The 57,671-nt window shown below is 41.3% G+C and carries 43 protein-coding genes, 1 tRNA gene, 7 rRNA genes, 1 other RNA gene and 1 other annotated feature (2 of these 53 cut by a window edge); of the genes, 37 read left to right on the forward strand and 15 right to left on the reverse strand.

Annotated features, from left to right (window positions below; all coding sequences use genetic code 11):
- From MHB58_RS00045 to asnB, 5 genes are all read left to right on the forward strand, one after another.
- Nucleotides 1-2,679: ribosomal RNA gene (locus MHB58_RS00045) — 23S ribosomal RNA — on the forward strand; it begins 250 nt to the left of the window's first position.
- A gap of 86 nt (nucleotides 2,680-2,765) precedes the next feature.
- A 5S ribosomal RNA gene (gene rrf, locus MHB58_RS00050) occupies nucleotides 2,766-2,881 on the forward strand.
- A 188-nt stretch (nucleotides 2,882-3,069) separates the two neighbouring features.
- Nucleotides 3,070-4,536 carry an IMP dehydrogenase gene (guaB, locus tag MHB58_RS00055; protein ID WP_008408586.1) on the forward strand — a complete coding sequence of 489 codons (1,467 nt, stop codon included), beginning with the start codon at nucleotides 3,070-3,072 and terminating at the stop codon, nucleotides 4,534-4,536.
- A 135-nt stretch (nucleotides 4,537-4,671) separates the two neighbouring features.
- A complete protein-coding gene (locus MHB58_RS00060) occupies nucleotides 4,672-6,009 on the forward strand; it encodes a D-alanyl-D-alanine carboxypeptidase family protein (protein WP_065216325.1) in 1,338 nt (445 codons plus the stop codon).
- A 130-nt stretch (nucleotides 6,010-6,139) separates the two neighbouring features.
- Entirely contained in the window at nucleotides 6,140-7,966 is a 1,827-nt protein-coding gene (gene asnB / locus MHB58_RS00065) for an asparagine synthase (glutamine-hydrolyzing) (RefSeq protein ID WP_340734469.1), read from the forward strand.
- Between the two features lie 40 nt (nucleotides 7,967-8,006).
- Here the strand turns inward: asnB and pdxR are convergent, their stop codons facing one another.
- Complete coding sequence (gene pdxR / locus MHB58_RS00070) at nucleotides 8,007-9,410, reverse strand: MocR-like pyridoxine biosynthesis transcription factor PdxR (protein ID WP_340734470.1); 1,404 nt, start codon at nucleotides 9,408-9,410, stop codon at nucleotides 8,007-8,009.
- 156 nt (nucleotides 9,411-9,566) lie between these two features.
- Nucleotides 9,567-9,781: a binding site (T-box leader), on the forward strand.
- Nucleotides 9,782-9,878: 97 nt separating this feature from the next.
- Here pdxR and serS point away from each other — a divergent pair.
- Entirely contained in the window at nucleotides 9,879-11,171 is a 1,293-nt protein-coding gene (gene serS / locus MHB58_RS00075) for a serine--tRNA ligase (RefSeq protein WP_008408592.1), read from the forward strand.
- Nucleotides 11,172-11,339: 168 nt separating this feature from the next.
- Here the strand turns inward: serS and MHB58_RS00080 are convergent, their stop codons facing one another.
- Nucleotides 11,340-11,984: a GntR family transcriptional regulator gene (locus MHB58_RS00080; protein ID WP_340734471.1), complete on the reverse strand. Its 645-nt coding sequence runs from the start codon at nucleotides 11,982-11,984 to the stop codon at nucleotides 11,340-11,342.
- 84 nt (nucleotides 11,985-12,068) lie between these two features.
- Here MHB58_RS00080 and MHB58_RS00085 point away from each other — a divergent pair, with 84 nt between their 5' ends.
- From MHB58_RS00085 to MHB58_RS00130, 10 genes are all read left to right on the forward strand, one after another.
- Nucleotides 12,069-12,596, forward strand: a complete 528-nt coding sequence (locus tag MHB58_RS00085) for a MaoC family dehydratase (protein ID WP_340734472.1) — start codon at nucleotides 12,069-12,071, stop codon at nucleotides 12,594-12,596.
- A gap of 4 nt (nucleotides 12,597-12,600) precedes the next feature.
- Nucleotides 12,601-13,377: an enoyl-CoA hydratase/isomerase family protein gene (locus MHB58_RS00090; RefSeq protein ID WP_340734473.1), complete on the forward strand. Its 777-nt coding sequence runs from the start codon at nucleotides 12,601-12,603 to the stop codon at nucleotides 13,375-13,377.
- A gap of 11 nt (nucleotides 13,378-13,388) precedes the next feature.
- Entirely contained in the window at nucleotides 13,389-14,555 is a 1,167-nt protein-coding gene (locus MHB58_RS00095; RefSeq protein ID WP_340734474.1) for an acyl-CoA dehydrogenase family protein, read from the forward strand.
- A 10-nt stretch (nucleotides 14,556-14,565) separates the two neighbouring features.
- Complete coding sequence (locus MHB58_RS00100; RefSeq protein WP_340734475.1) at nucleotides 14,566-15,417, forward strand: hydroxymethylglutaryl-CoA lyase; 852 nt, start codon at nucleotides 14,566-14,568, stop codon at nucleotides 15,415-15,417.
- Nucleotides 15,418-15,428: 11 nt separating this feature from the next.
- Nucleotides 15,429-16,571, forward strand: coding sequence for a CaiB/BaiF CoA transferase family protein (locus tag MHB58_RS00105; protein ID WP_340734476.1), 1,143 nt, complete (start codon nucleotides 15,429-15,431; stop codon nucleotides 16,569-16,571).
- The gene (locus MHB58_RS00110; RefSeq protein ID WP_340734477.1) at nucleotides 16,558-17,922 is read left to right on the forward strand and encodes an MmgE/PrpD family protein; all 1,365 of its coding nucleotides are present in this window, start codon (nucleotides 16,558-16,560) and stop codon (nucleotides 17,920-17,922) included. The genes MHB58_RS00105 and MHB58_RS00110 overlap by 14 nt, the downstream gene beginning before the upstream one ends.
- A gap of 41 nt (nucleotides 17,923-17,963) precedes the next feature.
- A complete protein-coding gene (locus tag MHB58_RS00115) occupies nucleotides 17,964-19,058 on the forward strand; it encodes a zinc-binding dehydrogenase (RefSeq protein ID WP_340734478.1) in 1,095 nt (364 codons plus the stop codon).
- Between the two features lie 101 nt (nucleotides 19,059-19,159).
- The gene (gene ahlS, locus MHB58_RS00120; RefSeq protein WP_014822327.1) at nucleotides 19,160-19,993 is read left to right on the forward strand and encodes an AhlS family quorum-quenching N-acyl homoserine lactonase; all 834 of its coding nucleotides are present in this window, start codon (nucleotides 19,160-19,162) and stop codon (nucleotides 19,991-19,993) included.
- 60 nt (nucleotides 19,994-20,053) lie between these two features.
- A complete protein-coding gene (locus MHB58_RS00125) occupies nucleotides 20,054-21,484 on the forward strand; it encodes an aldehyde dehydrogenase family protein (protein WP_340734479.1) in 1,431 nt (476 codons plus the stop codon).
- 13 nt (nucleotides 21,485-21,497) lie between these two features.
- The gene (locus tag MHB58_RS00130) at nucleotides 21,498-22,625 is read left to right on the forward strand and encodes a zinc-dependent alcohol dehydrogenase family protein (protein ID WP_340734480.1); all 1,128 of its coding nucleotides are present in this window, start codon (nucleotides 21,498-21,500) and stop codon (nucleotides 22,623-22,625) included.
- A 30-nt stretch (nucleotides 22,626-22,655) separates the two neighbouring features.
- Here the strand turns inward: MHB58_RS00130 and MHB58_RS00135 are convergent, their stop codons facing one another.
- A complete protein-coding gene (locus tag MHB58_RS00135; protein ID WP_340734481.1) occupies nucleotides 22,656-23,354 on the reverse strand; it encodes a YwaF family protein in 699 nt (232 codons plus the stop codon).
- A gap of 9 nt (nucleotides 23,355-23,363) precedes the next feature.
- Nucleotides 23,364-23,867, reverse strand: coding sequence for a tRNA adenosine(34) deaminase TadA (gene tadA / locus MHB58_RS00140; protein WP_008408609.1), 504 nt, complete (start codon nucleotides 23,865-23,867; stop codon nucleotides 23,364-23,366).
- A 103-nt stretch (nucleotides 23,868-23,970) separates the two neighbouring features.
- Between tadA and MHB58_RS00145 the strand changes: the two genes are divergently transcribed.
- From MHB58_RS00145 to MHB58_RS00155, 3 genes are all read left to right on the forward strand, one after another.
- Entirely contained in the window at nucleotides 23,971-24,759 is a 789-nt protein-coding gene (locus MHB58_RS00145; protein ID WP_340734482.1) for a hypothetical protein, read from the forward strand.
- Nucleotides 24,760-24,895: 136 nt separating this feature from the next.
- Nucleotides 24,896-25,534 (forward strand): deoxynucleoside kinase, encoded by a 639-nt coding sequence (locus MHB58_RS00150; RefSeq protein ID WP_340734483.1) that lies wholly within the window; start codon nucleotides 24,896-24,898, stop codon nucleotides 25,532-25,534.
- A complete protein-coding gene (locus tag MHB58_RS00155; RefSeq protein WP_340734484.1) occupies nucleotides 25,531-26,199 on the forward strand; it encodes a deoxynucleoside kinase in 669 nt (222 codons plus the stop codon). The genes MHB58_RS00150 and MHB58_RS00155 overlap by 4 nt, the downstream gene beginning before the upstream one ends.
- 42 nt (nucleotides 26,200-26,241) lie before the next feature.
- Here MHB58_RS00155 and MHB58_RS00160 read toward each other — a convergent pair whose 3' ends face one another.
- Nucleotides 26,242-26,619, reverse strand: coding sequence for a hypothetical protein (locus MHB58_RS00160; protein ID WP_008408614.1), 378 nt, complete (start codon nucleotides 26,617-26,619; stop codon nucleotides 26,242-26,244).
- Nucleotides 26,620-26,775: 156 nt separating this feature from the next.
- Here MHB58_RS00160 and MHB58_RS00165 point away from each other — a divergent pair, with 156 nt between their 5' ends.
- Complete coding sequence (locus MHB58_RS00165) at nucleotides 26,776-27,396, forward strand: RraA family protein (RefSeq protein ID WP_340734485.1); 621 nt, start codon at nucleotides 26,776-26,778, stop codon at nucleotides 27,394-27,396.
- Nucleotides 27,397-27,438: 42 nt separating this feature from the next.
- Here the strand turns inward: MHB58_RS00165 and MHB58_RS00170 are convergent, their stop codons facing one another.
- The 8 genes from MHB58_RS00170 to MHB58_RS00205 all read right to left on the reverse strand — a co-directional run bounded on the left by MHB58_RS00170 (nucleotide 27,439) and on the right by MHB58_RS00205 (nucleotide 36,632).
- Nucleotides 27,439-28,704: a cation:dicarboxylate symporter family transporter gene (locus MHB58_RS00170; protein ID WP_008408618.1), complete on the reverse strand. Its 1,266-nt coding sequence runs from the start codon at nucleotides 28,702-28,704 to the stop codon at nucleotides 27,439-27,441.
- An 83-nt stretch (nucleotides 28,705-28,787) separates the two neighbouring features.
- Nucleotides 28,788-29,666: a response regulator gene (locus MHB58_RS00175; protein WP_008408620.1), complete on the reverse strand. Its 879-nt coding sequence runs from the start codon at nucleotides 29,664-29,666 to the stop codon at nucleotides 28,788-28,790.
- Complete coding sequence (locus tag MHB58_RS00180; protein WP_340734486.1) at nucleotides 29,666-30,928, reverse strand: ATP-binding protein; 1,263 nt, start codon at nucleotides 30,926-30,928, stop codon at nucleotides 29,666-29,668. The genes MHB58_RS00175 and MHB58_RS00180 overlap by 1 nt, the downstream gene beginning before the upstream one ends.
- A gap of 166 nt (nucleotides 30,929-31,094) precedes the next feature.
- A tRNA-Ser gene (locus MHB58_RS00185) sits at nucleotides 31,095-31,187 on the reverse strand.
- A gap of 145 nt (nucleotides 31,188-31,332) precedes the next feature.
- The gene (locus tag MHB58_RS00190) at nucleotides 31,333-32,184 is read right to left on the reverse strand and encodes an alpha/beta fold hydrolase (RefSeq protein ID WP_340734487.1); all 852 of its coding nucleotides are present in this window, start codon (nucleotides 32,182-32,184) and stop codon (nucleotides 31,333-31,335) included.
- An 84-nt stretch (nucleotides 32,185-32,268) separates the two neighbouring features.
- Nucleotides 32,269-33,243 carry a catechol 2,3-dioxygenase gene (locus tag MHB58_RS00195; protein WP_008408626.1) on the reverse strand — a complete coding sequence of 325 codons (975 nt, stop codon included), beginning with the start codon at nucleotides 33,241-33,243 and terminating at the stop codon, nucleotides 32,269-32,271.
- A gap of 60 nt (nucleotides 33,244-33,303) precedes the next feature.
- Nucleotides 33,304-34,509: an acyl-CoA dehydrogenase family protein gene (locus MHB58_RS00200; protein WP_014822319.1), complete on the reverse strand. Its 1,206-nt coding sequence runs from the start codon at nucleotides 34,507-34,509 to the stop codon at nucleotides 33,304-33,306.
- A 296-nt stretch (nucleotides 34,510-34,805) separates the two neighbouring features.
- Complete coding sequence (locus MHB58_RS00205) at nucleotides 34,806-36,632, reverse strand: helix-turn-helix domain-containing protein (protein WP_014822318.1); 1,827 nt, start codon at nucleotides 36,630-36,632, stop codon at nucleotides 34,806-34,808.
- Nucleotides 36,633-36,970: 338 nt separating this feature from the next.
- Between MHB58_RS00205 and MHB58_RS00210 the strand changes: the two genes are divergently transcribed.
- From MHB58_RS00210 to rrf (MHB58_RS00275), 14 genes are all read left to right on the forward strand, one after another.
- On the forward strand, nucleotides 36,971-37,843 hold the full coding sequence (locus MHB58_RS00210) for an acetaldehyde dehydrogenase (acetylating) (protein WP_014822317.1): 873 nt from the start codon (nucleotides 36,971-36,973) through the stop codon (nucleotides 37,841-37,843).
- A 15-nt stretch (nucleotides 37,844-37,858) separates the two neighbouring features.
- The gene (gene dmpG / locus MHB58_RS00215; protein WP_340734488.1) at nucleotides 37,859-38,860 is read left to right on the forward strand and encodes a 4-hydroxy-2-oxovalerate aldolase; all 1,002 of its coding nucleotides are present in this window, start codon (nucleotides 37,859-37,861) and stop codon (nucleotides 38,858-38,860) included.
- Nucleotides 38,861-38,921: 61 nt separating this feature from the next.
- Entirely contained in the window at nucleotides 38,922-39,392 is a 471-nt protein-coding gene (locus MHB58_RS00220) for a flavin reductase family protein (protein ID WP_008408636.1), read from the forward strand.
- Between the two features lie 43 nt (nucleotides 39,393-39,435).
- Nucleotides 39,436-40,248: an FAD synthetase family protein gene (locus tag MHB58_RS00225; RefSeq protein ID WP_340734489.1), complete on the forward strand. Its 813-nt coding sequence runs from the start codon at nucleotides 39,436-39,438 to the stop codon at nucleotides 40,246-40,248.
- Between the two features lie 18 nt (nucleotides 40,249-40,266).
- Entirely contained in the window at nucleotides 40,267-41,055 is a 789-nt protein-coding gene (locus MHB58_RS00230; RefSeq protein WP_008408638.1) for a 2-keto-4-pentenoate hydratase, read from the forward strand.
- Nucleotides 41,056-41,172: 117 nt separating this feature from the next.
- Nucleotides 41,173-41,440, forward strand: an RNA gene (gene ffs, locus MHB58_RS00235) — signal recognition particle sRNA large type.
- A gap of 334 nt (nucleotides 41,441-41,774) precedes the next feature.
- Nucleotides 41,775-43,526 carry a DNA polymerase III subunit gamma/tau gene (gene dnaX, locus MHB58_RS00240; RefSeq protein WP_340734490.1) on the forward strand — a complete coding sequence of 584 codons (1,752 nt, stop codon included), beginning with the start codon at nucleotides 41,775-41,777 and terminating at the stop codon, nucleotides 43,524-43,526.
- A gap of 25 nt (nucleotides 43,527-43,551) precedes the next feature.
- Nucleotides 43,552-43,866: a YbaB/EbfC family nucleoid-associated protein gene (locus MHB58_RS00245; protein ID WP_008408640.1), complete on the forward strand. Its 315-nt coding sequence runs from the start codon at nucleotides 43,552-43,554 to the stop codon at nucleotides 43,864-43,866.
- Nucleotides 43,867-43,936: 70 nt separating this feature from the next.
- Nucleotides 43,937-44,533 (forward strand): recombination mediator RecR, encoded by a 597-nt coding sequence (recR, locus tag MHB58_RS00250; protein ID WP_008408641.1) that lies wholly within the window; start codon nucleotides 43,937-43,939, stop codon nucleotides 44,531-44,533.
- 16 nt (nucleotides 44,534-44,549) lie between these two features.
- Nucleotides 44,550-44,765: a YaaL family protein gene (locus tag MHB58_RS00255; RefSeq protein WP_008408642.1), complete on the forward strand. Its 216-nt coding sequence runs from the start codon at nucleotides 44,550-44,552 to the stop codon at nucleotides 44,763-44,765.
- Between the two features lie 84 nt (nucleotides 44,766-44,849).
- Entirely contained in the window at nucleotides 44,850-45,098 is a 249-nt protein-coding gene (locus MHB58_RS00260) for a pro-sigmaK processing inhibitor BofA family protein (RefSeq protein WP_231918680.1), read from the forward strand.
- Nucleotides 45,099-45,373: 275 nt separating this feature from the next.
- Nucleotides 45,374-46,929 (forward strand): 16S ribosomal RNA (locus MHB58_RS00265).
- 318 nt (nucleotides 46,930-47,247) lie between these two features.
- Nucleotides 47,248-50,176, forward strand: a 23S ribosomal RNA gene (locus MHB58_RS00270).
- 184 nt (nucleotides 50,177-50,360) lie between these two features.
- Nucleotides 50,361-50,476 (forward strand): 5S ribosomal RNA (gene rrf, locus MHB58_RS00275).
- The 16S, 23S and 5S rRNA genes sit together here, the layout of an rRNA operon.
- Before the next feature lie 390 nt (nucleotides 50,477-50,866).
- On the opposite strand, the gene MHB58_RS00280 is transcribed toward rrf (MHB58_RS00275), so the two are convergent.
- Nucleotides 50,867-51,799 carry a DNA primase gene (locus MHB58_RS00280; protein ID WP_340734491.1) on the reverse strand — a complete coding sequence of 311 codons (933 nt, stop codon included), beginning with the start codon at nucleotides 51,797-51,799 and terminating at the stop codon, nucleotides 50,867-50,869.
- A 127-nt stretch (nucleotides 51,800-51,926) separates the two neighbouring features.
- On the opposite strand from MHB58_RS00280, the gene MHB58_RS00285 reads away from it, so the two are divergent.
- Nucleotides 51,927-52,277 (forward strand): hypothetical protein, encoded by a 351-nt coding sequence (locus MHB58_RS00285; protein WP_340734492.1) that lies wholly within the window; start codon nucleotides 51,927-51,929, stop codon nucleotides 52,275-52,277.
- A gap of 244 nt (nucleotides 52,278-52,521) precedes the next feature.
- Here MHB58_RS00285 and MHB58_RS00290 read toward each other — a convergent pair whose 3' ends face one another.
- Nucleotides 52,522-52,710: a hypothetical protein gene (locus MHB58_RS00290; RefSeq protein ID WP_008409044.1), complete on the reverse strand. Its 189-nt coding sequence runs from the start codon at nucleotides 52,708-52,710 to the stop codon at nucleotides 52,522-52,524.
- 634 nt (nucleotides 52,711-53,344) lie between these two features.
- Between MHB58_RS00290 and MHB58_RS00295 the strand changes: the two genes are divergently transcribed.
- Both MHB58_RS00295 and MHB58_RS00300 read left to right on the forward strand, forming a co-directional pair.
- A 16S ribosomal RNA gene (locus MHB58_RS00295) occupies nucleotides 53,345-54,901 on the forward strand.
- A 234-nt stretch (nucleotides 54,902-55,135) separates the two neighbouring features.
- A 23S ribosomal RNA gene (locus MHB58_RS00300) occupies nucleotides 55,136-57,671 on the forward strand (it continues 393 nt past the right edge of the window).

The following is a 57,671-nucleotide window of genomic DNA, read 5'->3' on the forward strand; positions in this document are numbered from 1 at the left end:
CGAGCGAAACGGGAAGAGCCCAAACCAAAGAGCTTGCTCTTTGGGGTTGTAGGACACTCTATACGGAGTTACAAAAGAATGAATTAGACGAAGCGACTTGGAAAGGTCCGCGAAACAAGGTAAAAGCCCTGTAGTCAAAAGTTCATTCCCTCCAGAGTGGATCCTGAGTACGGCGGAACACGTGAAATTCCGTCGGAATCCGGGAGGACCATCTCCCAAGGCTAAATACTACCTAGTGACCGATAGTGAACCAGTACCGTGAGGGAAAGGTGAAAAGCACCCCGGAAGGGGAGTGAAATAGATCCTGAAACCGTGTGCCTACAAGTAGTTAGAGCCCGTTAATGGGTGATAGCGTGCCTTTTGTAGAATGAACCGGCGAGTTACGATTACGTGCGAGGTTAAGTTGAGAAGACGGAGCCGCAGCGAAAGCGAGTCTGAATAGGGCGAATTAGTACGTGGTCGTAGACCCGAAACCAGGTGATCTACCCATGTCCAGGGTGAAGGTGAGGTAACACTCACTGGAGGCCCGAACCCACGCACGTTGAAAAGTGCGGGGATGAGGTGTGGGTAGCGGAGAAATTCCAATCGAACCTGGAGATAGCTGGTTCTCTCCGAAATAGCTTTAGGGCTAGCCTCGTGATTGAGAATACCGGAGGTAGAGCACTGTTTGGACTAGGGGGGCATCTCGCTTTACCGAATTCAGACAAACTCCGAATGCCGGATATTTATACACGGGAGTCAGACTGCGAGTGATAAGATCCGTAGTCAAGAGGGAAACAGCCCAGACCACCAGCTAAGGTCCCCAAGTAATCGTTAAGTGGAAAAGGATGTGGCGTTGCTTAGACAACCAGGATGTTGGCTTAGAAGCAGCCATCATTTAAAGAGTGCGTAATAGCTCACTGGTCGAGTGACGCTGCGCCGAAAATGTATCGGGGCTAAACGATTCACCGAAGCTGTGGATGCATACTTTGAGTATGCGTGGTAGGAGAGCGTTCTAACAGCGTTGAAGTCAGACCGGAAGGACTGGTGGAGCGGTTAGAAGTGAGAATGCCGGTATGAGTAGCGAAACATGGGTGAGAATCCCATGCACCGTATGACTAAGGTTTCCTGAGGAAGGCTCGTCCGCTCAGGGTTAGTCGGGACCTAAGCCGAGGCCGATAGGCGTAGGCGATGGACAACAGGTTGATATTCCTGTACCACCTCCTCACCGTTTGAGAAATGGGGGGACGCAGTAGGATAGGGTAAGCACGCCGTTGGTTGCGCGTGTTCAAGCAGTAAGGCGTGTATGTAGGCAAATCCGCATACTATAACGTTGAGCTGTGATGACGAGCTCGTATGAGCGAAGTTCCTGATTTCACACTGCCAAGAAAAGCCTCTATCGAGGTGAGAGGTGCCCGTACCGCAAACCGACACAGGTAGTCGAGGAGAGAATCCTAAGGTGTGCGAGAGAACTCTCGTTAAGGAACTCGGCAAAATGACCCCGTAACTTCGGGAGAAGGGGTGCTTCTTTGGGTGCATAGCCTAGAGAAGCCGCAGTGAATAGGCCCAGGCGACTGTTTAGCAAAAACACAGGTCTCTGCAAAACCGTAAGGTGACGTATAGGGGCTGACGCCTGCCCGGTGCTGGAAGGTTAAGAGGAGCGGTTAGCGCAAGCGAAGCTGTGAATTGAAGCCCCAGTAAACGGCGGCCGTAACTATAACGGTCCTAAGGTAGCGAAATTCCTTGTCGGGTAAGTTCCGACCCGCACGAAAGGCGTAACGATCTGGGCACTGTCTCAACGAGAGACTCGGTGAAATTATAGTACCTGTGAAGATGCAGGTTACCCGCGACAGGACGGAAAGACCCCGTGGAGCTTTACTGTAGCCTGATATTGAATTTTGGTACAACTTGTACAGGATAGGTAGGAGCCAGAGATCTCGGAGCGCCAGCTTCGAAGGAGGCGTCGGTGGGATACTACCCTGGTTGTATTGAACTTCTAACCCATGCCCCTTAGCGGGGTAGGAGACAGTGTCAGGCGGACAGTTTGACTGGGGCGGTCGCCTCCTAAAGAGTAACGGAGGCGCCCAAAGGTTCCCTCAGAATGGTTGGAAATCATTCGTAGAGTGTAAAGGCATAAGGGAGCTTGACTGCGAGACCTACAAGTCGAGCAGGGTCGAAAGACGGGCTTAGTGATCCGGTGGTTCCGCATGGAAGGGCCATCGCTCAACGGATAAAAGCTACCCCGGGGATAACAGGCTTATCTCCCCCAAGAGTCCACATCGACGGGGAGGTTTGGCACCTCGATGTCGGCTCATCGCATCCTGGGGCTGTAGTCGGTCCCAAGGGTTGGGCTGTTCGCCCATTAAAGCGGTACGCGAGCTGGGTTCAGAACGTCGTGAGACAGTTCGGTCCCTATCCGTCGTGGGCGTAGGAAATTTGAGAGGAGCTGTCCTTAGTACGAGAGGACCGGGATGGACATACCGCTGGTGTACCAGTTGTCTTGCCAAAGGCATCGCTGGGTAGCTATGTATGGACGGGATAAGTGCTGAAAGCATCTAAGCATGAAGCCCCCCTCAAGATGAGATTTCCCATTACGCAAGTAAGTAAGACCCCTGAAAGACGATCAGGTAGATAGGTTCGAGGTGGAAGTGCGGTGACGCATGCAGCTGACGAATACTAATCGGTCGAGGACTTAACCACATTTTATTGCTCAATTCAATGAAACGTTTATCCAGTTTTGAAAGAATGAAAATTCTTTTACATAGGCTTATTAAAAGCCATTATAGTGAAGTGATGATGGCAAAGAGGTCACACCCGTTCCCATACCGAACACGGAAGTTAAGCTCTTTAGCGCCGATGGTAGTTGGGGGCTTCCCCCTGTGAGAGTAGGACGTCGCTTCGCACAACGCAAACCCGCTGAGAAATCAGTGGGTTTTTTGTTATAAACTACTTATTTTCCGTACATACGAAGAAAAAACCAAATAATATAATATTCCGAATTATTTTATTTTTTAAAGATTCTTGACAGTGATGTCCCTCGGAGGTAACCTTACAATAATATTCTTTTATAAATAGGAGGCATTCTTAACAATGTGGGAAACAAAATTTGCTAAAGAAGGTTTAACTTTTGATGATGTACTATTAGTGCCAGGACACTCTGAAGTGTTACCGAAAGATGTTAATTTATCTGTAAATCTAACTGACAACATTAAGTTAAACATTCCGCTGATCTCTGCAGGTATGGATACTGTAACCGAATCAAAAATGGCAATTGCCATGGCTCGTCAAGGTGGAATTGGTATTATTCATAAAAATATGAGTATTGATGAACAAGCAGAAGAAGTCGAAAAAGTAAAACGTTCTGAAAATGGCGTTATTACAAATCCTTTCTTCCTTACTCCAGAACATCAAGTATTCGATGCAGAGCATTTGATGGGCAAATACCGCATTTCAGGTGTCCCTATTGTAAATAACATGGAAGATCAGAAGTTAGTGGGTATTATTACAAACCGTGATTTACGCTTCATTTCAGATTACTCATTAAAAATTGATGATGTAATGACAAAAGAAGATTTAATCATTGCTCCTGTAGGGACAACTTTAGAAGATGCAGAAAAAATCCTTCAGCAATATAAGATCGAAAAGTTACCGCTAGTTGATGAAGCTGGGAAGTTAACAGGCTTAATCACAATTAAAGATATCGAAAAAGTAATTGAGTTTCCAAATGCTGCGAAAGATAGCCACGGCCGATTAGTTGTAGGAGCGGCGGTTGGTGTTTCAAAAGATACAATGATGCGTATTGCTAAGTTAGTGGAAGCACAGGTGGATATCGTTGTTATTGATACAGCACATGGTCATTCTCAGGGAGTTTTAAATACAATCAAAGATATTCGTGCAGCTTATCCGGACTTGGATATTATCGCAGGCAATGTTGCAACTGCTGAAGGGACACGTGCATTGTTTGAAGCTGGTGCCGATGTTGTAAAAGTAGGTATCGGACCTGGTTCTATTTGTACAACTCGAGTTGTTGCAGGTGTTGGTGTACCACAAATTACAGCTGTTTACGATGCAGCATCAGTTGCACGTGAATTAGGTAAAACAATTATTGCTGATGGCGGTATCAAGTATTCAGGAGATATCGTAAAAGCTTTAGCTGCAGGTGGACATACTGTAATGTTAGGTTCATTATTAGCCGGAACGTCTGAATCTCCTGGTGAGACAGAAATCTTCCAAGGACGCCGCTTTAAAGTATACCGTGGAATGGGTTCACTTGGTGCAATGGAAAAAGGTTCTAAAGACCGTTACTTCCAAGAAGATGCGAAAAAGCTCGTTCCAGAAGGAATTGAAGGACGTTTACCATACAAAGGGCCTTTAGCAGATACAATTCATCAATTAGTTGGTGGTGTACGTGCCGGAATGGGTTACTGCGGTGCACCGAATTTAGAACAATTACGTGAAAAATCACAGTTCATCAAAATGTCAGGTGCAGGACTACGTGAATCACATCCACATGATGTACAAATCACAAAAGAATCACCAAACTACTCTTTACAATAATTGCTAGGAAACTTTCAAACGTTACTATCGTCAAATTGAAGATAGTAACGTTTTTTTATTAACAGAAGGTCACATACAACTACTTATGTATGATAAAATGACGTTAGACAAGATTAAAAATTTGGAGGTAGCTTTGTGAAGAAGGTAAAAAAGCAAACGGTTTTAAGTATTGCCTTAATCCCGATTTTAATACTTAGCATGCTGGCGATGACACCTGCTAAGACACATGCAGCAACGGATTTAGGATTAACGGTAGATGCAGCAATTTTGATTGACGCAGATACAGGAAAAATTTTATATGAGCAAAATGCGGAAACAGCTTTAGGTATTGCAAGTATGACGAAAATGATGACAGAATATCTATTACTTGATGCAATCAAAGAAGGCTCAATTTCATGGGATCAGGAATATAATGTAACAGAGTATACATATAAAGTTTCCCAAAATCGTTTATTGAGTAATGTGCCGTTACGTGCTGATGGTACGTATACGATTAAAGAATTATATGAAGCGATGGCAATCTATTCTGCAAATGCTGCTACAATTGCGATTGCAGAAACAATTGCAGGTACAGAAAAAGAATTCCTGAAATTGATGGATAAAAAAGCAGAAGAACTTGGTTTGGAAAATTACAAGTTTGTAAACGCAACAGGCTTAAATAATGCTGACTTACAAGGCATGCATCCAGAAGGTACTGGAGAAAAGGATGAAAACGTTATGCCTGCTCGTTCTGTAGCAAAGTTAGCATACAACTTATTAAAAGATCATCCTGAAATGTTAGAAACAGCAAAGATTCCGAAGAAAGTATTCCGTGAAGGAACTTCGGATGCAATTAGTATGTCCAACTGGAACTTCATGCTACCAGGCCTTGTATATGAATATGAAGGCGTAGACGGGTTAAAAACGGGTACGACAGATTTTGCTGGTCATACGTTTACAGGTACGGCTAAACGCGGAGATACACGTTTAATTGCTGTTGTTATGAAGGCAGTGGATTCAAATGGTGTAGGTTCTTATAAAGCACGTTTTGATGCGACAGCGAAGTTATTCGATTATGGATTTGGTCAATTTTCAAAAGTAGAACTTCTTCCAGGAAACTATGTATTTGAAGAGCAAAAATCAATTCCTGTTATAAAAGGGAAAGAGGACTCTGTCAAAATTGCTGTAAAAGAGCCAGTTTCTGTAATGGTGAAAACAAGCGAAAAAGATTCATACGTTCCGACATTAACATTGGACAAGAAAGAAATTGAAGCAGGTATTGAGAAAGACCAAGTTGTGGGACAGGCTGTACTTGCACCTACAGAAGGTGTAGATTTTGGCTATATTGACGGCAATGGTATTGTTGCAGATGTTGTGACGACAGAACCAGTAGAACGTGCAGGGAAAATATCATTAATGTTCCAAGGTATCGGAAGCTTTTTTGGTAACCTATGGGATGGTGTATTCGGATTTGCAGGTAATTTAATTAAATAATAAATGAGCTTTTTTACAAGTAAACACTTGTAGAAAGGCTCTTTTTTTTAGCAGAAGGAATTTTTTCGAATGGGACAATTTGTCGATAATCCATACAAAACATACATTGATACATGGAGGGATAATAATCATGTGTGGAATATCAGGTTGGATCGATTTCTCGACTCATTTAGTAAATGAAGAATCGATGATAAAAAAAATGACGAGGACGCTTTTACACCGAGGTCCGGATAGTGAAGGGTACTTTATAAGCAAACATGCTTTATTAGGCCATAAACGGCTTGCAATTATCGATTTAGTGACGGGAAGCCAGCCAATGACACGCGGTGAGTTGACCATTGTGTACAATGGCGAAGTTTACAATGCAAATGAGCTTCGCGAACAGCTTAAAAGTCTAGGCCATTCCTTTCATACATCATCCGATACAGAAGTCATTTTAATGGCGTATGTTGAATGGAAAGAACGCTGTATGGAGTACTTAAATGGAATATTTGCTTTTGCTGTATGGAATGAGCAGGAGCACTCGTTGTTTCTATGTCGTGACCGGCTAGGGGTAAAGCCTCTATTTTACTATGAGCTTCCGGATGGGCTATTGTTCAGCTCTGAAATAAAAGGGATCCTGGCACATCCTGCTGTAAAGACGGAAGTTGATGCAGAAGGGTTTGCCGCATTATTCAGTCTTGGTCCTTCCCGTATTGTAGGGCATGCCATATTTAAAGGGATTAAGGAAGTTAAACCCGCATATGCAATGATAGTGCGGAAGGATTTCAGGAAAAGCTGGCAGTATTGGGATATAGAAAGTAAACAACATGAGCACTCAGAGGCAGAAACGATTGAGAATGTCCGGGAACTCGTAACAAATGCGATTATCCGTCAATTAATAAGTGATGTGCCGCTCAGTACAATGCTTTCAGGCGGGCTTGATTCAAGTATCATTACGGCGGTTGCTGCCCGGCAACTAGCGAAAGAACAGAAAACATTATCAACGTATTCCGTAGCATTTGAAGAAAATGACCAACACTTTATGCAAAATTCATTTCAAACGACTCAGGATGAATACTGGATCGGCAAAATGCAACAGGCATTTCAGACAAAACACCGACAAGTGACATTGACTCAACAAGAATTAGTAGAAGCTCTGGAACAGGCGATGCGTTTAAAAGATATGCCGAGTATGGCGGATATTGACAGCTCGTTTTATTTATTCTGCAAAGAGATGAAAAAAGAACATACGGTAGCGTTATCCGGTGAATGTGCGGACGAAGTATTTGGTGGTTACCCATGGTTTTATGAAGGAAAAAAGGGAACACTCTTCCCGTGGCTACGCTCCACTAAGGAACGTGAACAGTTATTTAAAGCAGATTGGCAAAAGCGTCTGCAATTGCCGCAGTTTATGCAAAGTACTTATGAAGAGGCAGTTAAGGGAATGCCTGCATTTTTAGGAAGTAAAGAAGAGCAGGAACGTCAGCAGCTGTTTTATTTAAATAACCAGTTTTTTATGCAGACGTTATTGGAGAGAAATGACCGGATGACAATGGGCGCAAGTATGGAAGTCCGGGTACCGTTTGCAGATCATACGATAATTGAGTATGTATGGAATATTCCTTGGGAAATGAAAAATAGCGGCGGCATGGAAAAAGGGATTTTACGAAAGGCATTTCAGGATATTTTACCGAAGGAAGTCGTGGAACGTAAGAAAAATCCGTATCCAAAAACGTATCACCCAAAATATACAGAACTCGTACATCAGCGACTGCAGCAAATTTTAAGACAGAAACACTCAGTTCTCCATGAATTGTTTGAAAAAGAGCAGTTAGAGCAATTATTAGCTACAAATGGCCAATCGTTTCAAATTCCTTGGTTTGGCCAGTTAATGGCGGGGCCTCAGCTCATCGCCTACTTTATACAATTACATGAATGGGTCGAGCAATACCGCATCAATATTATTACAACATAAAGAGACGTTCCCATACGGAACGTCTCTTTAAAAATCCCTTCTATATTAACTTTTTAGAAATCCCCCAAATTTCCATTAGCTGATGAATGTTCGGCTCAATATCATGAAGCTGCAAATTGCCAAATCCTAATAAAAACGTTCTTTTGGAGTAATGCTGCTCTGTTAAATAATAATTCGATAACGGTAAAATATGAATGCCATTCTGGCGTGCAACCTGTTGCAGTTCCCGTTCTGATTTCTCATGACGGAAGGCAACAAGTATGTTTGTACCGGCAGCATCCCCGGAAATCGTGATTTGGGGGTAATTATTTGAAAAGACTTCAATGCATTTATCATGCTTTTTACGATAAATTTTACGCATACGGTTTAAATGTTTGGCAAAGTGTCCGTCTTTCATAAATTTCGCTAAAATGTGCTGTTCAAACCGCGGAACGGTAGAAGAATAGTAATTGAAATGCTCCTGATAGCGTTGAACAAGTGTCGGCGGCAAGACGAAAAAAGCAACGCGCAATGATGGCATCAATGATTTTGTAAAGGTACTTAAATAAATGACACGATCATTTACATCAAGTCCTCTAAGAGCCGGAATTGGCTTTCCAATATAGCGAAATTCACTATCGTAATCATCTTCAATTATAAAACGATCTGGTGCTTTTGCTGCCCAGTTCAATAATTGTGTCCGTCGGTTAGCTGAAAGAACCGCACCAGTCGGGAATTGATGCGAAGGTGTTATATACACGACATTGGCATTCGTTTTCTGCAATTGTTCAACAACAATTCCATCCGTATCAACAGAAATCGGGATAGCGAGCTGCCCTAATTGATGACGTGGAATAGGTGAATAACCTGGATTTTCAAAGGCGAGCTGGGAATTAGTATCTAAAATTTTTAAAATCATAGGCAGTAACTGCTCAGTACCGGAACCAATGACGATTTGCTCTGGCTCACACTCGATCCCGCGCGATTGGTGTAAATAATTTGCAATTTCAATACGCAGTGCATGCTCACCTTGACGTTCCCCAGTTTGCAGTAAATGTTTGAAAGGTCTATCCAGAACATCCTTTGCATACTTACGCCATATCGTAAAAGGAAAAGCATCCTCATCAATTTTTGCAGAGGAGAAGTCAATTTTATATTCCATAGTTTCTGTTGTCTTTTTAATTTCTTTGTTCGCGATATCACTTTGGCGGTAAGGTAATGAATCTATTTCTTCAACGAAGTAACCGACACGCGGTTTTGATATAATATAGCCTTCCGCCAACAGCTGCGAATAGGCGAGCTCGACCGTTGTTTGACTTATATTGAAAAAATCCGCCAGTTCCCGTTTAGAAGGCAAACGCACACCTACAGCCAGCTGGTTGTTAGTAATCGCATTTTTTATGCCGATATACAGTTGTTCATATAGTGGTATCGTATGGTCCTTTTGAAGCTGAAAGAAAAGCATTTTCTTATCCTCCTTATGTAACCTTAATGAAATTTCAATTTTAACTAATATTGATGGTGTCAGAAAAGTATAGCATGTTGTAGAAAATTAATGAATGTTTTCATCGGAACTTGCAAATGTATATGGTTTTATAGTACAGTATGGTTAAATTTATAAATGAATTCGATGATAGGAAGTAGTAACAAGCCCGTTTTTTTCAGAGAGTCAGCGGTTGGTGGAAGCTGATAAAAACACTTGTGAATCCGTCCTTGAGATGCTTTTTCCGAAATAATAGTAGGTGGAAGCCGGCTTACCAAAGTCGTTAATTGTTAAGAGGAATAGATTTTTTCTATTCAATTAGGGTGGCAACGCGGGTAGCTCTCGTCCCTTTCATAGGGATTGAGGGCTTTTTTGTATTTAATCCGCTAGTACATTAATGTATTAAAGTGCTCAAGATCATCATTTCATAAATTTTAGGAGGAAAAAACTATGTTAGATATTAAACGCGTCCGTGACAATTTTGAAGAAGTAAAACGTATGCTTCTTACACGTAATGAAGATTTAGGGAATTTGGACAACTTCGAAAGCTTAGATACGAAGCGTCGTGAATTAATCGCCAAAACAGAAGTATTGAAAGCAGAGCGCAATAAAGTGTCTGAGCAAATTTCTGTTATGAAACGCAACAAAGAAGATGCATCAGAAGTAATTGCACGTATGCGCGAAGTAGGCGATGAAATTAAAGCATTGGATGCCGAGTTAAATGCCATTGAAGATGAATTTAAAGATATGATGATGCGTTTGCCGAATATCCCGCATGAATCAGTACCTGTTGGCACAGAAGAAGATGATAATGTGGAAGAGTACACTTGGGGCGATGTGCCGGCATTTAATTTTGAAGCAAAAGCACATTGGGATATTGCCAAAGATTTAGATATCGTAGACTTTGAGCGCGGAGCTAAAGTTACGGGAAGCCGTTTCTTGTTCTATAAAGGTTTAGGCGCACGTTTAGAGCGTGCTTTACTGAACTTCATGATGGATCTTCATTCAGACCAGCATGGCTATACAGAAATGCTGCCACCGCAAATCGTTAACCGCGATTCACTGACAGGTACAGGCCAATTACCGAAGTTTGAAGAAGATGTATTTAAATTAGTTCGTGAAGAAGATGAAATGGATTATTACCTGATTCCAACTGCTGAAGTACCGGTAACAAACTATTACCGTGATGAAATTTTATCAGCGGATATGCTGCCGCAAGCGTTCTCTGCATTCAGCGCTAACTTCCGTTCAGAAGCAGGCTCTGCAGGTCGTGATACACGTGGACTGATCCGTCAGCATCAGTTCAATAAAGTAGAATTAGTTCGCTTTGTTAAACCGGAAGAATCTTATGAGCAACTTGAAATTTTAACAGGGCATGCTGAAAAAGTATTACAGCTTTTAGGATTACCATACCGTAAATTAAAAATGTGTACAGCTGATTTAGGGTTCACAGCTGCCAAAAAATACGATTTAGAAGTATGGATTCCAGCCCAAAACATGTACCGTGAAATTTCTTCTTGTTCAAACTTCGAAGATTTTCAAGCGCGTCGTGCCAATATCCGTTTCCGTCGTGAAGCAGGAGCAAAACCGGAATTCGTTCATACATTAAACGGTTCAGGTCTAGCAATTGGTCGTACAGTAGCGGCAATTTTGGAAAATTACCAGCAAGAAGATGGTTCTGTTGTTATTCCGGAAGTATTACGTCCATACATGGGTGGCGTAGAAGTCATTATTGCAAAATAATTTAAGTAAATTAAAAAGTGTGTTGAAATAAAAATTTCAACACACTTTTTTTATTTTCTGCGGTAAAGATATTTCGTGATATTTAGTAATTTGTTTTACAAAACGAGAATATTTTGTTATATTCGAGAAAATAGGATATTGGATACAATATTTAAAGATTCCTAGATTTTATTGAATAAAGTTTTTAAGGACATCATATTTTGCACGTGTAATATGTTGCTCTAGTAATTGGCATGTAAGCTCGATGTTATTGTTAGCCAAAGCTTTCACCATTAAATCGTGTTCACTAATGGAAGTAGCAATTTGGTTAGGTAAAAGATGTGGTGTTTGCTGAGGGAAACCGGTCCACAAATTTTCAATAATATTATTTAATTTCCCCCAAGGACAGTCTTTTATTAACAGATGATGAAATTGAATATTAAGCTGAATATATTCATCTGTATCATCCGTTTTCTTCATTTTCTCGTTAAGATTACGCAACTGATTTACTAGTTGTGATGACATCGTTTTCAAACTTTCGGCAGCCGCCAGTGGCTCAAATTTTGCTCGTAAAAAATAAATCTCTTCCAGTTCGTGTATTGTAAATTGTTTGACGACAGCCCCTTTATGCGGCTCAACTGTGACATAGCCTTCAGCGGCCAACTGTTTTATCGCTTCCCGGATTGGCATTCTGCTAACGTTTAATGTCTTCGCCAATTCATCCTGGACTAGGCGTTCGCCAGGTTGTAGCTGACCTTTAATAATTGCTTCACGCAGAATCCGGTAAATTTTCGAGGGTAATGTTTCAGCAGTTAAATCATGATCAAATTTCATAAAAACACCTCATTGTGTGTTGTATTTTGGATCCAATATACAATATACAGGAAAACTATGCAAACTTTAAAGGGGGATGTTGTGATGGAGCAACAAATTCAAATTGGATGGCAAGGACGGTTTTATGAAGACTTTGAAGTAGGCGATAAAATTGCACATGTGTTAGGCAGAACAATTTCGCAGACCGATAATAGCTGGTTTACACAGCTGACGCAAAATACAAACCCTATTCATTTTGATCACCATTACGCAAAGCAAACAGAGTTTCAAAAGGCAATTGTGAATTCCGCATTTACCATTGCTCTTGTAACGGGACAATCTGTTTCGGATATTTCCCAAAATGTAATGGCCAATCTTGGATGGGATGAAGTTCGGCTTCCGCACCCAGTTTTTGAAGGCGATACCATTTACTCCTATACAGAAATCTTATCGAAAAGGGAGAGTGCTAAGCGGAATAACGTCGGAATTATCGAAGTGAAAACAACCGGCTACAATCAGGACGGGCAAATTGTCATTCATTTTAAACGCACGATGATGATTTATAAAAAGGGCTATGCACCAAATATCATGAAGCCTTTGATCGATCAAGTAATCTCACAGGACGGGAAGTGAGCGAATGGAATATATTCAAGTTTCATATGAATATGAAGAGAAAATTGCGATTGTTACGTTAAACCGACCGGAGATGCGCCATGCATTTAACACGGATATGGCGAAGCAGCTGTTAACTGTATTTCAGTCATTCAATGAGCAGCCGGTACGCGTCGTCATTTTAACTTCCTCCACTGAAGATGCCTTTTGTTCAGGCGCGGATTTAAAAGAACGGAAAGGGATGAGTGAGGCAGAGTGGAAAAAACAGCATCATTTATTTGAACAAATGTTCCAGGCAGTAGCCAATTGCAAGCAACCTACCATTGCTGCGATCAATGGCTATACACTTGCAGGAGGGTTTGAACTTGCTTTAAATATGGACTTAATTGTTGCTGGTAAAAATACAAAAGTAGGGCTAACAGAGGTCACTCGAGGTATTATGCCAGGCGGAGGGGGAGCACGTCTACTGCCAAAACGTATACCGCTTCATATCGCAAAAGAATGGCTATTTACAGGTAGGATTGTATCCGTAGAAGAAGCACAGAACGCAGGGTTATTTAATCGAATTGTCGAATCAGAAGATGTAATGAGTACCGCAATTGAATTAGCCGAAAAAATGGCAGGCAATGCACCTTTAGGAGTTCAAGGTGTTAAAAAAGTAGCAGAAGTCAGTTCATTGAAAGCATCTGAAGCATTCCGTATTGAAATCGAAACTTACAACGAGGTTATTTCTTCTGAGGATCGAATGGAAGGTATTTTAGCATTTAACGAAAAAAGAAAACCTAATTTTATCGGACGGTAGGAGGAACTCAAATGATGTTAACAGAGAATCTGGCATTTTTAGAAGAACTTCGTGAAGGTGTAAGAGCAGTTTGCAAACGTTTTGATGGTGAATACTGGCGGAAGTTGGATGAGATCGACGGATATCCGACCGAATTTGTGGAGTCGATTACGCAGGCAGGCTTTTTAGGAGCTTTAATACCTGAACAATATGGTGGATCGGGTTTAGGAATACTGGAAGCATCCGTAATTTTAGAAGAGATTAACCGCTCAGGTGGGAATGCGGGCGCATGTCATGCACAAATGTATACGATGGGAACAATTTTACGGCATGGTTCTTCGGCACAAAAGGAAAAATATTTGCCGAAGATTGCGGACGGATCGCTTCGTTTACAAGCATTTGGGGTGACAGAGCCTAATACTGGCACGGACACAACAAATTTAAAAACGTTTGCGAAACGCGATGGCGACCATTATATCGTGAATGGTCAAAAGGTATTCATTTCCCGTGCAGAGCATTCGGATTTAATGATTCTATTAGTTCGTACAACACCGAAAGACCAATGCGTTAAAAAGAGTGATGGCTTGTCTGTGTTAATTGTTGATTTGAATGAAGCAGTTGGAAATGGTTTAGAAATACGCCCAATCAAAACAATGATGAACCATGCGACAACAGAATTATTTATCGACAACTTAAGGGTGCCGGTAGAAAATTTGATTGGTGAAGAAGGAAAAGGATTCCGCTATATTTTGGACGGAATGAATGCCGAGCGGATTTTAATTGCTGCGGAATGTATCGGTGATGGTCGCTGGTTTATTGAACGGGCAACAAATTATGCAAAAGAACGGGTTGTTTTTGATCGTCCAATCGGTCAAAACCAAGGAATACAATTTCCGATTGCCCAGGCGCATATCCATATTGAAGCGGCAGACTTAATGCGCATAAAAGCTGCGGAACTTTATGATCGCCGGCAAGCTTGCGGGGCAGAGGCCAATATGGCGAAGTTACTCGCTGCAGATGCATCATGGGAGGCAGCCAATGTAGCCATTCAAACATATGGCGGCTTTGGCTTTGCCGCAGAATATGATATTGAGCGGAAATTTAAAGAGACGCGGCTCTATCAAGTAGCTCCAATTTCAACAAACCTAATTTTATCATACGTCGGAGAACATATATTAAAACTTCCAAAATCTTATTGAGGTGAAAATCATGCACTTTCCAAAGCAAGTTGAAATTATTGAAGTAGGTCCACGCGACGGTTTGCAAAATGAATCACGCTTTGTGCCAACAGAGGAAAAGAAACAGTTAATCAAACAATTATATGAAGCGGGCTTTCAGCGTATTGAAACGGCATCGTTTGTTCATCCGAAAATTGTCCCGCAAATGGCGGACGCACAGGAAATTACGGCATTTTGCAATGAACTGGGAATGGAATATATCGCTTTAACCCCAAATATGAAAGCACTGGAGCGTGCCATTGATGCAGGTGTACCGCAGATTGCGGTATTCGTCGGGGCAAGTGAGACATTCAACCAAAAAAATATTAAGCGTTCCATTGAAGAGTCTTTGGCAGAATGCAGCGAAATGTTCCGGCATGCAAAAGCTCAGAAAAAGTTTATTCGTGGCTATGTGTCGATGTGTTTTAGCTGTCCGTATGAAGGAGCCATTTCCTATGAGCAAGTTAAGCGGGTCGTAGCGCAATTTGTAAATGACCGGGCTGATGAAATTTCAATTGGTGATACGAATGGACAGGCAAATCCGCGCATTGTGTATGAACGGTTCAGCGCATTGAAAAAAGATTTTCCGGATACAACATTCGTGGCTCATTTCCATGATACAAACGGTTTTGCCTATGCAAATATTATTGCCGCATTAAATGCGGGAATAGAGAAGTTTGATAGTTCGATTGCTGGTCTTGGAGGTTGTCCGTTCTCACCTGGGGCTACTGGAAATGTAGCAACAGAGAAAGTGGTGGAGCTGTTTGAAGCAATGGAAGTAAAAACAAATATCCACCAGGAAAAATTAAAGGACGTGGCAAATTTCGCTTACAGTTTAGTTTAAGGAGGGCTGAAATGAAACCATTACAAGGGATACGTGTTCTCGATATGACAACAAATATTTCAGGGCCGACGTTAACAATGATTTTAGCCGATTTAGGCGCCGAAGTGATCAAAGTAGAAAAGCTGAGCGGCGATGAAGCGAGGAAGATGGAGCCTAAATATCAGGAAGATGGCGTGTATTTTTTGAACATTAACAGGCAAAAAAAATCGGTCACCCTCAACATGAAAGAAGATTCTGACCGCGGAAAGTTAATGGGACTCATAAAAACAGCAGATGTCTTCGTGGAAAATTACCGGTTGGGTGTAGCACAAAAACTAGGCATCGATTATGAAGCGGTAAAGAAAATCAATCCGAAACTAATCTATTGTTCGCTATCCGCCTATGGCCAAAACGGTCCAAAGAAAAAATATCCGGGCTATGATGCCATTATGCAAGCTGAAACAGGCATTATGAGTATTACAGGAAGTACTGATTTAGCAAGAGTGCCGGTTTCATTAATTGATCAGGGAAGTGCCATGTGGGGGGCGATTGGTATTGTATCAGCCATTTTACAACGTCATAAAACAGATGAGGGCAGCCTTGTGTCGACCTCTTTGTATGAGACCGGGGTATTTTGGGCGAACTATCATTTACTTTCAACAAAGTTAACAAGTGAAAATCCCGAAAAACTAGGTTCCAATCATGGGGCATTTGCGCCTTATGGGGCATTTCAAACTGCAGATGGTGCCATCATGATCGGCATCTCGAACAATAAATTATTCGAAAAACTTTGCGAAGTATTGCAAAAACACGAATGGATTGAAGATGGCCTCTACCATACGAACGAAGAACGAGTTAAAAACCGTTTACTTCTTAGTAAGGAAATTGAACAAATAACAATGACGGAAAAAAGCGAGGCACTCATTCAAGCACTGGAAGCTGGCGGTGTACCAGTAGCGCAAGTGAAAACAATGAAAGATGTAATAGTGGATCCGCAGCAAATAGAAAATAAACTGATTGTACGTCTACCACATATACGTGATAAGGAAATGTATGCAACGAGAATTCCTCTAACGTTTTCAAATTGTGATATAACACCTACCGCCCCTGCACCATTGTTAGGGGAGCATAATGAAGAACTGTTAGGGAGGGATTATGTTCATGACATTAAGTGAGCAGTTGGCACAATATATTGTGGATGTACGTTTCGAGGATATACCGCAGGATGTTGTACAGTTTACGAAGCTATGCATTGTCGATTATTATTCGTCTTTACTGAAAGGTCAGGAAGCAGAACCTGTTCGGATGATGGAACAAGTAGCGCAATTAATAGGCGGAGAACAACAGGCAACGGCAGTAACGGGGTTGAAGACGAGCATAACAAATGCAGCGTTCATTAATGGCGGCGCGAGTCACGTAATAGAGCTCGACGATATTCATAAAGCATCCATTGTGCATGCGGCAACTGTTATTATGCCTGCAGCGATTGCCATTGCAGAATGGAAAAATTTATCCGGCAAACAATTGATCGAGGCCATTATTGTGGGATATGAAGTGGCGTTTCGCGTAGGAGAAACGGTGACGCCTTCCCACTATTACTACTTTCATAATACGGCAACCTGCGGAACATTCGGCGCGGCAGCAGCAGTGGCAAAGTTATTGGATTTATCCAGAGAACAAATTGTCCAAGCATTTGGTTCTGCCGGCACTCAAGCTGCAGGGTTGTGGGAATTTATCGAGGATGGTGCCATGAGCAAGCAATTGCATCCTGGTAAAGCAGCGATGAATGGTATTTTAAGTGCTCTGTTAGCACAGCAGGGTTTTACAGGAGCAACAGCCATTTTGGAAGGGCGTAGAGGATTTTTTGAAGCAATGAGTGACGAGTACGATGTAACACGTATGACCGAAAAATTAGGTAAGCAATACAAAATTACCGAAAATGCCTTTAAAGTCCATGCATCTTGTCGTCATACACATGCCGCAATGGACTTGGCGCTTGAACTGCATAAAAAAGTAGAGAAAAATGGCATCGATTTTATAAAATCAGTCGAAGTAGGAGCATATCAGGTGGCGCTGGATATTACGGATGCAAAAAGTCCGCAAACAATATATGCGGCAAAGTTCAGTTTGCAATTTTGTGTAGCTTTAGCGTTATGGACCGGTGAAGGAGGATTTGATGCCTTCAATGCAGATATATTGCAAGACCCAACCATTCGAAAGCTGATGGAAAAGCTGACCGTATCTGTAGATAAAAATATTAACAGTCAATATCCGCAAGAGTGGGGCGCGAAAATTCAAATTCATTGGCAGGATGGTTCAAGTGACGTTGTGCAAAGCAGATTTCCTAAAGGGGATCCGGAAAATGCATTAACAGACCAGGACTTTATTAATAAGTTCAATAGTTTAGTGCCTTTAGAAGAAGCTCATAAAGAAAAAATTATTCATGACTTATTACATTTAGAAACGATTCAAGTACAGCAGTTAATCCGAACATTACATCCCGTAGAGCATATTTCGATTGTGTAGTAGCTATTCAATTTTCAGAAAAATGAAGGGCGAGTGAGCGCATGCGTGAGACAAAGGGAAGAGTTGCCGAAATGACATCCCCGATGGAACTCGTTTTTAAAGAGTATCCGCTGGTGGAGCCGGCACCAGGAGCGGTAATTGTAAAAATCATTCAAACAAATATTTGCGGATCTGAACTGCATATATGGAAAGGGCATCATCCGGTCATTCGCAGTGGGGCTTTAGGACATGAAATGATAGGTGAAATTCATGCGTTAGGTGAAGGAGTCGAAACAGATTTTGCGGGTACCCCTGTAAAAGTCGGGGACCGAATTGTAAGTGCTTACTTTTTGACTTGCCGTAAATGTCCGCCTTGTCAGCATGGACAATTTAACTTATGTGAAAATGCTTATAAGTATTGGCGTTTACCGACAGAGGAAGCACCGCATTTCCATGGGACATTCGGTACGCATTATTATATTCATTCCGATCAGTATTTTTATAAAGTACCAGACAATATATCAAACAGTGTCGCAGCAAGCGCAAACTGCGCATTATCCCAGGTGTATTTTGGGCTTGAGCAAGGAAATATTGTCTCAGGGGAAACAATTCTCATTCAAGGCGCGGGCGGACTCGGATTAAATGCGATTGCTGTTGCGAAAGAAAAGCAATTGAAAGTCATTGTAGTAGATGGTGTTGAAAGCCGTTTAGATCAGGCAAAGGCATTTGGTGCAGATGAAGTAATTTTAATATCGGACTTTCCAACGGTTGAACAGCGCGTTGCACAAATTATGCGTCTGACAGGAAATCACGGAGTGGATGTTGCCCTCGAAGTAGCAGGTGTTCCTCAGGCTTTTGCTGAAGGTGTGGAGTATATTCGAGCTGGCGGCCGTTACATTGTAATCGGCAATATCTCACCTGGACAAACGGTGGAATTTGATCCTGGTTATTTAACGCGTAAAGCAATTCAAATTATTCCCGTTCTGCGCTACAACCCATGGTATTTAAAAAAGGCACTCGACTTCCTGGAGCGCAATATTGACCGCTACCCGTTTGAAACATTATTGGATGCAAGCTTTAGTTTTGAGGAAATTAAAATGGCGTTAGATGAATCCGCAAAACGTTCGGTTACACGTGCCACGATCATTCCAACTTAAAAGTATGGATCTTGAAAGGTGGTGACGGTGGATTTACGCTTGCAATGCTGAAAATAATAGAAGTCTTGTAAAAAAATAAAAACATTATGGGAGGAATTACGATGTGTAATAAAAAAGTATACGTGCTTGATACAGGGACAATGAAAATGGATAAAAACTATATGATTGCCATGCACAATCCAGCAAGCATCACTAATCCGAATCCGCCAGCCGAGTTTGTCGAGTTTCCCGTTTATGCAGTACTGATTGACCACCCAGAAGGAAAAATTTTATTTGATACAGGCTGTAACCCGGACGGAATGGGAGATGATGGGCGTTGGCCGGAAGGGGTTCAGCAACTGTTCCCTGCCTTCCAAAGTGAAGAATGCTATTTGATCAATCGACTTGAACAATTGAAAGTTCGCCCGGAAGACATCAAATATGTCATTGCCTCACATTTGCATTTAGACCATGCAGGTTGCCTGGAGTTATTTACAAACGCAGAAATTATCGTTCATGATACGGAACTGTCAAATGTCATGAAAACATTTGCGATGACACGAAATATGGGTGCCTATATTTGGGGCGATGTCATGGCTTGGATTCAAAAAGAACTGCGTTGGCGTACTATTAAACCTCATGAAAAAGAAGTGCCACTAGTAGAAGGCATTAAAATTTTAAACTTTGGTCCAGGGCATGCTTACGGTATGTTGGGCTTGCACATCGAACTCCCGGGTCACGGAAATGTTTTACTTGCATCCGATGCATTATACACAGAAGAAAGCTATGGTCCACCAGTTAAGCCGCCCGGAATTTTGTATGATTCAGTAGGCTACAACTCTACTGTAGAAAGAATCCGAGAGTTTGCTACACGTAATGACTCTGAAATTTGGTTCGGACATGATTCAAAGCAATTTAAATCGTTTATCAAATCGACAGAAGGCTATTACGAATAATAAATTTGCACCCTAAGTAAGCCTTACTTAGGGTGTCATTGTCATAACGGAGGGAAGAATATGCAAAAAATAGGATCTGTACTCAATGGAGAGCACCGTCTTCAAGAAGAAAAGACGATGGATGTTTTAAATCCTTTTAATCAGGAACTGATTGCAACAATTGCCTGTGCCTCAATTGAAGATGTACATGAAGCAATTGAGGTCGCACAGCAAACATTTAATGCAACGATGCGCAAAATGCCTGCACATGAACGTAGCCGTATTTTACGTAAAGCTTCATTGTTACTTGAAGAACGGAGCGAACAGTTTGCGAAAACCATCTCTTTGGAAGCAGGAAAACCGATTAATGAGGCACGGGGAGAAGTAACACGAGCGGTTCAAGTGCTGCTGTTTGCAAGTGAAGAGGCAAAGCGGCTGGCAGGAGACCAGATTCCGATGGATAGTGCAATTGGCGGCGAACGTCAAATTGGCATTGCAAAACGTGTACCTTTAGGAGTAATTGCTGCCATTACGCCTTTTAATTTCCCTTTAAACCTAGCTTTGCATAAAATTGCTCCGGCCATTGCTGTTGGAAATACAGTTGTTTTGAAACCAGCCGAAAAAACGCCGCTGTCTTCTATTTTGCTGTATGAATTATTGCATGATGCGGGATTGCCAAAAGGAGCGTTAAATATCCTTCAAGGACCAGGCACGGAACTAGTTGAGCCACTGGTAAAACATCCTTTTGTGAAAAAAGTTACCTTTACGGGGAGCGGAAAAGTAGGATGGCATATTCATGAACTGGCAGGAAAGAAGCCGGTAACTCTTGAGCTTGGCTCCAATGCTCCGAACATTATATTTGCGGATGCCGATTTAGAGTACGCAGCGTCTACCATTACGATGTCCGGTTTTACATTTGCCGGTCAGGCATGTGTTTCTGCACAGCGGATATATGTCGAGCAATCTGTTTATGACCAGTTTGCACAATTACTACAGGAAAAAGTGGAAGCGCTGGTAATGGGGAATCCTGCTGAGGAACAAACACAACTGGGGCCAATGATTACAGAAGACGCGGCAATCCGTGCAGCAACCTGGATTGAAGAAGCAGTATCACAAGGGGCAACAATTCGTACGGGAGGAAAGAGGAACGGCACATTACTCGAGCCGACCATTTTGGAAAATGTTACAAAGCCGATGCAGGTCGTATGTATGGAAGTATTTGCCCCGATGGTTGCACTCATACCATTTACTGAAGAGGACGAAGTGTTGGCCGCTGCCAATGATTCAGATTACGGATTACAGGCAGGTGTGTTTACTTCAGATATTAACCGTGCCTTAAAGTTTGCAGAGGAGCTGGAAACAGGAGGCGTTTGGATTAATGAATCTTCGGTACGACGCTTTGACCATATGCCATATGGCGGGATAAAAGAGAGCGGTACTGGAAAAGAAGGAATACGTTATGCAATTGAAGGGATGTCAGATTTAAAATTTATAGGAATTAAGTTAATTTAAGGAGGACATCATCATGAAAATTCGATCTGCCATATTACGCTCATCCGGTGTAACTAAGCCCTATGCGGAAAGCAAGCCGATCCATATCGAAGAAATTGAGCTGGATGCTCCTCAAGAAGGGGAAGTATTGATTCAAATAAAAGCGGCAAGCCTTTGCCATTCGGATTTGTCAGTCATTAACGGGAGTCGTCCACGTCCTTTACCAATGGCTCTTGGTCATGAAGCAGCAGGAATCGTTAAAGAAGTAGGGCCTGGTGTTATGAACTTTAAGCAAGGAGATAAAGTAATCTGCGTATTTGTACCAAGTTGCGGGCATTGTGTACCTTGTGCAGAAGGACGTCCGGCATTATGTGAACCGGGTGCAAAGGCAAATGGAGACGGAACATTGATCGGTGGCGGGGTCCGTTTACATGCAGGGACTGAAAAGATTGGGCATCACGTTGGGGTATCTGCCTTCTCGGAGTATGCAGTCGTATCGCAGAATTCCCTCGTAAAAGTGGAAGAGGAATTGCCGTTTGAAAAACTGGCGCTCTTTGGCTGTGCAGTTATTACAGGGGTAGGCGCTGTCGTAAATACAGCGAAAGTCCAGCTTGGAAAAACAGTTGCTGTTGTCGGTTTAGGCGGAATTGGCTTAAGTGCGCTGCTCGGGGCCATTGCAGCTGGTGCCCGTGAAGTAATCGCAATTGATATTAATGAAAAGAAGCTGCAGCAGGCAAAGGAATTGGGGGCAACAGCCGTCTTTAATTCGAAGGATGCTGATGTAGTCGCACAAGTGAAAGCCTATACAAATGGCGGGGTTGATTATGCTTTTGAAACTGCGGGTGTCGTTCCAGCGATGGAAGTGGCATATGCCATTACAAAGCGTGGCGGTACAACAACGACAACAGGACTGCCACATCCGGAACATCAGTTTTCTTTCCCTTATGTAACATTAACAGCAGAAGAAAAAACGCTAAAAGGTTCATATATAGGAAGCTGTGTGCCATTAAGAGATATTCCGCATTATTTGCATATGATGAAAACCGGAAAGCTGCCGGTCGATCAGCTGTTATCAAATATTATTACGCTCGATGAAATAAATGAAGGCTTTGATCTATTAGCGACAGGCGATAATTCTCGAATTATTATTAAAATGGATTAATGAAAAAACATAATAAAAACGGTGAAACATCTACTCTGTAATGTTTCGCCGTTTTTGTATAGCAAGAAGTACATAAAGCACTATCCAAATACTAACTATAACTCCGGCTAAACTTAATAAATAGCCAGCTGCCCCAAATGCATCGTATAGCCATTGAAGAGGCGTTCCTTTTACAGGGCGATTTAAAAACATAAAGTTCGTACGGAAATGAGCATTGTATATATAAATTGGCGGAACTGTGATAAGCAGAAACAAGAGAGCCCGCCAAATATCCATAAAAGTTGTCATCAGCTGTTTTTCCAAAATCAAAACCGCAACAAATACGACGAGCAGTGCATGAAATAGAAAGCTGTGAAAATGCAAAAAGCCGCCAACCGGATCAATTGTCCACCCGGGGAATAAAAGTGCAATTGCAGCTCCGGGCAACGTAAGCGTGTATAGTAATGTAGCTGTTGTCCGTGTTGGAAAATACGTATGCCAGCCAATAATGAAAATGCCAAAGCCGCATAAATGAAGCGGGGGACTCCAATACGAATATTGGTCCGTTATGAGTAAATAAAGTTGCTTTGCTATTTCTGAAAACAGCAGCAGCCAGAATACCGTTTTTTGAAAAACATATTGTTTTTCACGAGAAGAATAATGATAAACATATAATGAAACAACTAAAAAACCGGCAATAAAAATAAGCCACATTATATGGATCGAATCGAAAATGGTAAATCCATTCATTCCATCACCTTACTTTTCGGATTGTTGTTTTCTCGCCAACTTCTCTGCTTTTTTACGCTCGCGTAGCGCCTTGAAAAAGTCCGTTAAAATTTGTCCGCATTCTTCTGCCATCACACCTTCTGTTACAGTACATTCATGATTAAAACGCGCATCATTCAGCAGACGGTATAATGAGTCGACACAGCCTGCCTTTATATCCCGTGCCCCGTAAACAACCCGAGGTATGCGCGACTGTAAAATAGCCCCTGCACACATCGGGCAAGGTTCAAGCGTGACGTACAAAGTAGTTTCTTCTAAACGCCAGCTGCCAACTTTTTTGCAGGCTTCTTGAATGGCCATGCTTTCTGCGTGTGTCAGTGCATTTTGGGTTGTTTCGCGTAAATTATGTGCACGTGCAATAATTTCATCTTTATATACAATAACTGCGCCGATCGGTACTTCCCCAAGGGCAGCTGCTTTTTTTGCTTCTTCCAATGCTTCCTGCATGTATTGGTGATCTTTGTTTTCGAGCATTCATCTATCACTCCTTAAATCCTAGTTTAGCATGCCGGTGAATACTTGGGCGACAAGAAATAAATCATGCTATGATGAAAGAAAAGTTTGAAGGAGTACAGCGATGAAGTCATTTCAAACAGAGGAAGAAATAGATGAGTATTTTGATAAGGCATTGGCTGATCTGCATAAAGAGTATGAACAGAAATTGTTGACGATTGAGAAAAATGAACAACAAGTAACTGACACATTGCAAAAGCAATATGAACAGCAAAAGGTAGCCATTGCACAGCAGCATGAAAATGAAGAAAACAATCTTAACAATAATCGTGAACAAGCGATCGAAAAAATTAGAAAGTTATTCGACCATAAAAGAAAAGTCCTATTGGAAAACTATAAAATTACTTATGAAGAAGAAAGAAAAAACCATCACGTCAATAAAATTGAACTACTAGAGCAAAAACAAACGGAAGAACGCAGGAAGTTTCAATTTTACCATGATCAGCAACAAGCGCCATTAGCACAAATTGAACAAGCTCCAGATCTGACAGAGGCAATGGAACAGGCAATGGATAATTTATATCAGGAGTTAACCGACATCTTGATTAAATATAAACAGCAATTCGAGGAAGCCGAACAACAGTTTGAAGAAAGCTGCCATGAACTGGTTCTACAATGTGATGAGGCAATCGAAAACCTAATTGATAATGAAGCAGCTTCACAAAGCCAGCTAGACGACCAGTTATTCGAGGCGTTACAGGATTTAGCCGAAAAAACAGATAAACAATATGAGGAAATAGAACAAAGCCTATTGGAAAAAGAACAGTCTCTTCAGGAAATGGTACTTGCTCAGCAAGAAAAAATTACCGCAGACTATGATAAACGGCGTGAAAAATTATTTGAACTACAATAGGAAGCACTAGCACAATTTAATTACTAGAAATTGGCTATGCATGAATTCGGTAAAATAGAATTGTTTGCTTTGTTGTCTAAAGAGCGTTGTGATAAAATTAAAAGCATTGACTATAAAAAGAGAAGGAGCACTTCTAATGTCTGTGCCATTTATAACAGTAGAAGGTCCGATTGGTGTTGGGAAGACCTCATTATCTAAGGCCGTATCACAAACGTTTGACTATCATTTATTAAAAGAGATTGTAGATGAAAATCCATTTCTCGGTAAGTTCTATGAAGATATTAGTGAGTGGAGCTTCCAAACGGAAATGTTTTTCCTGTGCAATCGCTATAAACAGTTATCTGATATTCATGAAATTATTGAAGCACAAGGGCCTGTAGTGGCTGATTATCATATATTTAAAAATTTGATCTTTGCAAAGCGTACTTTAAAGCCGACAGAATATGAAAAGTACGAGTCGATCTACCGAATTTTAACTGCTGATATGCCAAAGCCCAATATGGTCATTTATTTACATGCAAGCTTGGATACATTAATGAAACGAATCACAATGCGCGGTCGTGAAGTGGAAAAGAATATTTCCCGTGAATATATGGAACAACTTTCAAGCGATTATCATCAATTTATCGGACATTTTGAAAAGATGCATCCAGAAATTCCTGTTATCTCATTAAATGGGGATGAGCTTGATTTTGTGAAAAGTGAAGGAGATTTACAGTACGTACTACGATTAGTAGAGGAAAAGTTACAACAAAGGAGTTTGCATCAGAAATGAACTTAAGAGAGAAGTACAATATTCCTGCGAATGCAGTGATTACAATAGCAGGAACAGTCGGTGTCGGAAAGTCAACAATGACTAAAGCATTATCACAGAGCTTAAATTTCCGTACATCTTATGAAAAGGTTGATACAAACCCTTATTTAGATAAATTCTATGACGATTTTGAAAAGTGGAGCTTCCATTTGCAAGTTTATTTCCTTGCTGAACGTTTTAAAGAACAGAAGCGTATTTTTGAATATGGCGGAGGCTTTATACAAGACCGTTCTATTTACGAAGATACAGGTATTTTTGCAAAGATGCATTATGACAAAGGGACAATGACACCGACAGATTATGAAACATATACAAATTTGTTTGATGCGATGGTGATGACACCGTATTTCCCGCACCCGGATTTGCTTGTATATTTGGAAGGTCCGATTGGTGATGTGATTGGTCGTATCCACGAACGTGGACGCGAGATGGAGCAGCAAACACCTCATTCGTACTGGGAAGAAATGCACGGACGTTATGAAGACTGGATTAACAATTTCAATGCATGTCCAGTATTGCGTATTGATATTAACGATTACGATCTAATGAAAAATCCTGCACAAGTTGAGGATGTCGTTGCACGTATCGGATATATGCTTGAACAAACAAGCCATTTACGAAAATAATAAAAAGGACTGATTTCTATATGTAACGGAAATCAGTCTTTTTTATTTCGTCCAAACAATAACAAAAATGGGTGTCATAATGAGCAGAAAGACAAAAAAGCTCCATAAAACTTGTTTACCTGTCGTCATATTTTTAGGCTTCATACTGATGGATTCGTATAGCTCATTCACTGCGCGCTGTTCCCTTTCATAAAGCATCCTCTGAAAAGAAGCATAATTTTCGATGTATGACGCCGGGTTTTCAAAATGAAAGCGAATCGCCCGTATATCATCTGTAACGTCTTTATCCTGGTGCATATACGTAATTGTAGGAGCAAGACCACCTGTCAGCCGGGCAATAACCTTGATATCGAAGGTCTTCATCTTATAAGTTGTGTTCCCGCTTTCATCCGTTACTATTTCAATAAGCGGATTATTCATGTATATCCCTCCTTTCTTTTATTTCCAGTATTCCCAACATAGAAAAGTTTTTAACGATTTTAAAAAATATTGCGAACAATAAGTTGTACCGTTTATGCTAACAGTAATTACAAATTTTAATGATTTGTAATATTATAGCGAAAAGGGGATGGGAATATGACTTTATCAATGGTAGAACGCTTACGTGCATTACCAACGACAGCAATTTCCGATGCAACAGGGGGACATACGAATGTGGCATCAGCAATTAAACCGCTAGCCGAACACTTCAAAATTGCAGGGAAAGCGAGAACGGTCCGCCTGCCAGATGGGGAAAATGGTGCGGTACTTGAAGCAATTAGTCAGGCAAAAAATGGGGAAATATTAGTCATCGATGCTAAAGGCAATACGAATCGTGCTGTAGCGGGTGACTTTGTTATGCAGCTAGCACAAGGTGTCGGTGTTCAAGGTTTTGTCGTGGACGGGGTTATTCGCGATATAGCAGCTGCAAAAGAAATCGATTTTCCGGTCTTTTCATTAGGTACAACAGTAGCAGCAGGCAATAAACATGGTGGCGGGACACTAGGTATAGCTGTATCTGTAGGAAATGTCGCTGTTCAAACAGGTGATTATGTAATTGGTGATAGTGATGGGGTCGTTATTATCCCTCAGAAGGATATCGAGCAGATTATAGAGGCAGCGGAAGCTAAAGTAGCAAAAGATGAAGAGCGGGCACATGAAGCATTACATAATGGGGAAGCATCAATCCGCGCATATTTAGCAATAGTAGTAAAATAAAAAATGGCGTAGTGAAATCGTTCACTACGCCATTTTCTAATTTTATTTTAAGTTCGCAGCTTGATACTCAGCAAATTGCTTCTCGTCGAAACGTTTTTCCCATTTCGCCATTACAAGTGCTGCCAATGTGTTACCTACTACGTTTACAGCTGTACGAGCCATATCTAAAATACGGTCAATACCTGCGATAAATGCTAAACCTTCAAGCGGAATACCTACAGTGCCTAATGTTGCAAGAAGTACCACGAAAGATACCCCTGGAACGCCGGCGATTCCTTTAGATGTTACCATTAATACAAGCATTAATGTAATCTGTTCCACAATTGAAAGGTCGATACCGTACATTTGCGCAATGAAGATTGCCGCAATCGCCTGGTAAAGTGTCGAACCGTCTAAGTTGAATGAGTAACCTGTTGGAATAACGAACGAAACGATATCCTTTGGTGCACCCATTTTTTCTGTTTTTAACATAATACGAGGTAATACGGTCTCTGATGAAGAAGTAGAGAATGCCAGTAAAAGCTCGTCCTTGATCATACGAATTAATTTGAAGATATTAATACCGAAAATACGTGCTGTAAGACCTAAAACAACGACTACGAAGAAAATCATTGTTGCATATACTAAAATCGCCAGTTTCCCTAATGGAATAAGGGATTCTACACCAAATTTGGAAACGGTTACACCGATAAGTGCAAATACGCCGACTGGTGCAAATTTCATTACTAAGTTTGTGACCCAGAACATGGCGTCTGCCGTACCTTGGAAGAATGCGAGCACTGGTTTTCCGCGTTCTCCAATTGCTGCCACACCTAAACCGAAAATTACAGAGAAGAAAATAATTGCAAGCATGTCGCCTTCTGCCATTGCATTTATAATGTTTTTAGGAACGATGTCTACAATAATTTGGAAAGTTCCTTTGTCCTCTTCAGCTTCCGTTGTTTCAACATATGAAGAAATATCAGATTTCTGTAATTCGTTCATATCGATACCAGCACCTGGTTGGAATAGGTTAGCTGCTAATAAACCAACAGCAATCGCGACTGTTGTGATAACTTCGAAGTAAATAAGTGTTTTACCGCCAAGTCGACCTAACTGTTTGATGTCACCAGTTCCGGCAACCCCAACAATCAGTGTCGAAATAATAATCGGTACTACGATCATCTTAATTAAGTTTAAGAAAATATCGCCAAGTGGCTGTAAGTATGATTGTACATTTTCGTTACCGAAGAACACAGCACCTACGATAACACCAAGTACAAGACCGATTAAAATTTGCGCGGCTAAACTAATTTTAAACTTTTTCAAATATAGTTCCCCCTAAAAATTTAGATTCAGGACTAGCCTAAAACTAATTTTATTAGATACATACAAAATCCGACAAAATCCGACTAATCAACTTTACTAATAATTTCTGAATACAATACTTGAATGAATTTTTTTATGTTTACTTTTGCTTTACGTTGATCATTATTCTCTATTTGATTCATTAAATAACGAATGTCCGTTAAATCAAAATAGCGGGGGGTATAGTATTCAAATTCAGAATTCGTGTAATCGACAATCCCTAAGTTCGCCAAGTTAATCATGGCAGCTAATATAGTCCGGCGTACACGTTGTTCAATTGCTTTACTCTCTTTTACAATTTCGTCCGGCGTATTTTTCGTCAGCATTGCAACACGTTCATATACTTCCTTTAATGGAGGAAGCGGTGCAATTTTATGCTTCTCGATTAATAGCTGTTCTATAATTTTAATAATATCTTCACTGCCAACTTCAGCGACAATTCCCATATCATTTAAGATGGACTGAATATGTTCTCGCGCCGTCTTTTTTGTATGTGTTACATCTGTAATATCAAAGTTTGTCAGGGACTGGCGAATAACTTGCAAAGAATTTCTTAATAAGTATTGCTCAGTTGTTCGTTTTAATACCATTTGTACTTCAACTTTATTGATAGGCTTATGAATGAAAAATTCAATTCCTTTCGAATAACTTTCAGCGACCATTTCCTTATTTACAACTTGTGAAATCATAATAAACTGGCCTTTAAAGCCATTTTGTTGTAGTCGTTCAATTGTTTCAATTCCATCCAACTTCGGCATGAGTAAATCGATTAAAACAAATTCCGGCTGCATCATTAAAATTTGGGGAATGGCATCCAAACCGTTTTTTGCCTCCCCAATGACAGCTCCGAGTTCACAGTCATTAATAATATTACTGAGCATCATCCGGCTTGCCCGGTCATCATCTACTATAAAGTAACGCATTAGTCATTCTCCTTTTGAATGTTTTCTGTAGGGATTTGCACAACAAAGCAAGTTGAGGAATCACTTGTTACGTGAATATTCCCTTCAAGATTTTCAACAATTGTTTTTGTATGGGAAAGACCAATTCCTGTAGAACCTTGGCCCTGTTCATTAAACTTGGATGTATAGCCTGCATCAAAAATAATTGGAATGAGTGCCGGATCAATACCAACTCCATTATCTTCTACGATAAAGGAAGTCATATCCTGTTCGGCTACAACATTCAAAGTAATAAATCCGCTTTCTTCAATTGCCTCCACAGCATTTGCCATTAGGTTATTTAAAATAGCAAATAGTGCAATGTGGTTTTTTGTTTGATAATCATCTGGACAAATAAGAGTAATGGAAATCGATTTATTTAAATAGGCGGCATAATTTTCATTAGCCTCAATAATAAAACTTAGTAACTCAGACAACAGAAAATTTGACGGGTAGTTTCTCTTTGTTATTTTAGAGAGTCCGGCATGAATCCGTTCATTATCTTTTTTTACTTCATGGATTTCCTGGGCAATATGTAAAGCTTCAGAAGCTAGCTGCTCTTCATTTGTTTTCAGTTTTTTGTAAAGCTGATAACTGTTTGCTGTTAGCTGTTCGATTTGGGTCATCGTTTTTTGAAGATACAATGCTTCTACATATAGTTCCGAATGAATCGTCATGAGCTGTTTTAGCTGTTTCTTCTGTTCTGACATTGTTATCATGCTGTAAATGCCGACAACAAAAAAGCTGCGTAACAATCCAACGAGGATGAACAGTAGAAAAGAAGTAAATGTTTCCTGATCAGAAACAAGCAGAATATCCGTTAATACATGTTCGATCGTGTTGGAGAGTACTTCAAATGCTGTTGCTAATAAACCGAGCATAAGCGGCTGTTTTTTTAATTCGTCCAGTGGAATTAATTTAAAACATAGTGCAAAGACTGTATAAAAAGCGCCTGCCGGCAAATGTTCAACAATATGAGTAACGAAGCTTTGTCCATAAATAAAAATGTCCAGTAAAGACCGACCGACAATGACGATCAGTGCAGTCAATAAACCTGTAGATACAATCGGTAATGGACGGATCAGTAAAGCGAAAAAGAAAATAATGCTCCCTAATCCGAAACGAAAAGGTCCTTCTTCAAACGGAATTATTTTAATTTCGCCACCAATGGCGGTCAATAAGCCGACAAGTAGCATAAATAAGAAAAGTTTTGTTGTTTTAATATGTGGCTGAGTCGATTCCAATTTTAATATACCGCCCTTTACATACATGACATAGTACTTAATTGTACAAGAAAGTCGTCTACAAATACAAAAAAGTACTATTTCCAATGAATTGAAATAGTACTTTAAAGTGAATTTTGCTATAAAAAAAACCGCTTAACTAATGCAGCGGATGAAAGTTCAAAAATGGAGGAGGTAGAGGGATTCGAACCCCCGCGCGGTGTTACCCGCCTGTCGGTTTTCAAGACCGATCCCTTCAGCCAGACTTGGGTATACCTCCAAAATATAAGATGTCTTTTCGACAAAGATTAATTTACCACGGAATGAGATTTGCGTCAATAATTTTTTCGGGAAAATTATAAGCTGATTAAATAAAGAAAACGAGATATCCAAATTTATAGAGGATGTCTCGTTTTACTATTGATTTATTTTTTTGAGGCATAAACTTTATTCGATGAATTTTTTAAAAAGCTTAAAATATTTTCAATGAATGGTTCTGTTTTTTCGATTTGAGTCCAGTGCCCACATTCATTAAATACATGTAGTTGTGCGTGGGGTAGTAATTGAATTAATCGATAGCTTGTTTCTTCGATTGGAATCACTTGGTCATTCAGGCCATGGAAAATTAATGTTTCAATTTCAATTTGCTTAATCTGCTCATCTTCTAAAGCCATTTCATCTAACATTTTCTGACGTGGTTCCGGGAACATTGCCGAGAACGCATCTCTTACATCAGGGCGCATGCTCGCTTCATAGCGCATGCGAACAAGTTCCTCATTATTTGCAGCTGCTTGATCGTACGAGAACAATTTAATAAGCTCTTTCATTGTTTCTAAACTTGGTTCATAGCCCCACACACGGTCTAGACCATCAGAAATTGGATGCTTTGTGCCAACACTACCCATTAAGATTAATTTTTTTACTAAATCTGGTCTGCGATATGCGATATGAAGAGACAATGCACCACCAAATGAATTACCAACTAAATAAACGGGTTCATCAGCAACCTTTTCAATAAAGCCAATTAAGTGCTCCACCCATAGCTCAATATTGTAATTATGGTCTGCTAATTTATCTGTTTCACCAAAACCGATAACATCCGGCGCTAAAACTCTATACGACTCACTAAGACGTGGGATAACTAAACGCCAGTTTGCAAGTGCAGACACACCAGGTCCTGATCCATGTATTAAAATGATTGTTTCATTTCCAGTACCTTCTTCATGATAGTGTGTGTTAACACCATTGATATTTAAATAGTTTGAACTAATGTTCAATTCAGCCACTCCTTTTTTGTTAATTGTATTGAGAATTAATTAGAAAGAAGAAAACAAGTTCCATCTTTCTAATAAGTTATATTTCTAAGGTTTAACAAGTTCTCCAGATTTAATAGGAGTACCATATTGGAAGAATTCCTGCGGTAAGGTAGAACCATGCCAAATAATAGATTTTTCTAAATCTTTACCTTTCCATTCCACAGTTCTCCAAGAAGGATCAAAAATTTGATAGCCTGGGTCACCGAATAATTCTACACGGTTTCCACCTGGTTCCATTACATACAAGAATGCAGCTTGAGTTACGCCATGCTTACCTGGACCGGCTTCAATATTATAGCCAGCTTCAATTAATAGGTCTGCAACATCTGATAAATGCTGAGGGAATCCGTACCAATAGCAAATATGGTGCAGGCGACCTGATTCACCTAATGCATCGCCCATAATTGCAATGTCATGAACTAAATTACTTACACTTAACCATGCAGCTATGGAAGAATCGTCGTCCGCTACGATGCGTTCACGTAAGTTAAAACCAAGCACCTCTTTTAAGAACTCAACGTTTTTGTCAGTATCGCTTGCTAATAAGTTGATATGGTCTAAGCGACGAACCGGCACACCGCGATTTGGACGTTTTTGCGGGCGATTTAATAATGGTGTTTTTTGGTCTTCAGGGGCTTCATAATACTCAACATCCCATAGAAGCTCAATTTTATGACCGTCTGGAGTTGTAAATTGGTATGCACGACCGTGACCGACATCTCCTTCAATCCAACCAATCCCATATCCAGTTTTTTCGATTTCAGCTACACGGCGCTCTAATGCTTGAGCAGAAGTAGCTCTTAAAGCAATATGACCTAAACCAGCTTCATCATTTTCTGTAATGATTAACGTGTTATGGTAATGATCCTCGTAAGCACGCATATAAACTGAGTTACCTCGACGACCTACTTCATCCATACCAAGAATATTTTTGAAGAATTCTACTGATTCCTCTAATTTAGGGCTGTAAATTTCAAAGTGTGCAAGTTGTGCAACGTCAAACATAGGCTCTTTTGTCATATTAAATTCCTCCACTTTTCATAAGTTTATTTTTTTATAGTAAAATTCATAGTTTTGAATTTACCAAGTCGGATGTCCTTTGAATCCAAGAATTGCGCTTCCGTATCCGGCCATTGCATCTTCGTATTGATGTGTTGGGTGAGCAGCAACGGTAAGAATATCTCGAACAAATCTTTCTGTTCCATCACTCTTGTAGACTGAGTTACCACCAAGCGTGATTAAAATACGAGTGGCCATTTCTGCAGAAGTTTTTGCAATATAGCCGCGAATTGCAAATAACTGTTCGCGTTCTTCCTCATCTAAAACGCGGATGCCCTCATTCTGGTAACGGTGTAAGCGATCTGCATAATCTTTTGCTAAAGCTTTTAAAGCAGTTAGTTGTATATTTAATTCTGCAAGTGTCCGCTGTGCCGTACCTGCATTTTTTTCATTTGTATTATTGTTGAAAATACGAACACGATGTTCTGTTTTTTCTTTAAAGTTTCGTATTAAGCGTTCCACACCACCAATTGCTACATGTGAGAAACCAGCTAAGAAGAATGCAAGATAGGGAACATTGAAAATTTGGTAATCCGGTTCGTAATTACCGTCCGGTGCAGTTGCCCCATTCACTACTCGAGTTACCGGAAAAACATAATTTGCTGGAACGTAGACATTATCTAACTTTACAGCGTTGCTGCCTGTTCCCCGTAAACCTAGGGAATCCCAGTTTTTAACAATTTCAAAATCTTTTTTATGGACAATAAACAGGCCAAATTCTGGTTCTGTCCCATCGTGCAATTGATGAATAGCGCCTAGTGCAACCCAGTCGCAGTAAGGAATGCCGCTGCAGAAGTTCCATGTTCCTGATATACGATATCCTTCACCATCATTTACGACCTTACCAATCGGAGCAAATACATCGGCCATTAATTCCCCAGTGCCGAATAGCTCTTCCCGACCTTGTTTGTCTAAAAAAGCTGGCCAAGTTTCATGAATAATAGCAAAGTATGTTAACCATGCTGCTGAAACATTATAGTTCGCTACAGTTCGGATAATATCCCCAAATGTATAGTAGTCTAAATCTTGCCCACCATATGCTTTTGGTCTAAGTAATTTGTGGAAGCCGGCTTCTTTTACCTTTTCCATGACTTCATCCGGTAATTTTCTATCAAAATCAGTTTGATCTGCATATTTCTCTGCTAACTCACCTACTTCTTTTGCCTTTTGGAGTAGTTCTTCACGATTCAATGTCTTTTCAAGAAGTGCCAAAGAATTAATTGTCATATAAATCCTCCTTTTTGATTTGTAAGCGTTATCACAGCATCTTGTCGTACTGGTTATCTATTATTATAATTATCTGAATTTATTGAGATAGCTATTTAAAGTACGGAAAAACGTATTTTTTTAGAATATTTAGACTAAATACGTTTTATTGGGGTTGGGGGATGAGTAATAATAGTTATTTAACGCTCTATTCATGCTGCTAATATTCTTTACTGATTTTTAAAAAAAGCCTTAGAAAGTAAAAAATGCTACTTTCTAAGGCTTTAAGAACTTTTAAATTAATGGTAAGGGGGACTTTAAAATATAATTTGGTTTTTAACTTTTAATACTTTTAATGCCATATAGACAGAGAAAAGGCGCTTTGTATCATCTAAGCCAATATTTAAAATTTCGCTGATTTTAGATAAGCGGTACCTTAATCCACTAATAGACATGGAAAGAGCTTTCGCGGTTTTATTGATATTAATGCCATTCTCAATATAGGTATAAATCGTTTTTGTTAAATCGTAATCTTTGTCTATCTCCAATAATTTACCTAATTGTTGCATTACAAAGCGGTCGATTAGAACCTCGTCTTTAATTTGGAAAAGTACGCCTTCAATTTCCAGATCCTCATAGAAACAAATATGCTTTTCTGGGTTTTTTGCCTTTAACGCTGCCAATGTCTCGTTATATAAAATATTGATTTGGCTCAAATCTTCTATAACCGTACTTGCTCCTATATAAAATTCGTAACTTTTAAAACGACGTAAGCAGTATTTTAGTAACTGGTTTATAAATGTGTGGGGCACTGTATTTAACCTTTTAAATGTTGGATATTCAATTAAAATAATGAGTTTATCGGTCTTTTGTGAGACAAGGGCATTAATATTTCTTTCATTTAAAAATAGGATAATTTGTCTGATCAACTCTTCGTTTACTTCTATTTCATCACTAATATTAGAATGATTTAATGTTCTTTCTAATGTAAGCAACCAATACGATTCAGTAGGCGGAAAATTGAGGTAATGAGCAATTTTATAAATTTCATCTTGCTCTAATTTACCATCCAATACATCGCTTAAAAAACTTCGCTTTATATTCTGTTCCGTACCAATTTTAATATTTTCATTTAGTAAAATGACAGATGCTGTTAAAGCAGTTTTGTCGATAATCATGTATTCTAATTCCGTTGGTTTTTTCCCCGACTGATATATAAATGAACAATAACCTTTAATTTGCTCTTCAAAATAAATAGGGGTTCTAAGTATTCCTAGTTCAGGTGTAATAGTTATAAATTCAGTAGTATCAATATCAATTTTTTCCAACTCAAAATTGATCATGACATCTGCTGACTTTATAATCACTTCATTCGTCTCGTTTTCAATGAATATTGGTAAACCGGTTGATTCATTTAATAGATTGACGATTTTTTGGAGCCCTTGCTTTGATAAAAGTGCATGGGTTAATTTTCGTTGAACTTCATTTGCTTGTTTTAAATAATCACGCTCTATTTTCAGTTTTGCTGTTATTTCGTCTAGCTCTTGAATTATGCTAGTTGACTGGTAATAGCTGTATTCGTGTTCTTGATGACCCCATTCTTCGAGAGGCATGCAAATTACTTTACATTGCTCATACCCCATTGCACGACACTCCACCTCTTTTACAAGAATGGTCTTTTCTAATACCGTGGATAAATAGCCACTTGCATAACCACATAGTGTATGGCAAATTGGACGATCACTTAAGTTCCCATCTGCCAAAAACTCATCGGCCTCAAAAGAATTCTCCCAAATAACGTCTATTTTTTTTAAATAATTCTTCTCATCATAATGAATGTCAGATACGCTTACTCGATCAACATAGCCGTGCAACATATGAAATTTTGTACCGCCTAAAATCAATTCCAGCTCATCCTCGTAGTGGTATAACTTTGCTTTTCTAGCATCGCTAACACCACAATGCCAACCATATCGAACAAAAACGCCTTTCGAGCGATCTTCTCCTATAATTGACAGTAGTTCTTTTTTTAATGCTGTTCTTGCAGTAGTTGGAATTGTTATCATTCGATCATAAAATGCTGTTAAAGCCTCATCTTTAGGTAAATGAAATACGTCATTTAAATTTTTTTGCTTTAAATTCATAATGATCCCCCTGGCTTAATTAAGTTTTTTAAACGATTTACGCTAAAAAAATTCAGAATTAGCTATTTAATGTGTGAATATTCTTTCTTTTCACTATGCTATCATTTATTTGTGAAGTTCTAAACGTTGAGTTTTTTGGACCTAGGGGATTTATGTATTGAAAGTTTTAACCTGTAAAGTGTGGAAACTAATTTTCCAGAATTGTTCCCATTTCAAATTTTTGAATATTTAAAATAATATCATCTATTAAAAGACAGGTAAATGCTACTTTCAACTTAAATTTGAGAGCGTTTACAAATGATATGTCTTACTAGTTTTGACAAAAGGAGGATTAATGAATGTCAAATTTAAAAGTTGCTATTTTAGGCTCAGGTAATATCGGTACGGATTTAATGAAAAAAATAATGCGTTCATCCAACTTAGAATTAGTAGCAGTAATTGGTATTGATCCAGAATCAGATGGTTTACGCAAAGCGCGTGAAGCTGGATTTCAAACCTTTCACACAGGGTTAGATGGATTTTTGGATGCCGGTGTGAAAGTTGATGCTGTATTCGATGCGACAAGTGCCTATACACATATAAAGCATGCTGAACAATTACGGGTGCATAACATCCGTGCCATTGACTTAACTCCTGCAGCAATTGGTCCGCTAATTGTACCTACTGTTAACCTTCATGCTCATCCAAATGCAGACAATGTAAATATGGTGACATGTGGAGGGCAAGCGACAATACCGATTATTCATGCAGTTTCCAAATTATATAATGTCGAGTATGCCGAAATCGTGGCAACTATTGCAAGTAAAAGTGCGGGTCCTGCAACTCGTGCAAACATCGATGAATTTATAGCGACAACTTCGCGGGCAATCGAGCTTGTAGGTGGTGCTAAGAAAGGAAGAACCGTTCTGATTTTAAACCCTGCGGAACCGCCGATTATGATGAATGACACCATTCATTTATTAGTGGATCGACCTGTAGAGGAAGATACTCTTTATGAAGCGCTAGTTCAAGCGGAACAAGCCGTTCAGCAGTATGTGCCCGGCTACCGTCTTAAGTCTCGCCCATTTGTGGAGGGGAATCGAATTTCAGTATTTTTAGAAGTTGCGGGTGCTGCAGACTACCTACCTGCCTTTGCTGGAAACTTAGATATTATTACAGCGGCATCGATTAAAATTGCCGAGGAATGGGCGAAGTCAAAAGCATTATTATAACGGGAGGGATTACTGATGAAACGAGATGTCATACTAACAGAGGTCGCTTTACGAGATGGCAGTCATGCGATGCGTCACCAATTCACAGAAGCCCAGATGCGTGCTGCAGTTGCTGGTTTAGATGCAGCAAATATACCTTATATCGAAGTTGCACATGGTGATGGATTAGGTGGCTCAACGATTCAATATGGCCGCTCTTTAACAGATGAATTCAAATTAATTGAAGCGGCAGTAGAAACAGCAAAGCATGCAAAAATTGCGGTGTTATCATTACCTGGTATTGCAACGAAGCCGGATATTAAGCGAGCAGCCGATTTAGGTGTTTCGATGGTACGTGTAGCAACACATGTCACAGAGGCGGATGTATCTTTAAAACATCTTGCTTATGCGAAAGAGTTAGGCTTGGAAACAGTGGGGTTTTTAATGATGTCGCATATGGCAGAGTCAAGAGAAATTGTAGAACAGGCAAAAATTATGGTAAATGGCGGAGCAGATGTCATATATATTGTAGATTCTGCGGGTGCTTTATTACCAAATCAAGTAATGGATCGCGTACAGGCGTTAAAACAGGAAATTGCTGTCCCGATAGGATTCCACGCGCATAATAATTTATCTTTAGCTGTTGCAAATTCATTGGCAGCAATTGAAGCCGGTGCTGAACGTATTGATGGTAGCATTCGTTGCTTAGGTGCGGGTGCCGGTAATACGCAAACAGAAGTTTTTGTTAGCGTACTAGATAAAATGGCCATTCAAACTGGGGTGGACCTTTATAAAATAATGGATGTTGCAGAGGAAATCATTGCGCCTATTTTACCGCAACCACAAGAGATTACGAGAGGCAGTCTTGTACTTGGTTATGCTGGAGTGTATTCAAGTTTCTTATTACATGCCCAAAAAGCAGCTGAAAAGTTCGGTGTTGATTCACGGGATATTTTAATGGAAATCGGTAGACGGAAAGCTGTAGGTGGACAGGAAGATATGATTTTGGAAGTTGCAGCAGAGTTACAGAAAGCTTAATTAGAAGTTGGAAATTATATTCAAATATACAATCTTAAATTTAAATGAGGAGGTTATAAAAATGGATGATCGTTTATTTAGAGATGCAATGGGGAAGTTTGCGACAGGTGTTACAGTAATTCTAACAGAAACAGAGGGTGAGCCACATGGTATGACAGCTAATGCTTTCATGTCTGTCTCACTTACACCGAAATTAGTTGTTATTTCAATTAAGGAAAATGCACGTATGCTTGCTAAGATTCAAGATTCAAAGAAATTTTCTGTTAACATATTGGCAGAAAATCAAGAAGATATTTCAAAAATCTTTGCTGGGCAAATTAAAGACCAGCAAGTTTCGTTTGAACGTTTAGCAGATGTTCCTGTTATTCCAGGAGCATTAGCACAAGTTTCGTGCGAGGTATCAGCTGAGTATATTGAAGGTGATCATACATTATTTATCGGTAAGGTAAATGATATTACGATTACAGATGGCGATCCATTGCTATACTTTGCAGGTAAATATCGTAATTTAAGTACATTAGTAGAGGCTTAATCTATTAAAAAAAAACTTAGATTGTAGAAAGGTAGGTTGTTGGATGAAGACGCATTTTATCAATAGTCAAAATTTGCACTTGATTCAAAAACAGGCAACTTCTTGCGTAATGGCACTCGGTTATTTTGATGGGATCCACCTTGGACATCAGCAAGTGATAAAGACAGCTCGTGAAGAAGCGAATAAGCGCGGACTACCATTAGCAGTAATGAGTTTTCGTCCACATCCTATCAATGTTTTATCTAAGGGGCAAAGCATAGTACCGCACTTAACAACTCCTTGTGAAAAAGAAAAACGGCTTAAACAGCTTGGTGTTGATTTATTTTATCTGGTGGATTTTACATTGGCATTTGCTGCGCTCACATCTAGTCAATTTGTAGAAGATTATTTAATGAAACTTGATGTTGTCCATGCAGTAGCAGGATTTGATTTTTCCTACGGTGTGAAGGGTGTAGCTAAACTCTCGCAAATAGTGGCTGATTCCAATGGGGAAATCACGGTTACGAAAGTAGAATGCATTGATTATGATGGTGAAAAAATCAGCTCAAGTGCGATTCGTCAACGTTTACTTGCGGCCGCTGTTCATGAAATCCCACACTTCTTAGGAGTTCACTTTAATTCCAAGGTGCATTGGGACGGTAATAAATTTCAGCAAATTGAAAAGACAATGTTGCCATCTGCAGGTATTTATAAAGTAATTTTAGAACTGCCGAATAAACAATTAAGAACATATATTTCAATTGATGCAGCAGGTCAAATCCAACGAATGGAACGGCAAAGACGTCTGCCAAAGGGGATTTTTTCTATTCACTGGTTGCAGCAAGTTGAAAAAGCGGTTCCATCAAAAGCAATTTAAATGAAAGGAGTAGTGAATATGACAGAGGGATTGATGTCAAAAGCTATAGAATTATTAGATAGGGCTTATGAAAAGCATACATCCGTTTCAGAACCTCTTTCTATATTAAACCCTATGATGACAATTGATGAGGCTTATGCCATTCAGATTCAAAGAGTTGAAGCAGCTACAAGCAAGGGTGAAGTGATTTCAGGGAAAAAAATTGGCTTAACATCTTTAGCAATGCAAAATTTACTAGGAGTGGACCAGCCAGACTATGGGCACCTTTTTCACTCAATGGAAGTTCCGAATGAAGGTATCGTTTCACTTAGTAAACTGTTTCAACCAAAAATTGAGGGTGAAATTGCCTTTGTACTAAAAAAAGATTTAGTAGGACCAAATGTTACAGTTGAGGATGTTTTAGATGCGACAGATTATGTAATAGCGGCCATTGAAATTGTAGATAGCCGAATTAAAGATTGGAAAATAAGTCTTGTAGATACAGTAGCGGATAATGCATCATGCGGATTATATGTACTAGGGTCAAAGAAAGTTAATGTGAACGATATTGATTTAAAAGCAATTCATATGGAACTTATAAAAAACGATGAATTAATTAATGAAGGAAAAGGGACGGATGTATTAGGGAATCCAGCATTCTGTGTTGCTTGGTTAGCGAATAAATTACATGAATACAACGTTACATTAAAATCTGGGGAAGTCATTTTATCTGGGGCTTTATCTGCTGCTGTTGTAGCAGAGCCTGGTGACAAATTTACAGCATCATTTAATACGCTTGGTGAAGTGAAAGTCCAATTTATCAAGTGATAGTAATGATGTGAAATATTTAAAGGACATTCTAGAGTATAGTTCTGCTAGCGTTGGGAAAATTTAATTGAAGCAATTCATTGCAATTTAATAGCTTGCTTAGTATACTAATACTTGCCGTGCTAGATGGGGAGGTAGCGGTGCCCTGTAACTTGCAATCCGCTCTAGCAAGATTGAATTCCTTTTCTGAGGCTGTCCGTATTGTTTGGTCTGCCTTTTGCACGTAGTGTTGACGGTTGGGTCCTGCGCAATAAGTACCCATGAACCATGTCAGGTCCGGAAGGAAGCAGCATTAAGTGGTATCACTTATGTGCCGCGGGGTAGCCTAACCCGAGCTGGCGACAAGAGTAACGCTTATGTGCGGCAGTCGAAGAAAGGTGCACGGTATTAAATTACCATTTCAAACGCATCCATCATTTATTGGTGGGTGCGTTTTTTATATGAAAAAGAGAGTTTATCTCATTCGGCGAGCTTTTAAAGAGCCCGCCGAATGAAGATAAATACCTGGCGGATGTCACAGATTTTTTAAGGGAATAGAAGTCAGTCTAATAACGTCGCATCATGCGACAACGGCTGACTGACCCACATCCTGTGGGTCTGAAAAATCTGGACTTAATTACGCCGAGGCATAATTTATTCATCTTATTTCAAAAGAGTTTATATTTACTTTATGCTATACTGAATGTATGTATTTTTAAATGGAAGGGAGAGGGGAAAGGTTGACATATCAAGCGTTTTATCGTGTTTATAGACCCCAGTCATTTAGAGAAATGTCAGGTCAGACACATGTAAAGAGGACCCTTCAAAATGCTCTCCTCGCAAGTAAGACAACACATGCCTATTTATTTTCCGGTCCTCGAGGAACAGGGAAAACGAGTACAGCTAAAATTTTCGCGAAAGCATTGAATTGTGAAAATGCCCCGGCAAGTGAGCCATGCAATGAATGCCCTACATGTCTAAGTATTACTGAAGGTTCACATACAGATGTAATCGAATTTGATGCTGCTTCCAATTCAAGAGTGGAAGAAATGCGTGATATTATCGAAAAAGTCCGTTTTGCCCCGGCAAATGCGCGTTTCAAAGTGTACATTATAGATGAGGTGCATATGCTTTCTACGAGTGCATTTAATGCATTATTAAAAACACTTGAGGAACCACCTGAACATGCAGTATTTATTTTAGCGACAACTGAGCCTCACAAGCTACCAGCAACAATTATTTCCCGTTGTCAGCGATTTGATTTTAAACGACTTTCTTCTATAGATATAGTAGAGCGTATGAAGGTTGTATTGGAAGATATCGGTATGGGTTATGATGAGCAGGCGCTTAAGGCAATTGCTCAAGTTGCAGCAGGAGGTATGCGTGATGCATTAAGTTTACTCGATCAGGTTGTTTCATTTAGTAATGAGCATGTCCAATTGGACGATGTACTTCTTGTAACAGGTTCTGTAAGCCAGGATGCATTTTACGATATTGCGATTTCACTACAGCAAAAGGATGTTGCCCAAGTATTAGGCAGTGTCGAAAATTTAATTGCGGATGGGAAAGAACCATTACGCCTTGCAGAAGACTTTATTACATTTTTCCGGGATCTGCTTCTATTAAAGACGGATGGTACGTTAGAGGAATTATTGGAGTTTATTTCACCGGATGAAAAGTTTCTGTCATTAGCGGAACAGTTTGAAGCTAATACACTTTACGGCTTTATTGATATTTTAGCGAAGACCCAGCAGGAAATGCGCTTTTCGCATCATACGAAAATATATTTAGAAACTGCCCTTTTAAAAATGGCACAATATAAAGCTTCACCACAAGGGGCCGCTGCAGTCGATCCGGCTATTGAAGGTAAGGTAGCGTCACTTGAAAGCAGGTTAGGGCAACTGTCTCAACAGCTTGAAAGTGGTGGAGGGGGAGCACCTGTTCAACAAAAAGAACAGGCCCGACAGCGAGTACGTCCGCAGGGGAATCAGTACAATGCCCCGACTGGCCGTATTCAGGAAGTACTAAAAACTGCAACAAAGCCAGACCTGCAAAAAGTGAAATCTGCATGGGCAGGCGGTTTAGCAAGCTTACAAAAATCACATGCAGCTTTATTGGCGGATGCAGAGCCTGTAGCCGCAAATGCAAGTGCTTTTGTGATAAAATTCAAGTATGATATACATTGTCAAATGGTAGCTGACAACAATGCACTTGTTTCGTTGTTTACACAGCAGATTGCTTCGGAAGTAGGGATTCAATATGAACTTTTATGTATCCCGGAGCCGGCTTGGATTCGTCTGCGTGAAAACTTTATAAATGAAAATGGCTTAAATCAAAAGAAATCGCCATCGGATGATATGAATGCGGTGGAAGATTTAATAGAGGAGCCCCATTTCCTTGAAGATGTTCAAGTAATGGAAGCGCAAGATCCGCTTATTACAGAAGCTGAAAAACGTTTTGGAAAAGACTTTGTTGAAGTTATCGAAGAGTAAATACACATTTTAAGGAGGAAATAAGATGCGTGGTATGGGTAATATGCAAGGTATGATGAAAAAGATGCAAAAGATGCAAAAAGAAATGATGGAAGCACAAGAAGCTTTAAATGCACAGTTATTCGAAGGTGCAGCAGGTGGCGGTATGGTGAAGGTAGTAATGAACGGCCAACGTCAAATGCTTGAAGTGAATTTAGATGAGTCTGTAGTAGATCCGGAAGATATCGAAATGCTGCAAGATTTAATCGTTATTGCAACAAACGAAGCATTGAAAAAAGTTGAAGAAACAACAAATTCTACAATGGGCAAATTTACACAAGGAATGAACCTTCCTTTCTAATTTGAATCAAGTAGAACGTAGCGCACATCTCAAGCATTGGGATGTGCCTTTTTAAAGGAGGGGGAACAGGATGCATTATCCAGAGCCGATATCTCGATTAATAGACAGCTTTATGAAACTGCCGGGCATTGGTCCGAAAACAGCAGCTCGACTGGCATTTCACGTACTAACAATGAAGGAAGATACTGTATCGACATTTGCGAAAGCGCTTGTCGATGCAAAACGTAATTTAATGTATTGCTCACAATGTGGTCATATAACAGATATCGACCCTTGCCATATTTGTTCGGATAAACAACGTGATGTTTCAACAATTTGTGTTGTGCAGGATCCGAAAGATGTAATAGCTATGGAGAAGATGCGTGACTATCAAGGTCTCTATCATGTGTTACACGGTGCAATTTCACCTATGGACGGTGTAGGACCTGAAGATATTAATGTAGCTTCGCTATTGGGGCGCTTACATGACGAGCGTGTACAAGAGTTAATTTTAGCGACGAACCCGACAATAGAAGGGGAAGCAACGGCAATGTATATTTCCCGCCTTGTTAAACCATCAGGAATTCGCACTACACGTATCGCACACGGATTACCTGTTGGCGGAGATTTAGAATATGCGGATGAAGTAACCTTATCAAAAGCGCTGGAAGGTAGACGCGAGTTGTAATCTAGGAGGAAGCCCCATGTTATTTTCTCGGAAAGGGAAACTCAAAAAAGAATTTGATGACAAACTAGTTTCTTCTATTAAAGAGACTAAAGAAGCTTTACAAAGTGCGAAGGTAATTGAAGAGTTGACCGCCGATTATAACTTAAATGTAATTGCCGAACGAAAAAGAGCCGAGAGCATACATTACTACTTATATAAAGAAGCACGTGTACGTCATGTGCTAATTAAATAATTTTTTAGAAATAAGAAGCGAAGCAGTTGCATATGTTACCACTAAATAAAAAAGGATGGTGCTATGCAATACATAGTTTTAGCTATGGTCTGTTTTGTTGTCTTGTTTCTTTTTTTATTAAACAAGAACGCAAGAGGAAAAGTGTGGGAGTACTTTGCCTGGTTTTGGTTTAAAATTGCAGTAGTTATCGTTGTCTTATTTTTAGGGAACTTAATGATTGGAGCTGCAGGGTTTCTTTTTTATGTACCGATCAATTTCTTTTCAGTCCTTACAATAGCCATTCTAGGCATTCCCGGTATGATGTGTGTAACTTTATTAATATTATTTAAATAAAAATAATAAAAACTATTGCTAAGTGAATAATATCGTGATATATTATTATAAGTCGCAACGACGACAACGAATATCGAAAAAACATTTTAAAATAAATGTTGACATAACATTTGTAGAATGGTAAGATATAAAAGTTGTCACTTAAACGACGCAATGAACCTTGAAAACTGAACAAGCAACGTTAATGAAACAAGCTTCTTAAATGAAGCAAACAATAGATTTCAACTTCTAACGAAGTTGGATCGCTAGCAAAGCAAATGAGCTTTCAAACTACTTTTATGGAGAGTTTGATCCTGGCTCAGGACGAACGCTGGCGGCGTGCCTAATACATGCAAGTCGAGCGGAAATTTTATTGGTGCTTGCACCTTTAAAATTTTAGCGGCGGACGGGTGAGTAACACGTGGGTAACCTACCTTATAGATTGGGATAACTCCGGGAAACCGGGGCTAATACCGAATAATACTTTTTAACACATGTTTGAAAGTTGAAAGACGGTTTCGGCTGTCACTATAAGATGGACCCGCGGCGCATTAGCTAGTTGGTGAGGTAACGGCTCACCAAGGCAACGATGCGTAGCCGACCTGAGAGGGTGATCGGCCACACTGGGACTGAGACACGGCCCAGACTCCTACGGGAGGCAGCAGTAGGGAATCTTCCACAATGGACGAAAGTCTGATGGAGCAACGCCGCGTGAGTGAAGAAGGATTTCGGTTCGTAAAACTCTGTTGCAAGGGAAGAACAAGTAGCGTAGTAACTGGCGCTACCTTGACGGTACCTTGTTAGAAAGCCACGGCTAACTACGTGCCAGCAGCCGCGGTAATACGTAGGTGGCAAGCGTTGTCCGGAATTATTGGGCGTAAAGCGCGCGCAGGTGGTTCCTTAAGTCTGATGTGAAAGCCCCCGGCTCAACCGGGGAGGGTCATTGGAAACTGGGGAACTTGAGTGCAGAAGAGGATAGTGGAATTCCAAGTGTAGCGGTGAAATGCGTAGAGATTTGGAGGAACACCAGTGGCGAAGGCGACTGTCTGGTCTGTAACTGACACTGAGGCGCGAAAGCGTGGGGAGCAAACAGGATTAGATACCCTGGTAGTCCACGCCGTAAACGATGAGTGCTAAGTGTTGGGGGGTTTCCGCCCCTCAGTGCTGCAGCTAACGCATTAAGCACTCCGCCTGGGGAGTACGGTCGCAAGACTGAAACTCAAAGGAATTGACGGGGGCCCGCACAAGCGGTGGAGCATGTGGTTTAATTCGAAGCAACGCGAAGAACCTTACCAGGTCTTGACATCCCGGTGACCACTATGGAGACATAGTTTCCCCTTCGGGGGCAACGGTGACAGGTGGTGCATGGTTGTCGTCAGCTCGTGTCGTGAGATGTTGGGTTAAGTCCCGCAACGAGCGCAACCCTTATTCTTAGTTGCCATCATTCAGTTGGGCACTCTAAGGAGACTGCCGGTGATAAACCGGAGGAAGGTGGGGATGACGTCAAATCATCATGCCCCTTATGACCTGGGCTACACACGTGCTACAATGGACGGTACAAACGGTTGCCAACCCGCGAGGGGGAGCTAATCCGATAAAACCGTTCTCAGTTCGGATTGTAGGCTGCAACTCGCCTACATGAAGCCGGAATCGCTAGTAATCGCGGATCAGCATGCCGCGGTGAATACGTTCCCGGGCCTTGTACACACCGCCCGTCACACCACGAGAGTTTGTAACACCCGAAGTCGGTGAGGTAACCTTTTGGAGCCAGCCGCCGAAGGTGGGATAGATGATTGGGGTGAAGTCGTAACAAGGTAGCCGTATCGGAAGGTGCGGCTGGATCACCTCCTTTCTAAGGATTATTTCGGAATCATTCCCTCGGGGAATGAAACATTAACGTTTGCTGTTCAGTTTTGAAGGTTCATTCTTAAATGAATGAAATACTTCAAACCTTGCTCCTGACGCTTGCGCTTACGTCGCAAAGCTGCATGAAGCAAAATCAGTGAAGCTTCTCACGATGTGATTGAAGTCAGCTGCTTCGTTCTTTGAAAACTGGATAAAACGACATTGAAAGCAATAAATCAAATTTCTATTTTATAGATTTTTAAACAAGTCAAGCAATTGACGTGTAAACTTAAATCTTAGATCTCTGATCTAAGTGTTAACTTTTGGTTAAGTTAATAAGGGCGCACGGTGGATGCCTTGGCACTAGGAGTCGATGAAGGACGGCACTAACACCGATATGCCTCGGGGAGCTGTAAGTAAGCTTTGATCCGGGGATTTCCGAATGGGGGAACCCACTATCTTTAATCGGATAGTATCTTCACGTGAATTCATAGCGTGTTGAAGACAGACGCAGGGAACTGAAACATCTAAGTACCTGCAGGAACAGAAAGAAAATTCGATTCCCTGAGTAGCGGCGAGCGAAACGGGAAGAGCCCAAACCAAAGAGCTTGCTCTTTGGGGTTGTAGGACACTCTATACGGAGTTACAAAAGAATGAATTAGACGAAGCGACTTGGAAAGGTCCGCGAAACAAGGTAAAAGCCCTGTAGTCAAAAGTTCATTCCCTCCAGAGTGGATCCTGAGTACGGCGGAACACGTGAAATTCCGTCGGAATCCGGGAGGACCATCTCCCAAGGCTAAATACTACCTAGTGACCGATAGTGAACCAGTACCGTGAGGGAAAGGTGAAAAGCACCCCGGAAGGGGAGTGAAATAGATCCTGAAACCGTGTGCCTACAAGTAGTTAGAGCCCGTTAATGGGTGATAGCGTGCCTTTTGTAGAATGAACCGGCGAGTTACGATTACGTGCGAGGTTAAGTTGAGAAGACGGAGCCGCAGCGAAAGCGAGTCTGAATAGGGCGAATTAGTACGTGGTCGTAGACCCGAAACCAGGTGATCTACCCATGTCCAGGGTGAAGGTGAGGTAACACTCACTGGAGGCCCGAACCCACGCACGTTGAAAAGTGCGGGGATGAGGTGTGGGTAGCGGAGAAATTCCAATCGAACCTGGAGATAGCTGGTTCTCTCCGAAATAGCTTTAGGGCTAGCCTCGTGATTGAGAATACCGGAGGTAGAGCACTGTTTGGACTAGGGGGGCATCTCGCTTTACCGAATTCAGACAAACTCCGAATGCCGGATATTTATACACGGGAGTCAGACTGCGAGTGATAAGATCCGTAGTCAAGAGGGAAACAGCCCAGACCACCAGCTAAGGTCCCCAAGTAATCGTTAAGTGGAAAAGGATGTGGCGTTGCTTAGACAACCAGGATGTTGGCTTAGAAGCAGCCATCATTTAAAGAGTGCGTAATAGCTCACTGGTCGAGTGACGCTGCGCCGAAAATGTATCGGGGCTAAACGATTCACCGAAGCTGTGGATGCATACTTTGAGTATGCGTGGTAGGAGAGCGTTCTAACAGCGTTGAAGTCAGACCGGAAGGACTGGTGGAGCGGTTAGAAGTGAGAATGCCGGTATGAGTAGCGAAACATGGGTGAGAATCCCATGCACCGTATGACTAAGGTTTCCTGAGGAAGGCTCGTCCGCTCAGGGTTAGTCGGGACCTAAGCCGAGGCCGATAGGCGTAGGCGATGGACAACAGGTTGATATTCCTGTACCACCTCCTCACCGTTTGAGAAATGGGGGGACGCAGTAGGATAGGGTAAGCACGCCGTTGGTTGCGCGTGTTCAAGCAGTAAGGCGTGTATGTAGGCAAATCCGCATACTTTAACGTTGAGCTGTGATGACGAGCTCGTATGAGCGAAGTTCCTGATTTCACACTGCCAAGAAAAGCCTCTATCGAGGTGAGAGGTGCCCGTACCGCAAACCGACACAGGTAGTCGAGGAGAGAATCCTAAGGTGTGCGAGAGAACTCTCGTTAAGGAACTCGGCAAAATGACCCCGTAACTTCGGGAGAAGGGGTGCTTCTTTGGGTGCATAGCCTAGAGAAGCCGCAGTGAATAGGCCCAGGCGACTGTTTAGCAAAAACACAGGTCTCTGCAAAACCGTAAGGTGACGTATAGGGGCTGACGCCTGCCCGGTGCTGGAAGGTTAAGAGGAGCGGTTAGCGCAAGCGAAGCTGTGAATTGAAGCCCCAGTAAACGGCGGCCGTAACTATAACGGTCCTAAGGTAGCGAAATTCCTTGTCGGGTAAGTTCCGACCCGCACGAAAGGCGTAACGATCTGGGCACTGTCTCAACGAGAGACTCGGTGAAATTATAGTACCTGTGAAGATGCAGGTTACCCGCGACAGGACGGAAAGACCCCGTGGAGCTTTACTGTAGCCTGATATTGAATTTTGGTACAACTTGTACAGGATAGGTAGGAGCCAGAGATCTCGGAGCGCCAGCTTCGAAGGAGGCGTCGGTGGGATACTACCCTGGTTGTATTGAACTTCTAACCCATGCCCCTTAGCGGGGTAGGAGACAGTGTCAGGCGGACAGTTTGACTGGGGCGGTCGCCTCCTAAAGAGTAACGGAGGCGCCCAAAGGTTCCCTCAGAATGGTTGGAAATCATTCGTAGAGTGTAAAGGCATAAGGGAGCTTGACTGCGAGACCTACAAGTCGAGCAGGGTCGAAAGACGGGCTTAGTGATCCGGTGGTTCCGCATGGAAGGGCCATCGCTCAACGGATAAAAGCTACCCCGGGGATAACAGGCTTATCTCCCCCAAGAGTCCACATCGACGGGGAGGTTTGGCACCTCGATGTCGGCTCATCGCATCCTGGGGCTGTAGTCGGTCCCAAGGGTTGGGCTGTTCGCCCATTAAAGCGGTACGCGAGCTGGGTTCAGAACGTCGTGAGACAGTTCGGTCCCTATCCGTCGTGGGCGTAGGAAATTTGAGAGGAGCTGTCCTTAGTACGAGAGGACCGGGATGGACATACCGCTGGTGTACCAGTTGTCTTGCCAAAGGCATCGCTGGGTAGCTATGTATGGACGGGATAAGTGCTGAAAGCATCTAAGCATGAAGCCCCCCTCAAGATGAGATTTCCCATTACGCAAGTAAGTAAGACCCCTGAAAGACGATCAGGTAGATAGGTTCGAGGTGGAAGTGCGGCGACGCATGTAGCTGACGAATACTAATCGGTCGAGGACTTAACCACATTTTATTGCACAAATTCAATGAAACGTTTATCCAGTTTTGAAAGAATGATCTTTCTAAGGGTTTCAAGATACAAGCTAGTCGAGGAAACGACTGAGTGATTGAAGGAGCGTACTTAAGTACGTGACTGAAAGAACGAAGGAAGTTGACGAAGGATAGCGCCGTGTATTGGAAGCCGAAAATAGTGAAGTGATGATGGCAAAGAGGTCACACCCGTTCCCATACCGAACACGGAAGTTAAGCTCTTTAGCGCCGATGGTAGTTGGGGGCTTCCCCCTGTGAGAGTAGGACGTCGCTTCGCACAACGCAAACCCGCTGAGTAATCAGTGGGTTTTTTGTCGTTTAAATTAAATAGGAATTTGACTTGTTCATTTTAATATTTAACATCGAGAATCGTGTGGGATATGAATTCCTTTTATAATCCGAGGTTCCGTTTATAAACTTTTCCCCACCTAGTTCTCTATATAAATTAGTCCGTGATTTCCCTGAGAGAGAAAATAAAATTATCAGCATTCATTTTTTCTCAAATTTCGCTGAAATAAGAAACCTTAGAGAATACGGGGAATAGTAATGGAAATAATTTTTCTTTGTAATTTATTAATTACACACATAGATTATATTTTTAATATAAAACTTATATAAATGTCATTTTCAAAGTAAAAACGCTCCCTTATGGAAGGAAGCGTTTAGATTATTCATTTTGGTAACTTATAGATTGTTCATGGTATTCAAGTAGTGCCTGGGTTAATTGTTTTGGAAACTTTTCTTCGATATAAGCTGCGATATACAGCTTCTTATCTACTTCCATTTGCGCAGAACGGAAAAGTTTCTGGAAAAGGGTTATTTTTCTTTGTTGCGAATACTGCTGTACTGCTTCATTTTGCAAACGGTTGAGCACAATTTGTTCGATTGCCTTTTCTCTAATTCGAATAGCAATATCCTCTTTATTGGAAGCCATTATTTCCTCGACTTTCTTTTTCAATTCGGTATTTTCCTGTTCAAGTTTTTTTGTAGCCACTTGGATCTCCGTCAATTCTTGTGAATGTTCCGGAGGGAGGGCTTTGATCTCCTGTTTAAAGAAATCATAGTTCAAACTTAGCTGCATTTGCTGGCTCTCTTCATCTTGTTCCATTTTAAACAAACCTGTTTTCATAATTTGCTCAAGTGCTTGGCTCATGGCATTGAGTCTGTACTCAATATTATCGGGCATTCCTACTTCTGTTGAGGAAGGAGTTCTTTTTTTGATAATGTGGCCATCTTTATTAATACGTAATAGCTGCTTTAACCCTTTTACACGGTATTCGTCCTTTAACAGTAAAATCATACGCAGTTTTATAACGGCCTTAAAGTCTAAACGAATAACAGATGCTGTAGTAGGATTTGACGCTTCATCATCAAAAAGATATTCTTCAAACGGTTTAATATAGTAACGTATCTGTGCATCAGTGACATTAAACCAGCTGGCTACTTCAGGTGTGGAATAGTATTTTTTCTCAATGAGGTTGGACAAATAAGTTTCCGATAAAAAGAATTGTTCAGTCGGTGTTTCTTTAATAACTAAATAAAGCGGGTCATCTGCAAAAATTTCTTTAATACGTTTCTCTATCGAAATCGTTTGTTCCATCTTTTTTTCTCTCCTGTTCTACGGGGAATTTTTCTATTCTTTGCAGCAACTAAATTTACTTCTCTACTTTTTTCTATTCTTAACAGTGCCGTTTTATACCTAATTTTAAAAAAAGAGAGAGGAAAAGATGCACTTTAAGTGGCTATTACATAAAAAGGTGATACTTGATGAGGCTATAAAGCAAATAACAAAGCTATCTCAAGAGACACCAGATTATGAGTTGAATAAAAATTATTTATTATCACGTATACAAGATTCATTGGCAGTTTTATATTCTATAAAAAAAGAATATAGTAAGACGTTGTTCTATTATAATAAAATTGATGTAACTATTTTAGATAGCTATTTTATGTTTGAACCCAAGACCTTTAAATTGAAAGTTATATTTAATAAAGTAAAAATGAAATATGATATGGGTTTTTATAATGATGCAATTAAGATCAAGCAAGCAATAGAAGGTATCGCTGAATCGATTTAAAATGAAATATGACGTATGTATGGAATTTTTATTATTATCTCGGACAATGTTAAGAGTAGCTTGGATATTCAGAAGAAGAGATTAAATATTAATAGAAGCGTGCAGTAATCTTTTTGGAAATATTAGTACGAGAAGTCCTTTTAACGATATTGAGGGATTTGAAAGGGCATTGGCTTGTATGAAGGTAAATTAAATAAAATATTAAGAGGTATTTCTAAACATTTTAGAAATACCTCTTTTACTTTCACTTCTTAAAAACGTTGGGATTAGTGAGGCGAATTGATTGAACTTCCCCACAGCTTATACAAAAAGTATAAACCTTTTCAGATCCAACAAACGAAACTTTACTTTTTCTCAGTAATATATAGTCTGTCGCTTCATCAAATTCAGAACTTCCACAATGTCTACATTTTCTTTCTTCATTAAATGTCATATTAATTTCCTCCTTATTTACGTAAGTATAAATTATATACGTACCTTCTGTAAAAAAAGTTCCAATATTAGGGTGTTAATATATTTTTTACTACTTAATTTAAAGTTAGGAACATAGGAAACATTTTATGTACGGTGGCTAGTCGACGGTTCTCTTTAGAGGTATAGTTTTAGTATTTATACTATATAACAGCAGTAGCACCACGAATCTTTATATATATAAAATAAAAGGAGAATACTGAAGAAAGTGATTTGCTCTACTTTTCATTACTGTACGGAGAAGTACATTATTATACTAAGACTGGCTTATTTGACGTTAGCAAAGCAAAACTTGTATATTAAATATATAAAATCAAAAAAAGTTATAAAAAACTATTGCTAAGTGAATAATATCATGATATATTATTATAAGTCGCAACGACGACAACGAATATCGAAAAAACATTTTAAAATAAATGTTGACATAACATTCGTAGAATGGTAAGATATAAAAGTTGTCACTTAAGCGACGCAATGAACCTTGAAAACTGAACAAGCAACGTTAATGAAACAAGCTTCTTAAATGAAGCAAACAATAGATTTCAACTTCTAACGAAGTTGGATCGCTAGCAAAGCAAATGAGCTTTCAAACTACTTTTATGGAGAGTTTGATCCTGGCTCAGGACGAACGCTGGCGGCGTGCCTAATACATGCAAGTCGAGCGGAAATTTTATTGGTGCTTGCACCTTTAAAATTTTAGCGGCGGACGGGTGAGTAACACGTGGGTAACCTACCTTATAGATTGGGATAACTCCGGGAAACCGGGGCTAATACCGAATAATACTTTTTAACACATGTTTGAAAGTTGAAAGACGGTTTCGGCTGTCACTATAAGATGGACCCGCGGCGCATTAGCTAGTTGGTGAGGTAACGGCTCACCAAGGCAACGATGCGTAGCCGACCTGAGAGGGTGATCGGCCACACTGGGACTGAGACACGGCCCAGACTCCTACGGGAGGCAGCAGTAGGGAATCTTCCACAATGGACGAAAGTCTGATGGAGCAACGCCGCGTGAGTGAAGAAGGATTTCGGTTCGTAAAACTCTGTTGCAAGGGAAGAACAAGTAGCGTAGTAACTGGCGCTACCTTGACGGTACCTTGTTAGAAAGCCACGGCTAACTACGTGCCAGCAGCCGCGGTAATACGTAGGTGGCAAGCGTTGTCCGGAATTATTGGGCGTAAAGCGCGCGCAGGTGGTTCCTTAAGTCTGATGTGAAAGCCCCCGGCTCAACCGGGGAGGGTCATTGGAAACTGGGGAACTTGAGTGCAGAAGAGGATAGTGGAATTCCAAGTGTAGCGGTGAAATGCGTAGAGATTTGGAGGAACACCAGTGGCGAAGGCGACTGTCTGGTCTGTAACTGACACTGAGGCGCGAAAGCGTGGGGAGCAAACAGGATTAGATACCCTGGTAGTCCACGCCGTAAACGATGAGTGCTAAGTGTTGGGGGGTTTCCGCCCCTCAGTGCTGCAGCTAACGCATTAAGCACTCCGCCTGGGGAGTACGGTCGCAAGACTGAAACTCAAAGGAATTGACGGGGGCCCGCACAAGCGGTGGAGCATGTGGTTTAATTCGAAGCAACGCGAAGAACCTTACCAGGTCTTGACATCCCGGTGACCACTATGGAGACATAGTTTCCCCTTCGGGGGCAACGGTGACAGGTGGTGCATGGTTGTCGTCAGCTCGTGTCGTGAGATGTTGGGTTAAGTCCCGCAACGAGCGCAACCCTTATTCTTAGTTGCCATCATTCAGTTGGGCACTCTAAGGAGACTGCCGGTGATAAACCGGAGGAAGGTGGGGATGACGTCAAATCATCATGCCCCTTATGACCTGGGCTACACACGTGCTACAATGGACGGTACAAACGGTTGCCAACCCGCGAGGGGGAGCTAATCCGATAAAACCGTTCTCAGTTCGGATTGTAGGCTGCAACTCGCCTACATGAAGCCGGAATCGCTAGTAATCGCGGATCAGCATGCCGCGGTGAATACGTTCCCGGGCCTTGTACACACCGCCCGTCACACCACGAGAGTTTGTAACACCCGAAGTCGGTGAGGTAACCTTTATGGAGCCAGCCGCCGAAGGTGGGATAGATGATTGGGGTGAAGTCGTAACAAGGTAGCCGTATCGGAAGGTGCGGCTGGATCACCTCCTTTCTAAGGATTTTTCGGAATCATTCCTTCGGGGAATGAAACATTAACGTTTGCTGTTCAGTTTTGAAGGTTCATTCTTAAATGAATGAAATACTTCAAAACACTTCGTTCTTTGAAAACTGGATAAAACGACATTGAAAGCAATAAATCAAATTTCTATTTTATAGATTTTTAAACAAGTCAAGCAATTGACGTGTAAACTTAAATCTTAGATCTCTGATCTAAGTGTTAACTTTTGGTTAAGTTAATAAGGGCGCACGGTGGATGCCTTGGCACTAGGAGTCGATGAAGGACGGCACTAACACCGATATGCCTCGGGGAGCTGTAAGTAAGCTTTGATCCGGGGATTTCCGAATGGGGGAACCCACTATCTTTAATCGGATAGTATCTTCACGTGAATTCATAGCGTGTTGAAGACAGACGCAGGGAACTGAAACATCTAAGTACCTGCAGGAACAGAAAGAAAATTCGATTCCCTGAGTAGCGGCGAGCGAAACGGGAAGAGCCCAAACCAAAGAGCTTGCTCTTTGGGGTTGTAGGACACTCTATACGGAGTTACAAAAGAATGAATTAGACGAAGCGACTTGGAAAGGTCCGCGAAACAAGGTAAAAGCCCTGTAGTCAAAAGTTTATTCCCTCCAGAGTGGATCCTGAGTACGGCGGAACACGTGAAATTCCGTCGGAATCCGGGAGGACCATCTCCCAAGGCTAAATACTACCTAGTGACCGATAGTGAACCAGTACCGTGAGGGAAAGGTGAAAAGCACCCCGGAAGGGGAGTGAAATAGATCCTGAAACCGTGTGCCTACAAGTAGTTAGAGCCCGTTAATGGGTGATAGCGTGCCTTTTGTAGAATGAACCGGCGAGTTACGATTACGTGCGAGGTTAAGTTGAGAAGACGGAGCCGCAGCGAAAGCGAGTCTGAATAGGGCGAATTAGTACGTGGTCGTAGACCCGAAACCAGGTGATCTACCCATGTCCAGGGTGAAGGTGAGGTAACACTCACTGGAGGCCCGAACCCACGCACGTTGAAAAGTGCGGGGATGAGGTGTGGGTAGCGGAGAAATTCCAATCGAACCTGGAGATAGCTGGTTCTCTCCGAAATAGCTTTAGGGCTAGCCTCGTGATTGAGAATACCGGAGGTAGAGCACTGTTTGGACTAGGGGGGCATCTCGCTTTACCGAATTCAGACAAACTCCGAATGCCGGATATTTATACACGGGAGTCAGACTGCGAGTGATAAGATCCGTAGTCAAGAGGGAAACAGCCCAGACCACCAGCTAAGGTCCCCAAGTAATCGTTAAGTGGAAAAGGATGTGGCGTTGCTTAGACAACCAGGATGTTGGCTTAGAAGCAGCCATCATTTAAAGAGTGCGTAATAGCTCACTGGTCGAGTGACGCTGCGCCGAAAATGTATCGGGGCTAAACGATTCACCGAAGCTGTGGATGCATACTTTGAGTATGCGTGGTAGGAGAGCGTTCTAACAGCGTTGAAGTCAGACCGGAAGGACTGGTGGAGCGGTTAGAAGTGAGAATGCCGGTATGAGTAGCGAAACATGGGTGAGAATCCCATGCACCGTATGACTAAGGTTTCCTGAGGAAGGCTCGTCCGCTCAGGGTTAGTCGGGACCTAAGCCGAGGCCGATAGGCGTAGGCGATGGACAACAGGTTGATATTCCTGTACCACCTCCTCACCGTTTGAGAAATGGGGGGACGCAGTAGGATAGGGTAAGCACGCCGTTGGTTGCGCGTGTTCAAGCAGTAAGGCGTGTATGTAGGCAAATCCGCATACTATAACGTTGAGCTGTGATGACGAGCTCGTATGAGCGAAGTTCCTGATTTCACACTGCCAAGAAAAGCCTCTATCGAGGTGAGAGGTGCCCGTACCGCAAACCGACACAGGTAGTCGAGGAGAGAATCCTAAGGTGTGCGAGAGAACTCTCGTTAAGGAACTCGGCAAAATGACCCCGTAACTTCGGGAGAAGGGGTGCTTCTTTGGGTGCATAGCCTAGAGAAGCCGCAGTGAATAGGCCCAGGCGACTGTTTAGCAAAAACACAGGTCTCTGCAAAACCGTAAGGTGACGTATAGGGGCTGACGCCTGCCCGGTGCTGGAAGGTTAAGAGGAGCGGTTAGCGCAAGCGAAGCTGTGAATTGAAGCCCCAGTAAACGGCGGCCGTAACTATAACGGTCCTAAGGTAGCGAAATTCCTTGTCGGGTAAGTTCCGACCCGCACGAAAGGCGTAACGATCTGGGCACTGTCTCAACGAGAGACTCGGTGAAATTATAGTACCTGTGAAGATGCAGGTTACCCGCGACAGGACGGAAAGACCCCGTGGAGCTTTACTGTAGCCTGATATTGAATTTTGGTACAACTTGTACAGGATAGGTAGGAGCCAGAGATCTCGGAGCGCCAGCTTCGAAGGAGGCGTCGGTGGGATACTACCCTGGTTGTATTGAACTTCTAACCCATGCCCCTTAGCGGGGTAGGAGACAGTGTCAGGCGGACAGTTTGACTGGGGCGGTCGCCTCCTAAAGAGTAACGGAGGCGCCCAAAGGTTCCCTCAGAATGGTTGGAAATCATTCGTAGAGTGTAAAGGCATAAGGGAGCTTGACTGCGAGACCTACAAGTCGAGCAGGGTCGAAAGACGGGCTTAGTGATCCGGTGGTTCCGCATGGAAGGGCCATCGCTCAACGGATAAAAGCTACCCCGGGGATAACAGGCTTATCTCCCCCAAGAGTCCACATCGACGGGGAGGTTTGGCACCTCGATGT

Source organism: Solibacillus sp. FSL K6-1554 (assembly GCF_038005185.1).
GTDB classification, from domain to species: Bacteria; Bacillota; Bacilli; order Bacillales_A; family Planococcaceae; genus Solibacillus; species Solibacillus silvestris.

Bases quoted from the DNA above. Each gene is read 5' to 3' on its own strand.
- guaB (WP_008408586.1), top strand. From the start codon at position 3,070: ATGTGGGAAACAAAATTTGCTAAAGAAGGTTTAACTTTTGATGATGTA.
- asnB (WP_340734469.1), top strand. From the start codon at position 6,140: ATGTGTGGAATATCAGGTTGGATCGATTTCTCGACTCATTTAGTAAAT.
- pdxR (WP_340734470.1), bottom strand. From the start codon at position 9,410: ATGCTTTTCTTTCAGCTTCAAAAGGACCATACGATACCACTATATGAA.
- serS (WP_008408592.1), top strand. From the start codon at position 9,879: ATGTTAGATATTAAACGCGTCCGTGACAATTTTGAAGAAGTAAAACGT.
- MHB58_RS00080 (WP_340734471.1), bottom strand. From the start codon at position 11,984: ATGAAATTTGATCATGATTTAACTGCTGAAACATTACCCTCGAAAATT.
- MHB58_RS00085 (WP_340734472.1), top strand. From the start codon at position 12,069: ATGGAGCAACAAATTCAAATTGGATGGCAAGGACGGTTTTATGAAGAC.
- MHB58_RS00090 (WP_340734473.1), top strand. From the start codon at position 12,601: ATGGAATATATTCAAGTTTCATATGAATATGAAGAGAAAATTGCGATT.
- MHB58_RS00095 (WP_340734474.1), top strand. From the start codon at position 13,389: ATGATGTTAACAGAGAATCTGGCATTTTTAGAAGAACTTCGTGAAGGT.
- MHB58_RS00100 (WP_340734475.1), top strand. From the start codon at position 14,566: ATGCACTTTCCAAAGCAAGTTGAAATTATTGAAGTAGGTCCACGCGAC.
- MHB58_RS00105 (WP_340734476.1), top strand. From the start codon at position 15,429: ATGAAACCATTACAAGGGATACGTGTTCTCGATATGACAACAAATATT.
- MHB58_RS00110 (WP_340734477.1), top strand. From the start codon at position 16,558: ATGACATTAAGTGAGCAGTTGGCACAATATATTGTGGATGTACGTTTC.
- MHB58_RS00115 (WP_340734478.1), top strand. From the start codon at position 17,964: ATGCGTGAGACAAAGGGAAGAGTTGCCGAAATGACATCCCCGATGGAA.
- ahlS (WP_014822327.1), top strand. From the start codon at position 19,160: ATGTGTAATAAAAAAGTATACGTGCTTGATACAGGGACAATGAAAATG.
- MHB58_RS00125 (WP_340734479.1), top strand. From the start codon at position 20,054: ATGCAAAAAATAGGATCTGTACTCAATGGAGAGCACCGTCTTCAAGAA.
- MHB58_RS00130 (WP_340734480.1), top strand. From the start codon at position 21,498: ATGAAAATTCGATCTGCCATATTACGCTCATCCGGTGTAACTAAGCCC.
- MHB58_RS00135 (WP_340734481.1), bottom strand. From the start codon at position 23,354: ATGAATGGATTTACCATTTTCGATTCGATCCATATAATGTGGCTTATT.
- tadA (WP_008408609.1), bottom strand. From the start codon at position 23,867: ATGCTCGAAAACAAAGATCACCAATACATGCAGGAAGCATTGGAAGAA.
- MHB58_RS00145 (WP_340734482.1), top strand. From the start codon at position 23,971: ATGAAGTCATTTCAAACAGAGGAAGAAATAGATGAGTATTTTGATAAG.
- MHB58_RS00150 (WP_340734483.1), top strand. From the start codon at position 24,896: ATGTCTGTGCCATTTATAACAGTAGAAGGTCCGATTGGTGTTGGGAAG.
- MHB58_RS00155 (WP_340734484.1), top strand. From the start codon at position 25,531: ATGAACTTAAGAGAGAAGTACAATATTCCTGCGAATGCAGTGATTACA.
- MHB58_RS00160 (WP_008408614.1), bottom strand. From the start codon at position 26,619: ATGAATAATCCGCTTATTGAAATAGTAACGGATGAAAGCGGGAACACA.
- MHB58_RS00165 (WP_340734485.1), top strand. From the start codon at position 26,776: ATGACTTTATCAATGGTAGAACGCTTACGTGCATTACCAACGACAGCA.
- MHB58_RS00175 (WP_008408620.1), bottom strand. From the start codon at position 29,666: ATGCGTTACTTTATAGTAGATGATGACCGGGCAAGCCGGATGATGCTC.
- MHB58_RS00195 (WP_008408626.1), bottom strand. From the start codon at position 33,243: ATGACAAAAGAGCCTATGTTTGACGTTGCACAACTTGCACACTTTGAA.
- MHB58_RS00200 (WP_014822319.1), bottom strand. From the start codon at position 34,509: ATGACAATTAATTCTTTGGCACTTCTTGAAAAGACATTGAATCGTGAA.
- MHB58_RS00205 (WP_014822318.1), bottom strand. From the start codon at position 36,632: ATGAATTTAAAGCAAAAAAATTTAAATGACGTATTTCATTTACCTAAA.
- MHB58_RS00210 (WP_014822317.1), top strand. From the start codon at position 36,971: ATGTCAAATTTAAAAGTTGCTATTTTAGGCTCAGGTAATATCGGTACG.
- dmpG (WP_340734488.1), top strand. From the start codon at position 37,859: ATGAAACGAGATGTCATACTAACAGAGGTCGCTTTACGAGATGGCAGT.
- MHB58_RS00220 (WP_008408636.1), top strand. From the start codon at position 38,922: ATGGATGATCGTTTATTTAGAGATGCAATGGGGAAGTTTGCGACAGGT.
- MHB58_RS00225 (WP_340734489.1), top strand. From the start codon at position 39,436: ATGAAGACGCATTTTATCAATAGTCAAAATTTGCACTTGATTCAAAAA.
- MHB58_RS00230 (WP_008408638.1), top strand. From the start codon at position 40,267: ATGACAGAGGGATTGATGTCAAAAGCTATAGAATTATTAGATAGGGCT.
- MHB58_RS00245 (WP_008408640.1), top strand. From the start codon at position 43,552: ATGCGTGGTATGGGTAATATGCAAGGTATGATGAAAAAGATGCAAAAG.
- recR (WP_008408641.1), top strand. From the start codon at position 43,937: ATGCATTATCCAGAGCCGATATCTCGATTAATAGACAGCTTTATGAAA.
- MHB58_RS00255 (WP_008408642.1), top strand. From the start codon at position 44,550: ATGTTATTTTCTCGGAAAGGGAAACTCAAAAAAGAATTTGATGACAAA.
- MHB58_RS00260 (WP_231918680.1), top strand. From the start codon at position 44,850: ATGGTCTGTTTTGTTGTCTTGTTTCTTTTTTTATTAAACAAGAACGCA.
- MHB58_RS00280 (WP_340734491.1), bottom strand. From the start codon at position 51,799: ATGGAACAAACGATTTCGATAGAGAAACGTATTAAAGAAATTTTTGCA.
- MHB58_RS00285 (WP_340734492.1), top strand. From the start codon at position 51,927: ATGCACTTTAAGTGGCTATTACATAAAAAGGTGATACTTGATGAGGCT.
- MHB58_RS00290 (WP_008409044.1), bottom strand. From the start codon at position 52,710: ATGACATTTAATGAAGAAAGAAAATGTAGACATTGTGGAAGTTCTGAA.